The organism is Kitasatospora sp. NPDC059722 (assembly GCF_042733235.1).
Lineage (GTDB): Bacteria > Actinomycetota > Actinomycetes > Streptomycetales > Streptomycetaceae > Kitasatospora.
Map to the genome: position 1 here is coordinate 13650 of NZ_JBHWGD010000036.1, position 56695 is coordinate 70344.

The 56695-nt window shown below is 73.8% G+C and carries 50 protein-coding genes (1 of these 50 running past the window's edge); 32 read left to right on the forward strand and 18 right to left on the reverse strand.

What is annotated here, in order from left to right:
* Positions 1-100: 100 nt before the first annotated feature.
* From ACFV4F_RS22755 to ACFV4F_RS22765, 3 genes are all read right to left on the reverse strand, one after another.
* Positions 101-652: a hypothetical protein gene (locus ACFV4F_RS22755; protein WP_380504948.1), complete on the reverse strand. Its 552-nt coding sequence runs from the start codon at positions 650-652 to the stop codon at positions 101-103.
* 126 nt (positions 653-778) lie between these two features.
* Positions 779-2095, reverse strand: coding sequence for a threonine--tRNA ligase (thrS, locus tag ACFV4F_RS22760; RefSeq protein ID WP_380504951.1), 1317 nt, complete (start codon positions 2093-2095; stop codon positions 779-781).
* Between the two features lie 214 nt (positions 2096-2309).
* Entirely contained in the window at positions 2310-2861 is a 552-nt protein-coding gene (locus ACFV4F_RS22765; protein ID WP_380504954.1) for a TetR/AcrR family transcriptional regulator, read from the reverse strand.
* Positions 2862-2979: 118 nt separating this feature from the next.
* On the opposite strand from ACFV4F_RS22765, the gene ACFV4F_RS22770 reads away from it, so the two are divergent.
* From ACFV4F_RS22770 to ACFV4F_RS22780, 3 genes are read left to right on the forward strand one after another with little or no spacing between them, the layout of a single operon-like run.
* Positions 2980-3912: an oxidoreductase gene (locus ACFV4F_RS22770; RefSeq protein ID WP_380504957.1), complete on the forward strand. Its 933-nt coding sequence runs from the start codon at positions 2980-2982 to the stop codon at positions 3910-3912.
* Entirely contained in the window at positions 3905-4294 is a 390-nt protein-coding gene (locus tag ACFV4F_RS22775) for a hypothetical protein (RefSeq protein WP_380504960.1), read from the forward strand. The genes ACFV4F_RS22770 and ACFV4F_RS22775 overlap by 8 nt, the downstream gene beginning before the upstream one ends.
* A gap of 9 nt (positions 4295-4303) precedes the next feature.
* A complete protein-coding gene (locus ACFV4F_RS22780; RefSeq protein ID WP_380504963.1) occupies positions 4304-4876 on the forward strand; it encodes a GNAT family N-acetyltransferase in 573 nt (190 codons plus the stop codon).
* Positions 4877-4881: 5 nt separating this feature from the next.
* Here the strand turns inward: ACFV4F_RS22780 and ACFV4F_RS22785 are convergent, their stop codons facing one another.
* Positions 4882-5784 carry a LysR family transcriptional regulator gene (locus ACFV4F_RS22785; protein ID WP_380504966.1) on the reverse strand — a complete coding sequence of 301 codons (903 nt, stop codon included), beginning with the start codon at positions 5782-5784 and terminating at the stop codon, positions 4882-4884.
* A 194-nt stretch (positions 5785-5978) separates the two neighbouring features.
* Here ACFV4F_RS22785 and ACFV4F_RS22790 point away from each other — a divergent pair, with 194 nt between their 5' ends.
* Positions 5979-6365: a VOC family protein gene (locus tag ACFV4F_RS22790; protein ID WP_380447551.1), complete on the forward strand. Its 387-nt coding sequence runs from the start codon at positions 5979-5981 to the stop codon at positions 6363-6365.
* Between the two features lie 91 nt (positions 6366-6456).
* A complete protein-coding gene (locus tag ACFV4F_RS22795; protein ID WP_380504969.1) occupies positions 6457-6822 on the forward strand; it encodes a hypothetical protein in 366 nt (121 codons plus the stop codon).
* A gap of 36 nt (positions 6823-6858) precedes the next feature.
* Here ACFV4F_RS22795 and ACFV4F_RS22800 read toward each other — a convergent pair whose 3' ends face one another.
* The 3 genes from ACFV4F_RS22800 to ACFV4F_RS22810 are packed head-to-tail and all read right to left on the reverse strand — an operon-like array spanning position 6859 to position 9114.
* Positions 6859-7575 carry a leucine-rich repeat domain-containing protein gene (locus tag ACFV4F_RS22800; protein ID WP_380504972.1) on the reverse strand — a complete coding sequence of 239 codons (717 nt, stop codon included), beginning with the start codon at positions 7573-7575 and terminating at the stop codon, positions 6859-6861.
* Positions 7572-8480 (reverse strand): RNA polymerase sigma-70 factor, encoded by a 909-nt coding sequence (locus ACFV4F_RS22805; protein ID WP_380504975.1) that lies wholly within the window; start codon positions 8478-8480, stop codon positions 7572-7574. The genes ACFV4F_RS22800 and ACFV4F_RS22805 overlap by 4 nt, the downstream gene beginning before the upstream one ends.
* Before the next feature lie 52 nt (positions 8481-8532).
* Entirely contained in the window at positions 8533-9114 is a 582-nt protein-coding gene (locus ACFV4F_RS22810; protein WP_380504978.1) for a universal stress protein, read from the reverse strand.
* Positions 9115-9176: 62 nt separating this feature from the next.
* Between ACFV4F_RS22810 and ACFV4F_RS22815 the strand changes: the two genes are divergently transcribed.
* Complete coding sequence (locus ACFV4F_RS22815; protein ID WP_380504981.1) at positions 9177-9749, forward strand: exonuclease domain-containing protein; 573 nt, start codon at positions 9177-9179, stop codon at positions 9747-9749.
* Positions 9750-9803: 54 nt separating this feature from the next.
* Here the strand turns inward: ACFV4F_RS22815 and ACFV4F_RS22820 are convergent, their stop codons facing one another.
* From ACFV4F_RS22820 to ACFV4F_RS22830, 3 genes are all read right to left on the reverse strand, one after another.
* Positions 9804-11006, reverse strand: a complete 1203-nt coding sequence (locus ACFV4F_RS22820; protein ID WP_380504984.1) for an acyl-CoA dehydrogenase family protein — start codon at positions 11004-11006, stop codon at positions 9804-9806.
* Between the two features lie 18 nt (positions 11007-11024).
* Positions 11025-12254: a cytochrome P450 gene (locus tag ACFV4F_RS22825; RefSeq protein WP_380492603.1), complete on the reverse strand. Its 1230-nt coding sequence runs from the start codon at positions 12252-12254 to the stop codon at positions 11025-11027.
* Between the two features lie 77 nt (positions 12255-12331).
* On the reverse strand, positions 12332-13660 hold the full coding sequence (locus ACFV4F_RS22830) for an FAD-dependent oxidoreductase (RefSeq protein WP_380504987.1): 1329 nt from the start codon (positions 13658-13660) through the stop codon (positions 12332-12334).
* Positions 13661-14000: 340 nt separating this feature from the next.
* Here ACFV4F_RS22830 and ACFV4F_RS22835 point away from each other — a divergent pair, with 340 nt between their 5' ends.
* From ACFV4F_RS22835 to ACFV4F_RS22925, 19 genes are all read left to right on the forward strand, one after another.
* Positions 14001-15194 carry an epoxide hydrolase family protein gene (locus tag ACFV4F_RS22835; protein ID WP_380504990.1) on the forward strand — a complete coding sequence of 398 codons (1194 nt, stop codon included), beginning with the start codon at positions 14001-14003 and terminating at the stop codon, positions 15192-15194.
* Between the two features lie 88 nt (positions 15195-15282).
* Positions 15283-16668, forward strand: coding sequence for a condensation domain-containing protein (locus tag ACFV4F_RS22840; protein ID WP_380504993.1), 1386 nt, complete (start codon positions 15283-15285; stop codon positions 16666-16668).
* Positions 16669-16712: 44 nt separating this feature from the next.
* Positions 16713-17561, forward strand: a complete 849-nt coding sequence (locus tag ACFV4F_RS22845; RefSeq protein ID WP_380446656.1) for a TauD/TfdA dioxygenase family protein — start codon at positions 16713-16715, stop codon at positions 17559-17561.
* Between the two features lie 154 nt (positions 17562-17715).
* Positions 17716-18729 (forward strand): iron-containing redox enzyme family protein, encoded by a 1014-nt coding sequence (locus tag ACFV4F_RS22850; protein ID WP_380504996.1) that lies wholly within the window; start codon positions 17716-17718, stop codon positions 18727-18729.
* 10 nt (positions 18730-18739) lie between these two features.
* Positions 18740-19366: a pyridoxamine 5'-phosphate oxidase family protein gene (locus ACFV4F_RS22855; RefSeq protein WP_380446649.1), complete on the forward strand. Its 627-nt coding sequence runs from the start codon at positions 18740-18742 to the stop codon at positions 19364-19366.
* Entirely contained in the window at positions 19363-20037 is a 675-nt protein-coding gene (locus tag ACFV4F_RS22860; protein WP_380492590.1) for a cyclase family protein, read from the forward strand. Before ACFV4F_RS22855 ends, ACFV4F_RS22860 begins: the two co-directional genes overlap by 4 nt.
* Positions 20038-20176: 139 nt before the next feature.
* Positions 20177-20512 carry a YciI family protein gene (locus ACFV4F_RS22865; protein ID WP_329927846.1) on the forward strand — a complete coding sequence of 112 codons (336 nt, stop codon included), beginning with the start codon at positions 20177-20179 and terminating at the stop codon, positions 20510-20512.
* A gap of 115 nt (positions 20513-20627) precedes the next feature.
* Positions 20628-21458 (forward strand): phytanoyl-CoA dioxygenase family protein, encoded by an 831-nt coding sequence (locus tag ACFV4F_RS22870; protein WP_380504999.1) that lies wholly within the window; start codon positions 20628-20630, stop codon positions 21456-21458.
* A 78-nt stretch (positions 21459-21536) separates the two neighbouring features.
* Positions 21537-26438: an amino acid adenylation domain-containing protein gene (locus ACFV4F_RS22875; RefSeq protein ID WP_380505002.1), complete on the forward strand. Its 4902-nt coding sequence runs from the start codon at positions 21537-21539 to the stop codon at positions 26436-26438.
* Complete coding sequence (locus tag ACFV4F_RS22880; RefSeq protein ID WP_380505005.1) at positions 26435-30631, forward strand: type I polyketide synthase; 4197 nt, start codon at positions 26435-26437, stop codon at positions 30629-30631. The genes ACFV4F_RS22875 and ACFV4F_RS22880 overlap by 4 nt, the downstream gene beginning before the upstream one ends.
* Positions 30628-32943, forward strand: coding sequence for a lantibiotic dehydratase (locus tag ACFV4F_RS22885; protein WP_380505008.1), 2316 nt, complete (start codon positions 30628-30630; stop codon positions 32941-32943). The genes ACFV4F_RS22880 and ACFV4F_RS22885 overlap by 4 nt, the downstream gene beginning before the upstream one ends.
* A 98-nt stretch (positions 32944-33041) precedes the next feature.
* Positions 33042-33443 carry a VOC family protein gene (locus ACFV4F_RS22890; protein WP_380505011.1) on the forward strand — a complete coding sequence of 134 codons (402 nt, stop codon included), beginning with the start codon at positions 33042-33044 and terminating at the stop codon, positions 33441-33443.
* Between the two features lie 71 nt (positions 33444-33514).
* Complete coding sequence (locus tag ACFV4F_RS22895) at positions 33515-34873, forward strand: hypothetical protein (protein WP_380505014.1); 1359 nt, start codon at positions 33515-33517, stop codon at positions 34871-34873.
* A gap of 40 nt (positions 34874-34913) precedes the next feature.
* Entirely contained in the window at positions 34914-35888 is a 975-nt protein-coding gene (locus tag ACFV4F_RS22900; RefSeq protein ID WP_380505017.1) for a zinc-binding dehydrogenase, read from the forward strand.
* A 163-nt stretch (positions 35889-36051) separates the two neighbouring features.
* Positions 36052-38001 carry an ABC transporter ATP-binding protein gene (locus ACFV4F_RS22905; RefSeq protein ID WP_380505020.1) on the forward strand — a complete coding sequence of 650 codons (1950 nt, stop codon included), beginning with the start codon at positions 36052-36054 and terminating at the stop codon, positions 37999-38001.
* Complete coding sequence (locus ACFV4F_RS22910; RefSeq protein ID WP_380445433.1) at positions 37998-39782, forward strand: ABC transporter ATP-binding protein; 1785 nt, start codon at positions 37998-38000, stop codon at positions 39780-39782. Before ACFV4F_RS22905 ends, ACFV4F_RS22910 begins: the two co-directional genes overlap by 4 nt.
* 65 nt (positions 39783-39847) lie before the next feature.
* The gene (locus tag ACFV4F_RS22915; protein WP_380445432.1) at positions 39848-41320 is read left to right on the forward strand and encodes a M20/M25/M40 family metallo-hydrolase; all 1473 of its coding nucleotides are present in this window, start codon (positions 39848-39850) and stop codon (positions 41318-41320) included.
* Between the two features lie 174 nt (positions 41321-41494).
* Entirely contained in the window at positions 41495-41833 is a 339-nt protein-coding gene (locus ACFV4F_RS22920) for a YciI family protein (protein ID WP_359959702.1), read from the forward strand.
* A 2-nt stretch (positions 41834-41835) separates the two neighbouring features.
* Positions 41836-43080, forward strand: a complete 1245-nt coding sequence (locus ACFV4F_RS22925) for an RNA polymerase sigma factor (protein ID WP_380505023.1) — start codon at positions 41836-41838, stop codon at positions 43078-43080.
* 89 nt (positions 43081-43169) lie between these two features.
* Here ACFV4F_RS22925 and ACFV4F_RS22930 read toward each other — a convergent pair whose 3' ends face one another.
* Positions 43170-45953, reverse strand: a complete 2784-nt coding sequence (locus tag ACFV4F_RS22930) for an AAA family ATPase (protein ID WP_380505082.1) — start codon at positions 45951-45953, stop codon at positions 43170-43172.
* Between the two features lie 141 nt (positions 45954-46094).
* On the opposite strand from ACFV4F_RS22930, the gene ACFV4F_RS22935 reads away from it, so the two are divergent.
* On the forward strand, positions 46095-46652 hold the full coding sequence (locus ACFV4F_RS22935; RefSeq protein ID WP_380445430.1) for a TetR family transcriptional regulator: 558 nt from the start codon (positions 46095-46097) through the stop codon (positions 46650-46652).
* A 78-nt stretch (positions 46653-46730) separates the two neighbouring features.
* Here the strand turns inward: ACFV4F_RS22935 and ACFV4F_RS22940 are convergent, their stop codons facing one another.
* From ACFV4F_RS22940 to ACFV4F_RS22950, 3 genes are all read right to left on the reverse strand, one after another.
* Complete coding sequence (locus ACFV4F_RS22940) at positions 46731-47138, reverse strand: SgcJ/EcaC family oxidoreductase (protein ID WP_380505025.1); 408 nt, start codon at positions 47136-47138, stop codon at positions 46731-46733.
* A 30-nt stretch (positions 47139-47168) separates the two neighbouring features.
* Entirely contained in the window at positions 47169-47966 is a 798-nt protein-coding gene (locus tag ACFV4F_RS22945) for a TIGR03084 family metal-binding protein (protein ID WP_380505028.1), read from the reverse strand.
* Between the two features lie 189 nt (positions 47967-48155).
* On the reverse strand, positions 48156-48437 hold the full coding sequence (locus tag ACFV4F_RS22950; protein ID WP_380505030.1) for a hypothetical protein: 282 nt from the start codon (positions 48435-48437) through the stop codon (positions 48156-48158).
* A gap of 260 nt (positions 48438-48697) precedes the next feature.
* Here ACFV4F_RS22950 and ACFV4F_RS22955 point away from each other — a divergent pair, with 260 nt between their 5' ends.
* Genes ACFV4F_RS22955 through ACFV4F_RS22965 form a run of 3 tightly spaced genes read left to right on the forward strand, consistent with a single transcriptional unit; the run spans position 48698 to position 50576 of the window.
* Complete coding sequence (locus ACFV4F_RS22955) at positions 48698-49243, forward strand: hypothetical protein (RefSeq protein ID WP_380505033.1); 546 nt, start codon at positions 48698-48700, stop codon at positions 49241-49243.
* Positions 49240-49848 carry a copper resistance protein CopC gene (locus ACFV4F_RS22960; protein ID WP_380505036.1) on the forward strand — a complete coding sequence of 203 codons (609 nt, stop codon included), beginning with the start codon at positions 49240-49242 and terminating at the stop codon, positions 49846-49848. Before ACFV4F_RS22955 ends, ACFV4F_RS22960 begins: the two co-directional genes overlap by 4 nt.
* Positions 49849-49874: 26 nt before the next feature.
* A complete protein-coding gene (locus ACFV4F_RS22965; RefSeq protein WP_380445424.1) occupies positions 49875-50576 on the forward strand; it encodes a TetR/AcrR family transcriptional regulator in 702 nt (233 codons plus the stop codon).
* A gap of 54 nt (positions 50577-50630) precedes the next feature.
* Here ACFV4F_RS22965 and ACFV4F_RS22970 read toward each other — a convergent pair whose 3' ends face one another.
* The 3 genes from ACFV4F_RS22970 to helR all read right to left on the reverse strand — a co-directional run bounded on the left by ACFV4F_RS22970 (position 50631) and on the right by helR (position 53986).
* Entirely contained in the window at positions 50631-50888 is a 258-nt protein-coding gene (locus ACFV4F_RS22970; protein WP_380445435.1) for a hypothetical protein, read from the reverse strand.
* 48 nt (positions 50889-50936) lie between these two features.
* Positions 50937-51602: a nitroreductase gene (locus tag ACFV4F_RS22975; protein ID WP_380505039.1), complete on the reverse strand. Its 666-nt coding sequence runs from the start codon at positions 51600-51602 to the stop codon at positions 50937-50939.
* Positions 51603-51775: 173 nt separating this feature from the next.
* Entirely contained in the window at positions 51776-53986 is a 2211-nt protein-coding gene (gene helR, locus ACFV4F_RS22980; RefSeq protein ID WP_380505042.1) for an RNA polymerase recycling motor ATPase HelR, read from the reverse strand.
* Between the two features lie 154 nt (positions 53987-54140).
* Here helR and ACFV4F_RS22985 point away from each other — a divergent pair, with 154 nt between their 5' ends.
* From ACFV4F_RS22985 to ACFV4F_RS22995, 3 genes are read left to right on the forward strand one after another with little or no spacing between them, the layout of a single operon-like run.
* The gene (locus tag ACFV4F_RS22985) at positions 54141-55175 is read left to right on the forward strand and encodes an ABC transporter ATP-binding protein (protein ID WP_380505045.1); all 1035 of its coding nucleotides are present in this window, start codon (positions 54141-54143) and stop codon (positions 55173-55175) included.
* Positions 55172-55987 carry an ABC transporter permease gene (locus tag ACFV4F_RS22990; protein ID WP_380505048.1) on the forward strand — a complete coding sequence of 272 codons (816 nt, stop codon included), beginning with the start codon at positions 55172-55174 and terminating at the stop codon, positions 55985-55987. The genes ACFV4F_RS22985 and ACFV4F_RS22990 overlap by 4 nt, the downstream gene beginning before the upstream one ends.
* 12 nt (positions 55988-55999) lie before the next feature.
* On the forward strand, positions 56000-56176 hold the full coding sequence (locus ACFV4F_RS22995; RefSeq protein ID WP_380492550.1) for a hypothetical protein: 177 nt from the start codon (positions 56000-56002) through the stop codon (positions 56174-56176).
* Positions 56177-56312: 136 nt separating this feature from the next.
* Here the strand turns inward: ACFV4F_RS22995 and ACFV4F_RS23000 are convergent, their stop codons facing one another.
* Positions 56313-56695: the 3' portion of an RICIN domain-containing protein gene (locus ACFV4F_RS23000; protein ID WP_380445418.1), read on the reverse strand. It continues 151 nt past the right edge of the window; 383 of the gene's 534 nt are visible here — the last part of the coding sequence; the start codon falls outside the window, past its right edge — the gene reads right to left on this strand; the stop codon is at positions 56313-56315.

Below are 56695 nucleotides of genomic sequence, written 5' to 3' on the forward strand. Positions count from 1 at the left end.
GGGGGCCCCCGGGCGGGCCCGCGGGCTGTCCCCCGCCCATCCTCACCGGCGCCCGGGCGCCCGGCCCCCCCGGGGGGGGCGGGCCCGCCGGGACGGGCACTCAGCGGTGGAAGACCTGGAGTTCGCGGACGGCGTCGTTGAAGTTGCCGCCCAGGGCGGGGGCCGGCAGGTCCATCGTCTTCTCCACGTCGAGGGTGGACCACAGGTGGACGGCGTTGCAGTTGTTGTAGCCCTTCATCGACGAGACGTTGAGCGCCACGTCGAAGTAGTTCACGAGGTGGTAGCCGGTGGCGTCGCAACCGCCCGCATCGCCGTAGAAGGCGTAGAGGACGCCACCCCGGTACTCGACGTCCTTGAACTCCTCCAGCAGCAGCGTGCGGTCCATCGGCCGCTCGGCGGAGCGGCCCACGCCGTCGGCCTTGGCGAGGGCGTCCTCGCGGGAGTCCGTCGAACAGGCCCGCCCGAGCATCGGGGACCGGCCGTCCGCGCCGGGCACGTGGCCGAGGACGGCGGCGCAGTACTGGACCGCCGGGATCGGCAGCGGCCGGGACGGGAGCGGCGAGGCCGGGGCGGCGGGTGCGACGGCGGCCGAGCCGGCGAGGGCCAGGCACGCCGCGAGGGCGGGTCCGACGATCCTGCGCGGGATACGCATGGGTACCTCCGGAACGAGGGGGACGGCGGCCGGGGACTCGGCCGCCGCGCCCATTCGACGGGCGGCCGAGCCATCTTGACGATCCGACACACCGCTTGCCGCACTAGTCGTACGTATGCCCTCGGATCAGCGGGCCGGCCCGTCCTCCCACAACTCGCCGCTGTACGCCGCCACCAGCGCGCCGATCCGCGCCAGCGCCTCCTCGGCCGGCATCGGGTCGAGCCGGCGCCCGTCCCGCAGGCGCAGCGCGACGCGCCCGTCCGCCGCCTCCCGCGCGCCGATCACCGCCTGGTACGGCACCAGGCGCGCCTCCCGGATCCGCGCCCCGAGGCTCCCGTGCTCGGGACCGGCGATCTCGACGCGCAGCCCGAGGTCCAGGCAGCGCGCACGCAGCCGCTCGGCCTGCGGGACCTCGGCCTCCGAGATCGGCACCAGCACGATCTGGGCCGGCGCGAGCCATGCGGGGAACGCTCCGCCGTAGAGCTCGATCAGGTGGGCGACCACCCGCTCGACGCTGCCGATCACGCTGCGGTGGACCATCACCGGGCGGTGCTTGGCGCCGTCCGGCCCGATGTAGTGCAGGTCGAACCGCTCGGGCTGGTGGAAGTCGATCTGGACGGTGGAGAGGGTGAACTCGCGCCCGGCGCCGTCGGCGATCTGGACGTCGATCTTGGGCCCGTAGAACGCGGCCTCGCCCTCCGCCGCCTCGAACGGCACGCCGGAGCGCTCCAGCACCTCGGTGAGCAGCGCGACCGCCCGCTCCCAAAGGGCCGGGTCGGCCACGTACTTGCCGCCCGCGCCGGGCAGCGAGAGGCGGTAGCGGACGGGCACGATGCCGAGCGCGCGGTGCGCGTCGCGGATCAGCTCCAGTGCGGCGACGGCCTCGTCGGCGGCCTGCTCGGGGGTGCAGAAGACGTGGGCGTCGTTCAGCTGGATCGCCCGGACGCGGGTGAGGCCGCCCAGCACGCCGGACAGCTCGGAGCGGTACATGCCGCCCAACTCCGCCATGCGCAGTGGCAGTTCGCGGTAGCTGTGCGGGCGGGAGCGGTACATCAGCGCGTGGTGGGGACAGAGGCTGGGGCGCAGCACCATCTCCTCCGAGCCGACCTGCATGGGCGGGTACATGTCGTCGCGGTAGTGCGCCCAGTGGCCGGAGATCTCGTACAGCTCGCGCTTGCCGAGGACGGGCGAGTAGACGTGGCGGTAGCCGGCGCGGCGCTCGCGGCCGCGGATGTACTCCTCCAGGGCGTGGCGGACGGCGGCGCCGTCGGGCAGCCAGTAGGGCAGGCCGGAGCCCATCAAGGGATCGGTGTCGAAGAGGTCCAGCTCGCGGCCGAGCTTGCGGTGGTCGTGCGCGGCGGGCACGTGCTCGTGCGCGGCAGCGGCGTGGTCATGCGCGGCGGCGCAGTCGGCGTGGACGTCGGCGGGGGCGTGAACGTTCATGGGGTGGTCTCCACTCGGAGGGCGGGACGAGTGGATCCGGAAACGGCGAAGCCCCGGGGCACTCGCCCCGGGGCTTCGGACTAGGTCAGCAGTCAGCGCACCGGGACTCTCTCCGGCGTCGTCGTGGCGAGTGCAGCGCGCTTCATGTGATCCACCGTAGCAGGTGGATGAAGCCGGTGGTGATCTTTTCTCGGACCCGCCGCTCGGCCCGCGGTCAGTCGGCCTCCGGCCGCAACCCCCTGCGCACGACGTCCAGTAGGCGCTCGCGGGCGCCTTCTTCGGGCTGCGTGAATTCCCGCGTGAGGCAGGCCAGCATGAGCGCCTTGACGTCCGCCACGGTCACGTCCGCCCGCACCACGCCCGCCCGCTGCGCACCGACGAGCAGGTCGCACAGGGCAGCACCCACGTCGTAGCCGGCCTCGATCGCGGCGCCCTCCATGTCGAACCCCGCGCCGGCCAGGGCCTCTCCCAGCCCCCGGTTGATCGCGCCCTCCGCGACCATGTAGGCGAAGAACCCGAAGAAGGCCTCGCCCGGCTCCTGCTCGTCGGCGAGGGCGCGGGCCCGCTCGACCAGCCGCTCGACGCGGCTGAGCACGATCGCCCGGAACAGGTCGTCCTTGGTGGGGAAGTGCCTGCTCACCGTGCCCGTGCCCACGCCGGCCCGCCGGGCGATCCGTTGGACGCTCACCGCGAGGCCCTCCTCCGCGAAGGCCGCCGAGGCGGCTTCGAGCACCTTCACGCGGTTGCGCTGCGCATCGGCCCGCACGCCCCGTCTCCCTCCGCCCGTTCGGGCCCCGATCGCCGTTGACAACCGGGACGGACGTCCCGGATAGTGAAAGCGGGACGCTCATCCCGATTATACTCTCCGTCACCAGGAGGATCGGATGGCACAGCACCGCTGGACCGCCGAGCGCATCGCCGACCAGACCGGCCGCACCGCACTGATCACCGGGGCCAACACCGGCGTCGGCTTCCACACCGCCGAGTCGCTGGCCCGGCGCGGCGCCACGGTGGTGCTCGCCTGCCGCGACGCCGAACGCGCCGAACAGGCCGCCGCACGGATCCGCGGCACCGCACCGCGATCCCGCGTCGTCACCCTGCCGCTGGACCTTGCCGCACTGTCGTCCGTTCGGGCCGCGGCCGACCAACTCCACACGATGTGCAGTGAATTGGACCTCCTGATCAACAACGCGGGCGTCATGTGGGCCCCGCCCGGCCGCACCCGGGACGGCTTCGAGACACACCTCGGGATCAACCACCTCGGCCACTTCGCGTTCACCGGACTCGTGCTCGACCTGCTCCGCGACACCCCGGGCGCCCGGATCGTGACGGTCACCAGCCCCGCCCACCGGTCGGCACGACTCGACTTCGACGACCTCCGGTTCACGCGCGGGTACCGCCCGGCCGCCGCCTACGCCCGGTCCAAGCTGGCCAACCTGCTCCACGCCCACGAGTTGCAGCGCCGCCTCGTCGCCTCGGGCTCCGCCCTGCTCTCGGTGGCCGCTCACCCCGGCGCGGCCCGCACCGAGCTGAACCGTTCGATGCCCGCCCTCTTCCGGGGACCGTCCTGGGGACTGTGGCGCCCGTTCACCCACACCGCCCAGCACGGCGCACTGCCGATCCTGCGCGCCGCCACCGACCCGGAGGCCAAGGGAGGCGAGTACTACGCCCCCAGCGGCCCGGGCGAGTTCAGCGGCCACCCGGTCGTGAGGAGTTCGAGTCCCGGCTCGCACGACACCGGCGCGCAGCGGACGTTGTGGGAGGCCTCGGAGCAACTGACCGGCGTGCGCTACGACTTCGGCCCGTCCGATGAGTGAGCGCGGACGGGCGGCGTGGCTGGGGCTCGCGGCCGGCGTCGTACAGTCGCTCGACTTCCTCCGTGAACGGACGGGAGCGTTCGATGCCGTTCCCGGCTCCGTGGCGGCGCCGGTCGTCATCGCGGCCACCCTGTCGTTGTGGACGCTCGCGGGCCTCCGCGCCGCGGACCCGAGGTCCGGCGCCCGTGCCGGACTGCTCAGTGCCGCGGTAACGGCGCTCGCGCTCTGGGGCACCACGCTGCTGAGCGGCAACGCCTCCATCGGGTACGCCTGTTGGCACGCGGCCGCCTTCCTTCCCTTCGGCGCCCTCTGTGCCGCCCTCCCGCCCCGGTGCCACAAAGGGCCGCGGGCCGACGAACGCCCGGCCGCCGGGGCCGGATAGGTTGTCGGCATGACCTTGTCGACACGTACAGCAGTCGCCGCCGACCGTGCCACGGTGCTCGCCCTGATCGACGGCGCCCGGGGCGACGGGCTGTCCCCGGAGGAGCGCGCGGAGCGGGGTTTCGTGCAGGGCCGCTTCGACGAGGACAAGCTCGCCGCGATGGAGGCCACCACCGGCATCTACATCGTCGAGGAGGACGGGCGGATCGCTGGCGCCGCCCTCACCGTTCCCGCCTCCCCGGCCCTCGACGAAGGGCCGCCGCGTCAGACCTGCGAGGCCGCCGTGCGCGCCGGGCTCGCGCCGGACCGCTTCTACCTGTACGGGCCGGTGGTCGTGGATCCGGAGTTCCGCGGGCGCGGGGTCGTGCGGCGCCTGTTGCGGGCGGTCGACGCGAACCTGCGCGACCGCTTCGACCACGGCGTCCTGTTCGTCGAACAGTCCAACCACAAGTCGCTCGCGGTCCACCGGCACCTGGGCATGCGCGAGGCGGCGGAGTTCACCGTGGCGGACCGCACGTACACCGTGTTCAGCTTCGCGTCCGGCACCTTCTGCGACCAGCCGGCCACGACCCCGGCGGGCTGAGCGCGCTACCGCACCACGGCCGCACCGGCGGCGGCCACGTCGGCCGCCGCCCGGACGAACTCGCGGACCCGCTCCGTCGTGTTGCCCGGCAGCCAGACCGGGCCGCGCTCGATCGGCGGGGCGTCGTGGATCGGGACGTAGGCGAGGTCGGGGCGCGGGTAGTACTGGCGGCAGTGCTCGCCGACCGGCAGGACGCCCCGGCCCAGCGCGACCAGGCTGAGCATCTCGGAGAACGTCCCGCCGGACGGCCCCTTGGGCACCGGGCGGCCGGACGGGGTGCGGTCGGGGGTGCGGTCGCGCTTGAACCCGACCGACGTCACCGCCGGGTACTGCACCACCGGGTGGTCCGCGAGCACGTCGAGCGACACCGACTCCTCCGCCGCCAGCGGGTGCCCGGCCGGCACCGCCAGGACCCGGCGCTCGGTCAGCAGGACCGGCCCGGTGGCCATGCCGTCGAAGGGGAAGGAGGCGACCAGGACGTCGACCGAACCGTCCGCCAGGCCGGACCGCGAATTCGAGAGCTGCGCCTCCCGGACGTCCACCCGGCAGTCGGGGTGCCGCTCGCCGAACAGCGCGACCGCCCTCAGCAGCACCGGCGCCGTCCACTCCCCCATGAACGCCACCCGCAGCTCGCCCGTCACTCCCCGGCCGGCGTCCACCGCGCGGCGCAGCGCCTCCTCCATCGCGGCCACCACCGGGACGAGGTCCTCGGCCAGCTGCCGCCCGACCGGGGTGAGCCGGACGGACCGGCTGGTGCGCTCGAACAGCGGCGCGCCGATCCGGCGCTCCAGCTTCCTGACCACCTGGCTGACCCGCCCGGTGGTGAGGTTCAGCAGCTCGGCGGTCCGGCCGAAGTGCAGTTCCCCGGCGAGCGCGAGGAAGACCTCGGTCTCCAGCCGCTCCAGCATGGTGCCCCCTCGCCCGCCGCTCCCGGCATCGTTCGATCCGGCATCGCCTACTCCGGCACCGCTCACTGCGGCATCATGCAGCATCGTTTAATTCAGCTCAACGATCATACGACGATCCGGCATTGATGATCACTTCCGGGCGGAGGATCGTGGAACCCGTCACCAGCGGAAACCACACCCCCGGAGCCGCCACCATGCGCGTCATCGCCTTCGACCACCTCGTCCTCAACGTCGCCGACATCGAGCGGTCCCTCGCCTTCTACTCCGGCCTCCTCGGCCTGGAGCCCGTCCGGGTCGACGAGTGGCGGGCCGGCAAGGTGTCCTTCCCGTCCGTCCGGGTCACCGCCGAGACCATCATCGACCTGGTGCACCGCCCCCGGCACGAGTCCAACGTGGACCACATCTGCCTCACCGTCGAGCCCCTCGACTGGCAGGAGGTCATCGACTCGGGCGTCTTCACCGTCCTGGAGGGCCCCGTCCCCCGCTACGGCGCCCGTGGCACCGCCACTTCCGTCTACGTCCAGGACCCGGACGGCAACACCGTCGAACTCCGGTGGTACCCGCAGGACACCGCCGCCTGAAGCAGAGGAGGCCGTCCCGGACCCACGGGGGTGGACCGGGACGGCCTCCTCGGAACGCCGGACCGACAGCGGCCGGTGCGAGGATGTCGGCATGTACTGGTACCTGACCGTATGGCCGGACCGCCGCCACGACGGAAGCGTGGCGGCGGGAGTGCTGCTGGCACACCTGGACGCGGTGCCCGGCCTCCGGAGGACCGACCTGGCTTCCTACCGGGCCGAGGACGGCCGCGAGTGGCTCGATGTGAGCATCGCCGCGTGCGGCGAGACCGGCGGCTACGCCGTCCACGAGGGCCGGGTGCCGGCGCGGGTCGACGTGGTGGAGCTGATCTGCTCCACGCCCGACGGCTACACCGCCGCGCTGGCAGTGGCCACCGGGATCGCCGACCTGCTCGGTTGGGAGGTCGTCGACTCCGAGAGCGACGAGGTCCTGCACGCCGGGGCGGCGCCGTCCACGTGAGGACCGAAGCTCCCGGTTACGCAGGCCTTCCCGAACTCAGTAGAGGACTTCGCAGCCCCGGGCCGTGAGCGCTTCGAGCAGGGCGGGGGCGGGGGTCACCGGGTTCCAGCGGAGGTCGAGCTTCTCCAGGGCCGGGAGTTCGGTGAGCCACGGCGGGAGGGTGGCGATCCGGTTGCTCCGCACGTCGAGGCGGCGCAGCAGGGGCAGGCCGGCGAGGGATGGCGGGAGCTCCGTGAGGTGGTTCTCGCGCAGGTCGAGCTCGCGCAGGTTGGCCAGGTCGCCGATCGACGCGGGCAGGGTGCTCAACCGGTTCTCGCGCAGCCAGAGTTCGCGCAGGGCGCCGAGGCGGCCGATCGAGTCGGGGAGCGCGGCGAGCCGGTTGTACTGGGCGCGGAGCTCCACCAGCGACGCCATGTCGCCGATCGTGGACGGGAGTTCGCGGAGCCGGTTCTCGCCGACGTTGAGGTAGCGCAGCGCGGTGAGACGGCCGAGGGTGTCGGGCAGGGTGAACAGCCCGTTGTCGTGCAGGTAGAGGAAGTCGCGCAGGCCCGTGAGATCGCCCAGTTCGGCGGGGAGGGACGCGAGTTTGTTGTGGCCGAGGTCGAGGGTGCGCAGGCGCTGCAACGCGCCGACGGCGGGAGGGACTTCGGTGAGGCCGGTCTCGGCGAGGATCAGGACGGTCACGTCGGTGCGGTCCCACACGTCGGCCGGCAGCTCGGCGAGGGGCCGACGCCAGAGGTTCAGGGTCGTCACGCCGTCTCCTCGGACAGACCGGACAGACCGGCCAGGCCGGTCAGCTTGTCGGGATTGACCTGGAAGCGCAGGTTCTGGAGGCGGCCGTCGGCGATGTCGTAGGTGAGCGCGCCGACCGGCTGGCCGTCCATGGTGAACAGGACGCTCTGCTCGCCGTTGATGACGGCCGACCGCCAGGCCATGCCCTGGAGTTCGGGCTTGGCGAGGACGCCGAGGATCCAGCGGGCGACGCCGTCGGTGCCGTGCAGCGGGCGGCGGGCCGCGGTGACCTTGCCGCCGCCGTCGGACCACGCGGTCACGTCCGGGGCGAGGAGCTCCATGACCGCGTTCAGGTCGCCGCCGGTGCAGGCCGCGAGGAAGCGGTCGGTGATCTCGCGGCGCTGTTGCGGGTCGCTGTCGAAGCGCCGGCGGTGGGCGCGGACGTGTTCGCGGGCGCGGTGGGCGATCTGGCGGACCGTCGCCTCGCTCCGATCGAGGAACCCGGCGATCTCCGCGTGCGAGAACCCGAAGGCCTCGCGCAGCACGAACACCGCCCGCTCGACCGGGCCGAGGCTCTCCAGGACCACGAGCATCGCGGTGGAGACGGAGTCCGCGAGCTCGGCGCCGTCCGCGATGTCCGGGGCGGTGAGCAGGGGTTCGGGCAGCCAGGGGCCGACGTACGCCTCGCGCTTGGCCCGGGCCGAGGTGAGCCGGGTGAGCGAGAGGTTGGTGACCGTGCGCACCAGGTAGGCCCGCGGGTTGGCGACCGTCTCCCGGTCGACGCGGGACCACGCGAGCCAGGCGTCCTGCAGCACGTCCTCGGTGTCGGCGACGCTGCCGAGCAGGCGGTAGGCGGTGCCGAAGAGGAGTCGGCGGTGCTCGGTGAAGTCGTCCAGCGCGTCCGGCGCCGCAGGCGTGTTGATCACCCCGTCAGGCTGCCAGCGGTGCACCGGCCGCCGCAAGTGCCCAGCGGCCGCGTCACAGCCTCACCGCCGGGGTGGCTTCGCTGCGCTCCGCCGTCGGCGGAACGGTGAGCACCGGACAGCGCGCGTGCTTCAGGCAGTGGGCGGCGACTCGGCCACGGCCGCGGGCGGCGCGGAAGCGGCCGGTGCGGGTGCCCGTGCCCAGGACCAGCAGGCCGCCCTCGCGGTCCGCGATCCGGACCAGGGCAGCGGCCGCTGCACCACGCACCAGTTCGCCGTCGGCGACGACCCCGGCCGCGAAGGCCAGTTCCATCGCCGCGGCCAGCACGTCGGCGGCGGCCTCCCGGGCCTCGACCACCGGGGGCCAGTCCGGGTACCGCAGGGCGCGCCGCTCGCCGACCGGCGACTGCCAGGCGTGCACGGCGAGCAGGCCTGCCCCGGTGCGCCGCGCCTCGGCGATCGCCCACCGCAGGGCCGCGCGGCTCCCCGGTGATCCGTTCACGCCGACCACGATCCGCCGTCTCGGCCCCTCGTCCCAGCCGTTCCCTGCCATTCCTGCCCTTCGACGGTGCCCTGCCGGGTCGCGGATCGAGACTGCCGAGCCCGCCTCGATCCACCCGGCCTTGACACCCACCATGCCCACCGGGCGCGGCCGATAACCGATTGACCGCACCGGCGGCCGCCGCCCATGATCCCCGCATGGACGCACGATTGCTCAACGTGGTGGACGTCGAGGCCACCTGCTGGGACGGCCGGGTGCCGCCCGGGGAGGTCAACGAGATCATCGAGATCGGGCTGACCGTCGTCGACCTCGAAGCCCGCGAACGCGTCGGGCGCCACCGGATCCTGGTGCGGCCGGGGCGCTCGACCGTCAGCGCGTTCTGCACCGAGCTGACCGGGCTGACGCAGTGGGAGGTCGACACCGGCCTGTCGTTCGCCGACGCCTGCGCGCTGCTGGCCGACGAGCACGGCGCGGGCGAGCGGGCCTGGGCCAGCTGGGGCGACTACGACCGCAAGCAGTTCACCCGCCAGTGCCGCGACAACGGGGTGGCGTACCCCTTCGGCTTCGGCGAGCGGCACACCAACGCCAAGGCGGTCTTCGCCGACGCGTACGGGCTGCGCAAGCGCCCCGGCATGGCGAAGGCCCTGGAGCTGGCCGGGTTGCCCCTTGAGGGGCGGCACCACCGGGGCGAGGACGACGCGTGGAACATCGCGGCCCTGGTCCTCGGCCTGGTCCGGGCGGACGTCTGGCCGCAGGCCACCGAGGCCTGAGGTCGGAGAAGCTCCGCCGCTCCCGGGTGCTTTCCCAGGAGCGGCGGAACGCGGCTACAGGTACATCGTGTTGGGCGCCAGCCCGCACAGCACGCGGCCGTAGAGCTCGGTGTTGGTCGACGAGTGCATCAGGGCGTGCAGGCTCAGCGCGTGGAGGTCCCGCACGGTGCGCTGGAGCGCGCCGGTGAGGTAGAGGGAGCCGCCGCCGCTCGCGTCGGCGAGGGTGCGGGCGGTGCGGGTGGCACGGTCGAAAACGCGGCCGAGGTAGGCGCGGGCGTGCACCCGCTCCTCGACCGTCCACGGCTCGCCGGCCGCGCCCTTGGCGTCGACCAGGGCGGCCAGCCGCGCGGCGTGGCCCTCGGCCTCCTCGATCTGCAGCGCCGCCTCCGCCACCTGGAGGTGGGTGACGGCGGCCTCGCGCCGGGACCCGTACTCGGTGTAGGTGATCTTCTTGTCGAGCTGCTCCAGGTACGTCGCGAGCGCCGACTTGGCGAGGCCGATCGCGGTGCCGGTGAAGGTCGTGCAGCCGGTGGCGATGAGCGGGGCGCGGTAGAGCGCCGACTCCGGGTTGAGCTTGGAGGCGGACTGCTCCTGGAGCACGAGGGCGAGCGGCAGCAGGCGGTCCTGCGGCACGAACACGTCCTCGGCGACGGTGGTGACGCTGCCGGTGCCGCGCAGGCCGGTGGTGTCCCAGTCGTCGACGATCGTCAGGTCGGAGAGCGGGATCAGCGCCATCAGCGGCCACTGCGACTGCCCGTCCGGCGTCGGTCCCATCGCGAGGGCGACCTGCCACCCGCTGTGGTGCGCGCCGCTGATGAACTGCCAGGCGCCGTTCACCACGGCGCCGGCGGCGGACGGGACGGCGGAGGCGCTCGGGCTGAGCACGCCGCACACCCGGACGTCCCCGGCGGACGCGCCGAACACCTCGTCCTGGACGTGGTCAGGGAACTGGCAGGCCATCCAGGCCGAGATCGACCACGCGGAGACGTTCCACGCCGCCGAGCCGTCGCCCTTGGCGAGTTCGGTCATCACCTCGACGAAGGTCGCGGCGTCGGTCTCGTAGCCGCCGTAGCGGGCCGGCATCCGCATCTTGAACAGGCCGGCGTCGGTGAGCGCCGCCAGGGACTCCTCGTGCAGCCGCCGGTGCTCGTCCCCCCACGGGGCGTTGGCGCGCAGGACGGGGGCGACTTCGGCCGCGCGGCGGACCAGCTCCGCGCGGGCCGGTGCGTTCGCGTTCACCGGTGCGTTCGCGTTCATGGGGCTCCTTCGAGGTGGTCAGGAAGCGGGCGTCAGGCGGATGGGCAGCGTGGCGGTGCCGTTGAGCAGGAAGGTGCCCTGCGGCTGGACCTCCTCGGCCGGGACGGCGAGGGCCAGGTCGGGGAAGCGCTCGAAGAGCGCGGGCAGCCCGATCGCGGCCTCCATGCGGGCCAGCGGCGCGCCGAGGCAGTGGTGGACGCCGTAGCCGAAGGACAGGTGCTCCTTGTCGGGGCGGGTGATGTCGAAGCGGTCGGCGTCCTCGCCGTGCCGGCCGCGGTCGCGCCCGGAGGCGGCGAAGCCGATCAGCACCGGGTCGCCCTTGGGGATCCGCACGCCCGCGAGCTCCACCTCCTCGGTGGTGAAGCGGAACGGCAGCTGGGCGATCGGGGACTCGACCCGCAGGGTCTCCTCGATGACGTCCCGCCACGGCACCTTCCCGTCGCGGACCAGCGCGAACTGCTCGGGGTGGGTGAGCAGCGCGACGACGGCCTTGCTGAGCAGGTTGGTGGTCGTCTCGGAGCCGGCGCCGAGCATCAGGTGCAGGGTGCCGGCGAGTTCGGACTGGTTGAGGCGGGAGCCGTTGTCCCGGGCCTCGATGAGCATGCTCAGGAGGTCGTCGTCCGGCTCCTTGCGCTTCATCTCGATGAGTTCGTACATCGCGTTGTGCCAGGACTCGACGTTGGCGACGGCTTCCTCGTGGTTGATCGTCGTCTCGGTGTTGACCTCGCCGCCGCGCATCACATCGCGGCGCATGTGCTCGGGGACGCCGAAGAGTTCGCAGATCACCTTGGTGGGCAGCGGGTAGGCGTAGCGGTCCTTGAGGTCGACGACCTCGCCGGGCGCGGCGGTGGCGAGGTCGTCGAGGAGCTCGCGGACGATGCGCTCGACGCGCGGGCGCATGGCCTCGGTGCGGCGCATGGTGAAGGCCTTGGCGGTGAGGTTGCGCAGCCGGGCGTGGGCGGCGCCGTCGCTGGTGGTCATGTTGTCCATGAGCACCCAGCCGATCAGCGGGAAGTCGTCGCTGATCTCGCCGTTGACGAAGGCGGGCCAGTGCTCGTGGGCGTTCTTGGCGAAGCGTTCGTCGTTGAGCACCTGGCGGACGGTGTCGTAGCCGACGACCGACCAGGCGCGGACGTCGCCGGGCAGGGTCACCTGCGCCACCGGGCCCTGCGCGCGCAGGCGTTCGGCCTCGGCGTGGACGTCCCGGCCGGTGGGGTCGAGCACGATGGGCTCGGGGTGGGCTGTCACGGGGAACCTCCGGTAGTTCCGTGTGCGGGTTGGTCGGGCGGGACACACCTGGCAGGACGCACCTGGCAGGACACGCGTCAGGACTTGGGACGCGGCCGGAACACCCGGGTGACCACCGAGGGCCGCATGAGCGCCTGGGGCGGGTCGACCAGGCCGGCCGCGCGCAGGAACGCGGTGGAGAGGGTGGCGTCGTGGGCGGCGGCGGCCTGCAGGCGCGGCATGTAGAGGTTGGCCATCCGCACGGCGAGCGTGCGCCGGCCCCGGACCTCGGGGAAGCCGAGGTCGCCGCCGACGGCCATGTCCCAGGGCGCGTCGATGACGGCCGCGAGGTCGCGGAAGTAGTCGCGCGGGCGGGGCGGGACGCCGCGCTCCAGGTGGCCGCGGAGCACGGTGGCGCCGATCGCGGCGACGGTCATGCCCTGGGCGTAGATGGGGTTGAACACGCAGGCGGCGTCGCCGATCGCGAGCAGGCCGTCGGGCAGGCGCTCGACGCGCTCGTAGCGGTGGCGCACGTTCGCGGGGAAGTGCATGGAGACCGGCTCGGTGATCATCCGGGCGTGTTCGACGGCCGCGTGGATCTCGGGGACGGGCATCGTCTTCGCGAAGGCGAGGAAGCCCTCGGGGTCCGTGGGCGGGCGCTCGCCGAGCAGGCCGTAGAGGGCGAGGGCGTAGCGGTCGTGCAGGCGCACCAGCGTGGCGCCGCGCGGCCGGCCGGGGCCGGCGACGCAGACCAGGCCGGCGCCGTCGCCGATCGGGTCGACGGGCAGCGGGGCGGCGAACTCGGCGGTGGTGTAGGTGAGGTCGATCTTGACGCGCTCCTGCGGCACCTGCGGGTAGCCGAGTTCGCGGAGCCAGAGCGGGGTGCGCGAGCCGCGGCCGGTGGCGTCGACGACGAGGTCGGCGGCGAGGACCTCCTCGGCGCCGTCGAGGGGCTGGACGCGCACGCCGGTGACGCGGGCGCGGTCCGGCGAGGAGTCGAGGCCGTTGATGTCGCAGCGGTCGAGGAGGCGGACGTTGGAGAGGGCGAGGACGCGCTCGCGCACCCGGGCCTCCAGCAGCGGGCGCTCGGCGGAGACGCAGATCAGCCCGGTCTCGGCCTTGCGGATCGGGCGGCCGGCGAAGTACCAGGTGAGTCCGGTGCCGAAGTCGCAGACGGGGACGCCGAGTTCGGCGAGCTCCTTGGTGAGGCCGGGGAACAGTTCCTCCAGCACCTGCTGGCCGCGGGCGAGCAGGCCGTGGACGTGCCGGCCCTGCGGCGCGCTGCGGCGCGGGGCGGCGGAGGACGTGAGCGCGTCCCGGTCCACCACCGTGACGCTGCGGTAGGCGTCGGCCAGCAGGCGGGCGGCGAGCAGCCCGGCCACGCTGGCGCCCAGCACCACGGCCCGGTCGCCGATTCGAGTAGCCACCGTGCTCCCCTCTTTGGAACGTCCGACGGCGGAAGGAACGGAAGAAGCGGAAGGAGCGAAGGAGCGAAGGAGCGGAACGAGCGAAGGAGCGGAAGAGCGGAGGAAAGCGAACGAGAGCGCACATCCGGAGAAACGGGAATGGGCGGCGCGCGCCGAAGCAGCGTGCCCGGCCGACGGCACCATCATTGACGTCCCGCGAATGCGCCTCTACTTCCAGATTGCTCTGTCGCCCGGCGGTGCCCCGGTGATCCCTGTTTAGCGCCGGAGCGCGCTGGTAGCGTCCCCGGGCGGCAGGGACGAAGGGGCGGCGTGCCGCCCGCCGAATTGAGGAGGCCCGGAAATGCAGCCGTTCCGAATCGCCGTTCCGCAGGAGGACCTGGACGACCTCCACCGCCGCCTGGCGGCGGTGCGCTGGCCGGCCGAGGTACCCGGGGCGGGCTGGGCCCGCGGGGTGCCGCTGGAGTACCTGAAGGAGCTCACCGAGTACTGGCGCACGGAGTTCGACTGGCGGGCCGCGGAGGAGCGGCTGAACCGCTTCCCGCAGTTCCGCACCGAGATCGACGGCGCCACCGTGCACTTCCTGCACGTGCGCTCCCCCGAGCCGGACGCCACGCCGCTGATCCTCACCCACGGCTGGCCCGGGTCGGTCGCCGAGTACCTGGACGTCATCGAGCTGCTGACGGACCCGCGCAGCCACGGCGGCGACCCGGCGGACGCGTTCCACGTCGTCGTACCGGCCCCGCCCGGCTTCGGCTTCTCCGGCCCCGCGCCCGAGGCCGGCTGGGACGTGCCGCGGATCGCGCGGGCCTGGACGGAGCTGATGCGCCGGCTCGGCTACGGCCGCTACCTCGCCCACGGCGGCGACCTCGGCGTGTGGATCTCGCTGACCGCCGCCGCGCTCGACCCCGAGCACCTCGCGGGCGCGCACGTGACGTTCCTGCTGACCCCGCCCACCGGCCCGGAGGACCTGGAGGGCCTCGACGAGGCGGACCAAGCGCGGCTCGCCTACCTGGCCGCCTTCGAGACCACCGGCCGGGCCGGCTACATGAAGATCCAGAGCACCCGCCCGCAGACCCTCGCCTACGGCCTCACCGACTCCCCGGTCGGCCAACTGGCCTGGATCGCCGAGAAGTTCCGGGACTGGACGAGCGGCGACTCGATCAGCCGGGACCAGCTCCTGACCACCGTCTCGCTCTACTGGCTGACGGCGACGGCCGGTTCGTCCGCGCAGCTGTACTACGAGATGGCCGACATGCTCCCCGACGCCGCCCGCCAACCCGTCGCCGGGCCGCCGCAGCCGGTGCCGCTCGCCGTCGCCGCCTTCGCACACGACGGGAGCCTGCCGGTCCGGCGGATCGCCGAGCGGCGCTTCCCGAACATCGTCCAGTGGAGCGAGTTCGCCGAGGGCGGGCACTTCCCCGCCCTGGAGGTGCCCGAGCTCCTCGCGGGCGACCTGCGCTCCTTCGCCCGCGCCGTCCGGGCCCACGAGGCCGCCGCCGAGCAGCCGAAGCAGGACCCCGCAGAAATCGACTGAAGATTTTTCGCCGCCGTCGTCCAAACCGCGGTCCTCCCGTTCGTCGAGGTGTCGAACCGCACTCCGACAGCCGAGCCGAGGAGACGACGTGCCGCACACCGAGGACGCAGCGCCGGTCCCGCCCGCCGGGCACTCCGGGGACGGGACCGGCCGCCACCCCCTCTCCAGCCAGCAGGAGCACTGGTGCGCCAACGCGGGCTCCGGCTCGTTCGGGCCCCGGTTCACGGTGTCCAAGGCGCTGCGCATCACCGGGCCCGTCGACGTGGCCGCGCTCCAGGGCGCGCTGGACGACGTGGTGGTGCGGCACGAGGTGCTGCGCACGGTGATCGTGCGCGACGCCGAGCCGCCGTACCAGCAGGTGCGCCCGGCCACCCGGGTGCCGCTGCACGTGCGGGACCTGCCGGTGGCCTGGGCGCGGCGCGACGCGGCGGCGCAGCAGCTGCTCGCCGAGGCGGAGTCGACGGCGCTGCCCGTCGAACGGCTGCCGCTGCTGCGGGCGTTCCTCACCCGCTTCGACGAGCGGGACGCGGTGCTCGGCCTCGTCAGCCACCACACGGCGTGCGACGGCTGGGCGCTCCAGCTGATCCACCGCGACCTCGCCGCGTGCTACGCCGCCCGGACGGCGGGCCGCGAGCCGGGCCTGCCGGCGCTGCGCCAGTACGGCGAGTACACGCGGTGGCAGGCGGAGAACCAGTCCGGCGACGCGGCGGCCGAGAACCTCGCGTACTGGCGCAAGCGGCTGGACGGCGCGCCGTTCTTCACCCTGCCGACCGACCGCCCGATCCCGCCCGAGCACACCGAGCTGTACGTCGCGCACCCCTTCCGCTTCGACGCGGCGACGACGGACGCGGTGGCGGCGCTCGCCAAGGCCGCCCGCTGCTCGCGCTTCATGGTGATGCTGGGGGCGTTCGCCGTGCTGGCGAGCCGGATCTCCGGGGCGGACGACCCGGTCGTCAACACGATCGTGCACGGGCGGGGCCGGCCCGAGTACCAGGACACCGTGGGCCCGTTCCTCAACTTCCTGGCGCTGCGCACCGACCTCGCGGACGCGGGCACGATCCGCGAGCTCCTCCTGGCCGTGCGCACCACCTGCCTGGAGGCGTACCGGCACGAGGTGCCGATCCACTGGGTCGAGCAGGCCGTGCCGTCGCTGATGGCGCCGATGGCCGACCCGCGCAACTGCGACTTCATCTTCGGCTTCTCCGAGACGCTGGCCGCCCCGGCCGGGGGCGCGGACCCGTTCCTGTTCTCCGAGGGGACCGTGCCGGTCGCCAAGGGCGAGAGCGCGAGCGAGCAGATCCCGGGCGGCGCCGCCTGGAACATGGGCGTCGCGCCGTCGGGGGAGATCAGCGGGATGGTCCAGTACAACCCCGAGGAGTTCGACGAGGAGACGGTGGCGGGCTGGGTGGCCGCGTACCGGCGGATCGTGCTCGCCGTCCTCGCCGATCCGGAGCGCGACTGGCGCACCCTCTGACCGACGGCCGCAGACCGAGGTACCTCACACGAGAGGTGTTTCCCATGACGTCCTACACGCTCGAACCGCTGGGCCCCGTCTTCGGCGCCCGCATCACCGGCATCGACCTGCGCGAGGAGGTCGGCCGGGAGACCGCCGACCGGATCCTCGACGACCTCGTCCGCCACCGCGTCCTCGTCCTGCCGGACCAGGACCTGAGCCACGCCGACCACGTCCGCTTCAGCCGGCTGTTCGGCCCGCTGGACGTCTACCCCGTCGCCCGGTACGTCGTGCCGGATCACCCCGAGGTGCTGAAGATCAGCAACATCTTCGAGGCCGGCGAGCCGATCGGCCTCTACGACGGGGACGACCAGGAGGAGTGGCACACCGACTACTCCTGGCGCGAGGTCATGAGCCGTGCCTCGCTGCTGTACTCGGCGATCGCCCCGGAGGAGGGCGGCGACACGATCTTCGCGGACAGCACGACGGCCTACGACGAGCTGCCCGCGGAGGTCCGGGAGCGGATCGGCGGTCTGCAGGCCGTCCACTCCATGGCGCACCTCGTCGACCAGGAGCTCCTCACCAACCCGCACAAGAAGCCGCTCTCCGCCGAGGAGCGCGAGCGCACCCCGGACGTGGCGCAGCCGATCGTGCGCCGCCACCCGGTGACCGGCCGCAGCTCGCTCCTGCTCGGGAGCATGATCATCAGCGGCGTCGTGGGGCTCGGCGAGAAGGAGGGCGCCGAGCTGCTGGACGACCTGCACGCGCACGCCACCAAGGACCGCTACCTGTACCGCCACCGCTGGAACGTCGGCGACCTGGTCATCTGGGACAACGACGCGACCATGCACACCCGCACCCCGTGCGACAGCCGCTACCACCACCGGCTGCTCTACCGCACCACCGTGATGTGACGGCCCGTCCGCCGTCGAAAAGCCGCACGCCCGTTCCGCCCGATCCGTGCGGACACAACCCTGCGTGAACGAACCGCAACCGCATTCTGGAAGATGCGGTCAGGCCGACCTGCCCCGGGATAATTCCCGGGGAGGGAAAACCCAGGAGGAATGCATGTCCGGGGCCATTTCTGAGAGCATCGCGCCGCCGCGCACCGGGACCGGCACGAAAGGCCGGTCCGGTGCGGAAAGCCAGTCCGGCGCGGAGGAGCACACCGGCGCGGAAATCGCCGCCGCTTTTCCGGCGGCCGGCACCGAGCCGGACACCGCCGTCCGCCTCGCCCTGATGGAGCGGCTGCACCGTCACTACACCGGCTACCTCGGCGGCGCCGAAACGTTCCTGTCGGTGCCGCGCCTCAACGCCGACCCCGTCATCGCCGCCACCGAGGACGCCTGGCTGCGATGGGAGGACGGGCGGGTGGACGAGGCGCTGCTGCCGCGCACCGCCGAGGGCCTCGCCGACTGGTTCGCCGACCTGCGCTCCCGGCACGTCCAGCCCGCCTTCTGCCGCTACCTCGCCGACGAGGCCACGATCGAGGAGATCGCGCTGTTCTTCCTCGCCGAGGAGCTGGTCGACAGCCGCTTCGACGACCTCGTCGCCCTCGCCCAGCTCGGCGCGACCGGCACCAGCAAGCTCACCATGGCCGAGAACTACTGGGACGAGATGGGCGAGGGCAAGCTGGAGCAGATGCACACCCGGCTGTTCGAGCACTCGGCCACGTACATGCGCGCCCGGCTCGAACTCGGCGGCGTCGACGTCTCCGGCCTCGGCGGCATGGAGGTGTTCGAGAACGCCAACCTGGTCCTCATGTACGGCGTCCACCGGCACCTGACGCCCCGCCTGCTGGCCGCGATGGGGCTCATGGAGTACACCGCGCCGGTGCGCTTCCAGGCGATGGTCGACGGCTGCGCGCGCCTCGGCGTGCCGGACGACGTCATCCTCTACCAGCGCATCCACGTCCACGTGGACGCCGACCACGGCGCCGAGTGGCTGGAGAACGTGCTCGCCCCGCTGGCCCACCACTCCCCCGAGGTGCTGCGCGAGATCGGCATGGGCGCGCTCACCCGCGAGCGCGTGGCCAACGCGTACTACACCCGGGTCTGGCAGCAGATGCGGGCGCTGCGGTGAGGGTCGCCCCGTGAAGCCCGAGGAGTTCTACCACGACGGCAGCCGCGACCTCCAACGCCGCTTCGGGAGCGAGCAGTTGGCCGACCACCTGGCACACAGGTACGTGCTGGACGAACTGGAGGAGGGGCACGCCGGGTGGATCCGCGGGGCCGACGCCGTGTACGTCGCGACGATCGACCCCGACGGCTTCCCCGAGTGCTCCTACAAGGGCGGCCTGCCGGGCTTCGTCCGCGTGCCGGACCTGCGGACGCTGGAGATCCCCAGCTACGACGGCAACGGCATGTACCGCACGCTCGGCAACGCCGCCGCCGTGCGGCGCGTGGGCCTGCTCTTCCTCTTCCCGGCCCTGCGCGCCAAGCTGCGGGTCAACGGCACCTGCGAGGTGCTGACCGACCGTGACGCGCTGCACCCGCACCACGGCGCCGAGGCCGTGCTGCGGGTCGGCGTGACCGCGGTGTTCGAGAACTGCCCGCGCTACCTGCACGACCCGGTGACCGGCGAGCACTCCACGCACTGCCCGCGCCCCGGCCACCGCCCGCCCGACCCCGACTGGAAGCTCAAGCCCGAGTACGACGGGCTGCTGCCGGCGCCCCGCTCAGAACAGATCGAAGACCGGATCCAGGAGTCGAACCGATGAACCGACCGAGCCGACGCACCGTCGTCGACCTCTCCCACCCGATCGAAGCCGGCATGACCACCTACCCCGGCCTGCCCGGGCCGGTCATCTCCGACCACATGTCCCGCGCCGACTCCCGGCCCCGCTACACCCCGGGCACCGAGTTCCAGATCGGGCGGATCGAGATGGTCGCCAACACCGGCACCTACCTCGACACCCCGTTCCACCGCTACCCGGACGGCGCCGACCTCTCCGGCCTGGACCTCGCGCTGCTCGCCGACGTCCCGGGCGTCCTGGTCGACGCGACCGGCGCCGGCCGGGCCGTCGGGCCCGAGCTGCTGGAGCAACACGAGGTCGCCGGGCGGGCCGTGCTGGTGCGCACCGGCTGGGACCGGCACTGGGGGACGGAGAAGTACGGCGACCCCGAACACCCCTTCCTCACCGTCGACGCCGTGCACCGGCTGATCGCCGAGGGCGCCGCCCTGGTCGGCATCGACTCGGTCAACATCGACGACATGGCGGACCTCGACCGCCCCGCCCACACCGGCCTGCTCGGCGCCGGGATCCCGATCGTCGAGCACCTCGGCGGCCTGGACCGGCTCCCGGCGAGCGGCTTCCGCCTCCACGCCGCCCCGCCGCCGGTGGTCGGCATGGGCAGCTTCCCGATCCGCGCCTACGCCGTCCTGGACTGACCCTCGCGGGTTGTCCATCCGCCGCCGGCCCGTTCGTCGGATTCCCAGAAGGAGCCGCCGGAAGGAGCCGCCGGGGGGATCCCCGCAGTGGATCCCGGACACCGGCGGCGGCGGACGACCCCGAGCGAGGAGACGGACCATGAAGTACCTGCTGCTGATCTGCGCCGACCAGGACGCCGAGGTCACCCCCGAGGACGACGCGGGCATGGCGGTCGGCACCGCCGACTGGGTGACCGAGATGGACGGGCGCGGCGTGCGGCTGGACGGCAACCGGCTGCGCCCGGCCGGGGACGCCACCTCGGTGCGCGTGCGCGGCGGCGAGGTCGTCGTCGACGACGGCCCGTTCGCCGACGCCGAGGGCCGGATCGCCGGCTACGACGTCATCGAGTGCGCCGACCTGGACGAGGCGATCGAGGTGGCCGGCAAGCACCCGGTGGCCCGCTTCGGCACCATCGACGTCCGCCCGGTCTGGTAGCGCGCCGCGCCGTCCGGCCCGGTCCGATAGCACGCCGCATCGTCCGGACCGATCCGGCCCGGCCCGGCGGCCCGGCCGCGGCACGCATCCGAACCGAACGAGAAAGGCCTGAGCAATGACGCACGACACGGCCGGCACGGCCGCCGCACCGCTCGCCCCCGAACTCGTCGCGCGGTACCACCGGGACGGCTACGTGCTCCTGCCGCCCGGCTCGCTGGCCGGGGACCTCCTCGACGTGGCGCTCGACGAGCTCCCGTCGATCCTCGACGCGGACGACCCCGGGCGGGTCCTGGAGCGCGACGGGCGGACCGTCCGCTCGGTCTACGGCCTGCACCGCACGAACCCCGCGATCGCCGCGCTCACCCGCCGGCCGGCGCTGCTCGGCGCCGTCCGCGGCCTGCTCGACGACGACGTGTACGTGCACCAGTCGAAGGTGAACATCAAGGCGCCGTTCGCCGGCGACCAGTGGGAGTGGCACCAGGACTACGTCTACTGGCTCACCGGCGACGGCATCCGCCGGCCCGACCTGGTCAACGTCGCCGTCTTCCTGGACGAGGTGACGGAGTTCAACGGGCCGCTCACCTTCGTGCCCGGCTCGCACACCGCCGGGCTGCTCGCCAGCAGCGACGCGGACGGCATGCCGCTCGGCTACGAGGACGCGCCGGCCTGGGTGGCCACGCTCACCGCCGACGAGAAGTTCCGGGTGCGCCACTCCGTCATCGAGGAACTCGCCCGCGCCAACGGGCTGGTGAGCCCCAAGGGGCCCGCCGGGTCGGTGCTGGTGTTCCACCCGAACATCCTGCACTGCTCGGCGGCGAACATCTCGCCGTTCCGCCGCTCGATGCTGATGTTCGTCTACAACAGCGTCGCCAACCGTCCCGAGGTCACCGGTCTGCGGCCGGACTTCCTCGCCGACCCGGAGCCGGTCGCGCTCCAGCCGATCTGACGATCCACCGGAAACAGGTCCTTCGAGTCACGGCGCAGTGGGGGGAACCATGCGGGACGCGCACGAGCAGGTGGCGGCATGACGGACGGGGCCCCGGTGCTCCGCGGACCACGGGTGCCCCACCGGGCGCCGTACGGGGTCCCGGGGCTGGTCCGCGACCAGCGGACACGCACCCCGGACGCCGTCGCCTGCTCCGATCCCGGGCGGACCCTCACCTACGCCGAGCTGGACCTGCTCAGCGACGCGTGCGCGGCCGCCGTGCTGGGCGCCACCGGCGGGCGCCGGGGCCCGGTGGCCGTGCGGATGCCCCGGCAGGCCGACCTGCTGGTCGCGCTGCTCGGGGTGCTCAAGGCCGGCTGCCACTACGTGCCGATCGCGGCCGACGAGCCCGCCGGGCGGGTCGCGGCCATGGTCGGCGTCGTCCGGCCGCTATGCACGGTGGTGGCGGCCGGGCACGAGGGCCTCGCCCCGGGCGGTATGCCGGCCGTCACCGTGCCGCGCACGGCGCCCGCCGGGTACGCGCCGCTGCGCGAGGTCGGGCCCGAGGACCCGGTCTACGCGCTGTTCACCTCGGGCTCCACGGGCACCCCCAAGGCCGTCCTGGTCGGCGCCGCCGCCCTCGCCAACCGGATCCTCTGGATGGCCGGGCGGTTCGGCCTCGACGGGCGCGACCGCGTGCTCCAGAAGACGCCGAGCACCTTCGACGTCGCCGGGTGGGAGTTCTTCCTGCCCGTCGTCACGGGCGCCCGCTGCGTCTTCCCGCCCGCCGACGCCCACTACGACCCGCAGTTCCTCGCGCGCGCCCTGGCCGACGGGCGCATCACCGTCTGCCACTTCGTGCCGACGATGCTGGCGGCCCAGCTGCGCCTGGCGGCCGCCGAACTCCCGTCGCTGAGGCTGGTGTTCTGCAGCGGCGAGGCGCTCCCGCCGGCGCTCGCCGCACGGTTCGCGCAGTGGTCGGGCGCCGAACTGCACAACCTGTACGGGCCGACCGAGGCCGCGATCGACGTCACGCACTGGCCGGTGCCGCGCGGGCTCGCTCCGGACGGGGACGTGTTCATCGGGGCCCCGATCGACAACGTCGACCTGCGGATCGTCGGGACGGACGGCTCGCCCGCCCGCGACGGCGAGCCGGGCGAGCTGTGGATCGGCGGCGTCCAGGTGGCGCTCGGCTACGTGGGCCGGCCCGACCTCACGGAGGCGGCGTTCCCCGTCGTCGACGGCCGACGCTGGTACCGCACGGGCGACTTGGCGTCCATGGACGACGGCCTGGTGCGCTACCTCGGCCGGATCGACGCGCAGCTCAAGATCCGCGGCGTCCGGATCGAGCCGGCCGAGGTCGAGGCCGCGCTCACCACGCACCCGGCGGTCGCCGCCACCACCGTCGTCGCCCTCCGGCCCCCGGACGGCCTCGCCGCCGAACTCGTCGCCGTCGCCGTGCGGGCCGAGGGCCACGCGGACGCCGACCACGCGATCCTCGCCCACGTCGCCGAGCGGCTGCCCCGGGCCTTCGTGCCGCACGCCCTGCGCTGGGTCGACCACCTGCCCCTCACCACCTCCGGCAAGGCCGACCGCCGGCGCATCACCGAGGAGACGGAACACTGGTGGGCCTCCAAGGCGCACGTCGAGGCCGCGGAGAGCGACGAACTCGCCTCCGCATGGTGGGAGTCGCTCGCCGTCCCGGCCGACCAGCGGCGCGAGGACCTCGGCTTCCTGAGCCTCGGCGGGCACTCCCTCACCGCCCTCGCGCTGATCGCCCGGCTCGCCGAACTGCGCGGGGTCGACCTGCCGTTGCCACTGCTCCTGCGGGACGGCCTCACGCTGGCCGGCCTCCGCGACGCCGTGGCCACCCTGCCCCGCACCGAGCGCCCGCAGGCCGCCGAGGGCCCGGCCGACCACAGCCCGCTCACCCCGGTGCAGGAACCGCTCTGGCTCCTCAACCGCGCCCTCGCCGACGACTCCGGCAACAACGTCGTCGGCGCCCTGCGGATCCCCGCCAGCGTCGACGACGACGCCCTCCGCGCCGCCGCCCGGGACGTGCTCGGGCGCCACGACCTCCTGCGCGCGGCCGTCGACGTCATCGACGGCGTCCCGCGTTGGACGTACGCGCCGCACGCCGAGCCGCGGTTCACCGTCCGGGAGACCGCAGGCCCGCTCGACGATCCGGCGGCGTGCGCGTTCGTCGCCGGGATCGCACGGACGGCGATCCCGCTGGACCGGCCGCCGCTGCTCACCGTCGGCCTGCTGCGCGGCACGGCCGAGGCGCTGCTCGTCGTCTCCCTGCACCACCTGGTGGCCGACCAGCACGCCCTCGAACTCGTCGCCCGGGACCTCGCCACCGCCTACACCGCCCGCGCCCGCGGCCTCGCGCCGCAGTGGCCGCCCGCACCCCGCTTCGCCGCCTTCGCCCACCGGCGGGCCGCCGCCGTCGGCTCGGACCGCTGGCACGAGGACCTCGCGTACTGGGCGGCGCTCCTGCCCGACGCCCCCGCGCGCACGCCGCTGCCGTTCCGCCTCACCGGCCCGGCCGGCCCGACGCTCGACGGCCGCCGCACGGTGGCGGCGCTCGGCCCGGAGCTCACCGCCTCCGTCGACGCCCTGCTCACCCGCAGCGGGCACACCCGGGCCACGTACGTCGTGGCGTGCGTCGCGACCGTCCTCGCCGCGTGGGCGGGCGAGCGGTCCGTCGCCGTGGGCGTACCGGTCAGCCGGCGGCTGGGCCCGGGGGAGCAGGAACTCGTCGGGCCCGTGCTCAGCACCGTGCCGCTGTGGCTCGACGTCGAGGACCGGAACGGGCGCGACGACCTCCTCGCCCACGTGCGCGAGCGGTCGCTGGAGGCGCTCGACCACCTCGCGCCCACGTTCCAGGCCGTCGTGCACCGGCTGGGACTGCCGCCCTCGCCCCGGGACAACCCGCTGTTCCAGGTGTGGGTCAACGACCTCAGCCGGATCGGGCCCGCACCCGCCTTCGCCGACGCGCCCGCGCGGTGGATGGACGCGGCGCCGCCGTACGCGCTGTTCGACCTCAACTTCTACCTCCGGTACGACCCGGACGACGGGCTGCGGCTCGAACTCGTCGGGCGGGATGGGCTGTTCGAGGACGCGGTGGTCGACGAGCTGCTGCGGCAGGTGGTCGGGGTCGCGGCGGCGTTCGCGGCGGACCAGGCGCCGTTCGACGGTCCCCCTGCGAAAGCAGTGCACGCGCCGCAACTGGACGCACCCGACGTCCTCACGCGGATCCGGGACGTCGCCCTGCGCCACCCCGACGCCATCGCGATCCATTCCACCCAACTGGACCTGACGTACGCCGAGTTGCTGCGATGCTGCGACGAGGTGGCCGCCACCGTCACCGCCGCCGGCGTGCTCCCCGGGGACGTCCTTGAGCTGCGCGCCGAGCGCACACCCGACCTCGCCGCCGCCTTCCTCGGCGCCCGGCAGGCGGGCGCGGCCGTCGCCGTCACGGACGCGCACCTGCCCGCCGCAGCACTCGCCGAACGCCAGGACCTCCTGCGCCCCAAGGCCGTCCTGACCACCGACGGCACCGTTCAGCCCGGCGCCCGGGAACCGCGCCACCTGCCCGGCACCAGCCACGTCCTCTTCACCTCCGGCACCTCCGGCCGCCCGGCCGCCGTCGCCGTGTCCCCGGCCGCGCTCGCCGGCACGCTCGACTGGTACCGGCGCTCCTTCGGCCTCGGCCCGGCAGACCGGATCGCCCTGCTGGGCGCCGTCGGCCACGACCCGCTGCTGCGCGACCTCCTCGTCCCGCTGCTGGCGGGCGGCACCGTCGTCGTCCCGCCCGAGTCCGTGTTCACCGCCCCCGACCGGCTCTTCGCGCTGCTCGACGACGAGCGCGTCACCGTCCTGCACGCCACCCCGGCCCTCCTCGAACTGCTCCTCTCCGGACGCCCCCACGACACCGCCCGCCTGCCGCACCTGCGCCTGGTCGTCAGCGGCGGCGCGCCGCTCACCGCGGGCATGGTCCGCGCGCTGCGGGCCGTCACCGGCGCGGCCGTCGTGAACGCGTACGGCGCCACCGAGACGCCCCAACTCGCCTCCGCCTGGCGGCTCGACGCCGGGCAGGACCCGCTCGCCGGTCTGCCGGACACGGCCGAACTGCCGGTCGGCACCGGCGCGGGAGCCGCCGAACTCCTCGTGCTGCGCCCCGACGGCACGCCCGCCCCGGTCGGCCACGCGGGAGAGGTCGTCGTCCGCTCCCCGCACCTGGCCGCGGGCTACCTGGACGGCACCGGCCGGGGCGAGCGCTTCGACACCGCCGCCGGCACCTACCGCACGGGCGACCGCGGCCGCCGCCACCCCTCCGGCGCGGTCGTCCTGCACGGCCGGCTCGACCGCCAACTGTCCGTCGACGGCTACCGCCTGGACCCCGAACAGGTCGAGCGCGCGGCCCTCGACCACCCCGCCGTCCGGCACGCCGTCGCCGGCCTGACCACGACCGCCGCCGGGCCCGTGCTGTCGCTCACCGTCCGCACCGCGCCCGGCACCGCCGCCCCGGACCCGGCCAACCTCCGCTCGCACCTGCGCCGCCGCCTGCCGCGCTACGCCGTGCCCGCCGAAATCCTGTTCACCGACGGACCGCGCGAACGCGCCGCCAAGTCCGCCGGGGCGCCGGTCGCCGACGGCCCCGCCCGGGACGGCCGGGCCGCCGCCGAACTGGCCGCCCTCGTCCGGGAGGTCATCGGGATCGACCTCCCGCCCGCCGACAACTTCTTCGACGCCGGGCTCAACTCGATGGCCGTCGTGCGCCTCCACGCCCTGCTGGGCGAACGGCTGGCCACCGCCTTCCCGGTGACGGCCATGTTCGAGCACCCGAACCTCCTCGCGCTGGCCCGCTTCCTCTCCGGCCGCGCTCCGGCCGCGCCGCTCCGGGACGGTCCCCCCGCGCCCCGGTCGGCCCCACCGGCCGAGCAGCGGCGGCAGTTGCGCCGACGCATCCGACACGACCTCCAGGGGAACGCATGAACGACCAGAGCAGGTACGAACCCGTCGCCGTCGTCGGCATGGCCGGCCGCTTCCCCGGGGCCGTCGACCTCGGCGCGTTCTGGGCCAACCTCCGCGACGGCGTCGGCTCCATCCGCCCCGCCTCCGACGAGGAACTCGCTGCGGCCGGCGTGCCGGCCCGCGCGCTCGCCGACCCGCAGTACGTCAAGGCCGTCGCGACGGTGCCCGAGATCGACGGCTTCGACGCCGGGTTCTTCGGGCTCACCCCGCGCGAGGCCCGCATCTGCGACCCGCAGATCCGGCTCTTCCTGGAGTGCGCCCACGCGGCCCTGGAAGACGCCGGCTACGACCCCGAACGGCTCGCCGACGTCGGCGTGTTCGGCTCCGCCGGGCGCGGCCGCTACCTCGACCTGGTGCGCCGCAGCGAGGGCCGCGCCGGCAACGGCGGCAGCGGGGGCGACGGCGTCGGCCTGTCGCTGAGCACCTGGAACTCGACGGACTCCCTCGCCCCGCTGGTCTCCTACAAGCTCGGCCTCAACGGCCCGAGCCTCGGCATCGCGACGGCCTGTGCGAGCCCGCTGGTGGCCCTGCACCTGGCCGCCGCGTCGCTGCGCGCGGGCGAGTGCGAGCTCGCCCTCGTCGGCGGGGCGGAGGTCGAACTACCGCTGGAGCACGGCTACTGGTGGGAGCCCGGCGGCAAGATCAGCCGCGACGGGCACTGCCGGCCCTTCGACGCCCACGCGACCGGCACGGTCTTCGGCTCGGGCGCCGGGGTGGTCGCGCTCAAGCGGCTCTCCGACGCGATCGCCGACCGGGACCACATCCGGGCCGTGATCCGCGGCTCGGCCGTCAACAACGACGGCTCCGCCAAGGCCGGGTTCGCCGCGCCGAGCGTCTCCGGCCAGTCGGCCGCGATCGCCGAGGCGATGCTGACGGCGGAAGTCGAGCCCGGCGACGTCGGCCTGGTGGAGGCGCACGCCTCGGGCACCGTCCTCGGCGACCCGATCGAAGTGGCCGCGCTCACCTCGGCCTACCGGTACCTCGGCGCCACGGGCAGCGGCGCCACGGTCCTCACCTCCGTCAAGGGCAACATCGGGCACCTCGGCCACGCATCGGGGATCGCCTCGCTGATCAAGGTCGTGCTGACGCTGGAGCACGGGAGCGTGCCGCGCACCCTCGGCTTCCGCACCGCGAACCCCGAACTCGGAATCGACGACTCGCCGTTCGAGCTGCCGACCGCCGCGGTGCCGTGGGAGCGCCGGGCCGAGCGGCCCCGGGTGGCGGCCGTCAACACGTACGGCGTGGGCGGCACCAACGCGCACGTCGTGCTGGAGGAGGCGCCGGCGCGTCCGGCACCCGCGGCCACGACGGAACGCCCGCGGATCGTCGTCTGGTCGGCGCGCACGCCCGAGGCGGCGGAGCGCTACCGGACCCGGCTCGCCGGTCATTTCACCTCCGCCGCACCGGACTTCGCCGCGAGCGTCGCGACCCTCCAGCAGGGCCGCACGACGCACCCGTACCGCGGCGCGGTGGTCGCCACGGGCGCCCGCGAGGCGGCCGACCTGCTGGCAGCGGCGAGCGGCCCCGCCACCGGCCCCTCGGGCAGCCGCATCGCGCTGCTCTTCCCCGGCATGGGCAGCCAGCACCCGGGCATGGCCCTCGACCTCCACGACCGCTCCCCCGCCTACGCCCGCGCCTTCGACGCCTGCCTCGACCTCTTCGAGGCCGAGGGCGTGCCGCTGCGCGGCCTGTGGCGGGACGCCGACGCCAGGCGGATCGCCGACCCTGACATCGCCCAGCCGCTGCTGTTCGCCGTCGAGCACGCGCTGGCGCAGGCCTGGCACGCGTGGGGCGTGCGGCCAGGCGCCGTCCTGGGCCACAGCCTCGGCGAACTCGCGGCGGCCGCGGCCGCCGGGGTGCTGACCCCCGAGGACGCCGTGCGGGCCGTCGTCGCCCGCTCGCGGGCGCTCGCCGCCACACCGCCCGGCGCCATGCTCGCCGTCGCGGCGGCGGAGGCGGACGTCGCTCCGCTGCTGCCGGACGACGTGCACGTGGCCGTCGTCAACGGCCCGCGCATGGTGGTGGTCGCCGGTCCGGTGGACGCCGTGGCGCGGGCGGGCGCCGAGCTGCGGGAGGCCGGGATGAACGTCCGCCCGGTCCCGTTCAGCCGCGCCTCCCACGTGCCGCTCGCGGCCCCGGCGGCGGAGGCCTTCGAGGAGTCCCTGCGGGGGCTACGATTCTCCGCCCCCGCCCTCGACCTGTACTCCTCGGCGACCGGCGGGCTCGTGAGCGACGCCGAGGCCACCGATCCGGCCTTCTGGGCCGGGCAGTTGGTGCGGCCGGTGCGGTTCGCGGACGCGGTGGCGGCGCTCGCCGGCACCGACGGGCGGCAGCTGCTGATCGAGTGCGGCCCCGGCCGCACGCTCACCTCGGCCCTGCGCCAGCACCCCGCCGTGGACGCCGCACGCCACCGGGTGCTGCCGACCCTGGCCCAGCGCAGGACCGAGCCGCTCGCCGACGTGCAGTCGGCGCTCACCGCGGTCGCCGCCGTGTGGACGGAGGGGCACGCGATCGACTGGACGGCCGTCGAGGACCTGTCGGACGCGGGCCGCGTGCCCGTACCCGGCTACCCGTACGAACGGCAGCGGTACTGGGTCGACGTGGCGGCCGAGGAGGAAGCCCAGCAGACTCCGACCGACTCCCCCTTCAGGCTGCCCAGTTGGCACGAGCAGCCCCGCCCCGCGCACCGGCCCGAGCCGGTCGCCCGCACCGCCGTCGTCGCCCTCCCCACTGACGAAACGGCGGCCCGCCGGATCACCGCCGCGCTGCGCGAGGCCGGGCTACGGGTCGTCCCGCTCACGCCGGGTGCCGATTACGAGGACCGCGAGGTCGGCTTCGTCGTCCGCGAGGGCGAACCCCAGGACCTCGCCCGCGCCTTCCGCACCCTGCGCGAGCGCGGCGTGACGCCCGGCCTGCTGGTCCACGCCGGGAGCCTCGGCCGTCCCGAAGGCCGCGACCTGGCCGAGCAGTTGGCGGCCGGCCACACCGCCGCCACCGAACTGCTGCGCCAGGCCGCCGAGAGCGGGGCACCCGAACTCGTCGTCCTCACCGAACACGCCGTGGACGTCAGCGGCCACGACCGGCTGCGCCCGGGCCACGCCGCGCTCACCGCGCTCGCCGGGGAGGCCGGGGTCCGCCTGATCGACCTCGGCGGGTCCGTCCCCGACCGCGAGCTCGCCGCCGAACTCCGCGCGGGCGGCGACGACGTGGTGGCACTCCGCGGCACCCGCCGCTGGGTCCCCACCGAGCACCCGCTCGCCGTCACCCCGGCCGAGGGCCCCGCCCTCCGGCCCGCCGGCACCTACCTGATCACCGGCGGCACCGGCCGTCTCGGCGTCCGGGTGGCCCGCGGGCTGGCCGCGACCGGACTGCACCCGACGCTCGTCCTCGTCGGCCTGAAGGCTGCCGAACGGCCCGAGCTCCTCGCCGAGTTGGCGTCCCTGGGCGCGACCGTCGAGTCGGCCGCGTGCGACGTCACCGACCACGCGGCGCTCACCGCCCTCCTCGACGACGTCACCGGCCGCCACGGCCCCGTCCACGGCGTCCTCCACCTGGCCGGCCCGGCCCCCGACGCGGCCGAGGCGGACGCCTTCGGGCCCCGGGCGTTCGGCCTCGCGACCCTCGCCCGAGCCTTCGCCGGCCGCCCGGCGCTCGACCTGTTCGCGACCGTCACGCGGAGCCGCCCCGACGCCGCCGACGCCGTCCTCACCGCCCTCGCGGCCACCAGCGCCCCGCCCGCGGCCCGCACGCTCGTCGTCTCCACGCCCCGGCCGACCGACGCGACGCTCCTCCTGGAACTGTTGCAGGCACACACGCCGACTCATGTGACGATCCGTCACGTTCCCGACCAGGCAAGCCAGGAAGGCCAGGAAGGCCGGAAAGCCGAGCCGGCCCCCGCTCCCCCCGTGGCCCTCCCGACCGAACGGGACGCCACCACCGCCCGCCTGCGCGAGCTGTGGACGGGCCTGCTGGGCTGGCCCGAGATCGCCGACGGCGCGGACTTCTTCGACATCGGCGGCAACTCCCTCACCGCGGTCGAGCTGGTCTCCCACATCCACGACGAGTTCGGCGTGGACCTCGGCATCGCCGCCCTCTTCGACTACCCCACCCTGGACGCCCTCGCGGCCCAGATCGAACGGAAGAAGTCAGTATGACCGGGTCCGACGGGCATCACCTCGTCCCGCTGAGAGCCACCGGCTGGTCCGTGTGGCGCGACGTCGTCCTGCGCAGCACCGGCTTCCCCGCCGACACCGTGCGGCCGCTCACGGACCCGGCGCTCGCGGCCGCGGCGGACGCCGACGACGCGGACGCCTACCGCGCCGAGTACGCGCGGGCCTCCGAGCGCCTGTCCGCCGCCGTGCGCGGGGCGTCGACGACGCCGCGCTTCCGGGAGGCCGTCGCCTGGCAGAACCCGAAGCTGCTGAAGCTGTGCCTGGACAAGCTCGCGGCCGGCGAGCCGCGCAACGTCCGGGGGCGCAACCACGAGCTGGCGGTGGCGGGTTACCTCCAGCGGTACGCGCTGAAGAACGACACCATCGGCTTCGTCGGCCCGGTCGGCTGGGCCCGGTGGACGGACGACGGCGCGCCGCTCGCGTCGCGCGTCGGCCCGGACTTCCTGTCCCGGCGCACGGTCTACTTCGAGATCTGGGCGGTGGACGCCGTCGCGCGAGCCCTCTCGGACGACCCGCGCGTCCGCCCGTGGCTGGCGCCGCGCCGGTTCGCCGCGCACCACCTCGCGGGCGCCACGCTCCTCGCGCCCGGCCGTCCGCCCGTGCACCTCACGGAGGCCGAGGCGGAGTTGCTCGCACTCGTCGACGGGGTCCGCTCGCTCCCCGAGCTCGCGGACGAGCTGGCGTGGTCCGAGTTCCCCGAACTGGGCGATCCGGCCGCCCTCCTGGCCACCGTCGAGGACCTCGTCGCCCGCCAGTTGCTCCGCCACGACGTCGTCGGCGCGATCGAGGCCCACCCCGAGCGCTCGCTCGTCGCCCGTCTGGAGCGGATCGCCGACCCGGAGGCCAGGGCGTACGCACTGGGCGTCGCGGCCCGGTTCACCACCGCCCGGGACGCGGTCTCGGCCGCGGCGGGCGACGACGCCGCGCTGGAGGCCGCGATGGCCGCCCTCGGCGCGTGCTTCGAGGAGATCACGGGCGTCGCCGGCGAGCGCCGCGCGGGCCAGACGTACGCCGGGCGGACGCTCGTCTACGAGGACACCGTCCGCGACGTCCGGGTCGACCTCGGCCCGGTCCTGCGCGACGCCCTGGCCGGGCCGCTCGCGCTGCTGCTGGACAGTGGGCGGTGGCTGGTCGCGGAGGTGGGCCAGGAGTTCGACCGCTACCTGACCGACATCTACGAGCGCCGGGTCGCGCAGCACGGCGACCCGGAGGTGCCGCTGGCGGCGATCCTGAGCCTCGCGACGCCGCAGCTGTACTTCAACATCCGTGGCCTGTCGAAGCCGGCCCGCCGCGCGGTCGACGAGTTCCAGCGCCGCTGGGCGGACGTGCTGCGGTTGCCCCCGGACGCCAAGCACGTCGAGCTGCGCAGCGAGGACATCGCCGGGCGGGTGGCCGAGCTGTTCCCCGCGCGCCCGCTGCCGTGGCCGACGGCGGTGCACCACTCGCCGGACTTCATGCTGGCCGCGGCGGACGAGGAGGCGGTCGGGCGCGGGGAGTTCCTGCTCGTGCTCGGCGAACTGCACCTGTCGTTCAACACGATGGAGAGCCGGGTCTTCGTCGAGCAGCACGACGACCCGCCGTCGATGCTGGCGGCGGCCGAGGCGGACATGCGCGGGAGCCGGATCTACGGGATCATGAACCGGGACGTGCCGGGCGTGAGTTCGCGGGTGTCGCCGCCGTCGGCGCTGCTGTCGCCCGAGTACACGTACTGGACGATGCACCCCGAGGCCGTGACCCCGCCGGGCCCGATCATGCCGGCCGCCGCGCTCTTCGTGCGCCGGGAGGGCGAGCGGCTCATCGTCCGCTCGCGCGCCGGGTCGTTCGCGGCGCCGCTGGCGCACGTGGTGGGCGAGCCGCTCGCGGCGGCGGCGATCAACGCGTTCAAGCCGGTCGCCAAGGCGCGCCACAACCCGCGCATCACCGTCGACCGCATGGTGGTGGCCCGGGAGTCGTGGAGCTTCCCGGCGGGCGAGCTCGCCTGGGCCGCGGTGAAGTCCGAGCCCGAGCGCTTCTGGGCCGCCCGCCGCTGGCGGCTCGAACAGGGCCTGCCCGAGCGGGCGTTCTACAAGGTCCCGGTAGAGGACAAGCCCGCGTTCGTCGACTTCACCAGCCTGGTGCTGGTCAACATCCTGGCCAAGGCGGTGCGCCGCTCGGTGGAGGAGGAGAACGGCTCCGTCACGCTCACCGAGATGCTGCCGGACGCGGACGGGCTGTGGCTCCGGGACGCGGAGGGGGCGCGGTACACCTCGGAGTTCCGCATCCTCGCCGTCGACGCAGCCGCGCGCGATCTGTAGCCGGCCGGGGTGTCCATCCGGGCCGCCCCCGTTCGTCGAGGGGGTGGCCCGCCCGGTCGGGCACCCGTACCACGCACAAGAGACCCGAGGAGCACCACATGATCAAGGCCCTGAACGAGATCGAGGTCATCACCCTCTTCGTGGAGGACCTCGCCGCCACGAAGAAGTTCTACCTCGACGTCTTCGGCCTGGAGGTGGTCTACGAGGACGGCGAGTCCGCCGCCCTGAAGATGCGCAACCTGATGATCAACCTGCTGGAGGTCGGCGAGGCGCACGGCCTGGTCGCGCCGGCCCCGGTCGGCGGCCCGGAGACCGGCGCCCGCGCGCTGCTCACGATCAACGTCGCCGACGCCGAGGCCGTCTGCGCCGAGCTGGCCGAGCACGGCGTGGACCTCCTCAACGGGCCGGTGGACCAGCCGTGGGGCCGGCGGACGGCGACCTTCGCCGACCCGGCCGGGAACGTCTGGGAGATCGCCCAGGAGCTGTCCCCGGAGGCGTAGCGCCTCAACGCCGCACCCCAACGCCGCAGTCCAGCAGCCGACTTCTCAGATCACCGGAGAGGACCCAGTAGATGTCGAAAGTCGTCGAGCTCATCGTCCCCAACAGTGCCGAGTACCACCTGCGCAACCCCGCCCTGAACCTCACCGGTGAGGAGCGCGAGCGGGTGGTGCGCTTCAGCGGCACGTACGAGTGCGAGCACTCGGTCTTCTGGAGCCCCAACCCCCGGGTCCTGGTGCTCCCGCTCGGCTGGAACCGGCAGTGGTTCGACGACATCCACCGGACGCTGGGCCTGGACCCGGCGCCGGTGGTGTCGCCGGCCCGGCGCACCGGGCTGCTGGTGGAGGACTTCCTCAAGGACGGCGACGCGCAGGCGCGGCTGCGCGGGCTGCTGGAGCCGTACGACGCGGTGAAGCTCCAGATCGTCGGCCCGACCGACGAGACGTACCTGCTGGCGGCGCTGGTGCGCGGCTGGGGCAAGGCGGTGGAGCTGGACCACGTCGGCGAGGACTCCTACTGGGCGAGCCTCTACCTGGACTCCAAGATCAGCCCGCTGGACCTGGCCCGCGAGCTGCCGGGCATCAACGTCGCCCCGGGCATGGTCGCGGGCAACTGGGTCGAACTGCGCGGCGGCCTCAAGGCGATGACGGCCCGGTACGGCAAGGTGATCGCCCGGACGCTCTTCGGCGTGGCCGGCGACGGCTCCGGCGTCGTCCGCGACGAGCCGGGCGCCGTCGAGGAGTTCCTGGACAACGCGGGCCGGGACTCGTTCTTCGCGTTCCCGATCCTGATCCAGCGCTTCCAGGAGCACGCCGAGGGCGTCGGCTGCCCGGCCGCGGACATCCTGATCGGCGAGGACGGCGTCGAGGACGTCGTGTGGTGCGCGCTGACCGTCGAGCACGGCTACTCCTTCCGCAGCGTCGACGTCGGCGTCGGCGCGCTGCCGCCGGAGTGGGGCGAGCGGCTCACCCGGGCCGCGCACGAGGTCGGCGCGGCCGCGCACAAGCTGGGCTACCGCGGCTGGATGTGCATCGACTGCGTGGCCGGGGACGACGACCGGCTGTACATCACCGAGATCAACGCCCGGCGCAGCGGCTCGCTGCACGCGGGCGGCCTGCTGCGGCTGTGGGGCGCGGAGAAGGAGCTGACGCTCTCCGCGCACTTCATGCTGCAGGTCGCCGAGGGCACGACGTACGAGGACCACATCCGGCCGGTGTTCGAGAAGCTCTGGGCGGACGGGGTGCGGGCGTACCCGACGAGCGTGCGGGCGCTGCCCTGGCCGGACCCGATCGTCGCGGTCATCGCGGCGGCGCCGACGGCCGCGGAGGCCCAGGCGATCGTCGCCGGGATCAAGGAGGGGATCGACGCGCGGACGGCCGCGGCCGGCCTGACCGCCGCCGCCGACTCCGCCTACGGGCCGGGCAGAGCGTGAGACCGCGGGCGGGTCGCCCGCCGTACAGGGGGAGAATCTCGTGAGGCTCGGTCGTGAGGTGCACCTGGTGTCCAGGCCCGCGGGCCGCTTCCCGCGGGCCGGGGACACCAGGGTGGTCGAGGTCCCGGTCCCGGAACCGGGCCCCGGCCAGGTCGTCGTCCGCAACCTGTTCATGTCGGTCGATCCCGGGCTGGTCCTGCGGATGAACGACCTGAGCACGCTCGACATCCCCGACTTCGCGGTCGGGGCGCCGATGTGGTGCGACGCGATCGGCGAGGTCGTCGACACCGCCGACGAACGGCTGAGCCCCGGGGACGTCGTCTGGCACCGGTTCGGCTTCCGCGACTACGCGGTCGCGGAGGCCGGCGAGTTCCGCCGGGTCGACCCGGACGCGTACCCCTCGCTCACCCACCACCTGTGCTTCGGGCTGACGGCCTACGTCGGCACCGAGGTGGCGCAGATCCGGCCGGGCGACACGTTCTTCGTGTCCAGCGCGGCCGGTGGGGTGGGCAGCATGGCGGGCCAGCTGGCCCGGCTGCGGGGGGCGACCCGGGTGATCGGCTCGGCGGGCACGCCGGAGAAGGTCCGCTACCTCAGGGAGAGCCTCGGCTTCGACGACGCCTTCGACTACCACGAGGGCGTGCGGCCGCGGCTGCCGGAGCTGGACGTGTACTACGACAACGTCGGCGGCGCCCACCTGGAGGCGGCGATCGACGCGATGCGCCCGCGCGGGCGGATCGTCATGGGCGGGCGCAACGAGGAGATCCGCACCGGATCCGCGGAGGGCCCGCGCAACATGATGGCCGTGATCGGCAAGCGGCTCGAACTCCTCGGCTACTACACCTTCGACCACCCCGAGCTGTTCCCGGTCTTCGACGAGCGGTTCCCGAAGTGGGTGCGCTCGGGGGAGATCGTCGTCGCCGAGACGGTCGTCGACGGCCTGGAGAACGGCGTGAGCGCCGCCGTCAACCTGATGCACGGCGCGTACGTCGGGAAGGTCGTGCTCCGCATCTGACGGGACGGGCGGCCCGCCGGACGGACGCGGTCCGTCCATCCGGCGGGGCCCGGTTCGTCGCAGTGGCAGCAACGGCCAAGGGGGTGGCGGCCGAGACACCCCACCGGAGACACGGAGGAACGATGGCGAAGGTTCTGGAACGCGGCGCCGGGGAGCGTGCGCGGTGAGCGCCCCGCAGACCGGGGGCGCGGAGAGCACGGCGGCCCGCCTGGTGCGCGAGCGGCTGGAGATCTCGGCGCTGACCCGCCGTGCGGGCGCCGGGCTGATCGCCCTCGACGTGCTCGTCAACGTGCTGCTGGGCGCGCTGCCGGTGGTGTTCGTGGTCGCGACGGCGGTGCTGCTCGGCAAGGTGCCGGCGGCGATGGCCGGCGGCCTGGACTCCCCCGCGTGGGACTCGCTGCTCGGCGCGTTCTTCGTGGCCGCGGCGGCCTTCATCGGGCAGCAGGTCGTCGCACCCGTCCGTGAGTCGGTCGGCGAGCTGGTGGCCCGGCGGATCGACGGCGAGGTGATCGACGACGTGATCGCCGCCGCCACCGGCACGACGAGCGTGGGCCCGCTGGAGGACCCGCAGGTCGTGGAGGACCTGCGCACCGCCGCCCGCGAGCTGGAGACCTGGGTGCAGAGCCCGGGTCAGGCCTGCGCCGGCCAGCTCGCGCTGATCGGCCGCTACACCCAACTCGCCGGCTACGCCGGGGTGGTGGGCGCCGTCTTCTCCTGGCTCGCCGCGGCCGGGCTGGTCGTCGCCGTGCTGCTGTTCCGCTACGGGCTGCGCGGCGGGCTGCGCAAGTACGCCGACGTCCGCTTCGAACTCGACGGCGCCGAGCTGAAGAACGACTACCTGCGCGAGCTCGCGATCGCCTCGGGCGCCGCCAAGGAGATCCGCGTCTTCGGCCTGAACGGCTGGCTGCGCGGCTTCTGGGGCTCCTCCTACCGGGAGTGGCTGGTGCCGCTGTGGGCGGCCCGACGCCGCATCTACCTGTGGCCGTTCGTCTGGTTCACCGCCTGGGGCATGGCGGTGACCGCGACCGTGATGGCCCTCGTGGGGCGCGGCGCGGCCGGTCCCGGCGCCGACCTCACCCTCACCGACTTCGCCCTGGTCGTCACGGCGGCGCTCAGCGCGCTCACCCTCGGCGAGTTCTACCGCGAGTCCGACCTGCCGACGGCCGTCGGCATGCACGCCTACGGCGCCACCAAGAGCTTCCTGGGCCGCCTCGCGGCGGAGGAACCCGCCCGGGCCGCGGCCGTCGAGGTGCCGGAGCCCGCGCACACCATCACCTTCGAGAACGTCTCCTTCCACTACCCCGGCGAGGACCGGGTGATCCTCGACGGCCTGGACCTCACGCTCACCGTCGGGCGGTGCACCGCGCTCGTCGGCCTCAACGGCGCCGGCAAGACGACGCTCGTCAAGCTCCTCGCCCGCCTCTACGAGCCCACGTCCGGCACCATCAAGCTGGACGGCGTCGACATCCGCAGCTACCCCGTCGAGGCCTGGCGGGCCAAACTCGGCGTCATCTTCCAGGACTTCGCCCGCTACGAGGTCTCCGCCGCCGACAACGTCGCCTTCGGGTCCGTCGCGCACCGCGACGACCGCGCCGGTGTGGAGGCCGTCATCGACGCCGTCGGCCTGCGCGAGGCCCTCGACGGGCTGCCGCGCGGCCTCGACACCCCGCTCGCCCGCCACCTCGACGGCGGCGGCGACCTCTCCGGCGGGCAGTGGCAGCGCGTCGCCCTCGCCCGCGCCCTGTTCGCGCTGCGGCACGGCTCGCCGGTCCTGGTCCTCGACGAGCCCACCGCGAGCCTGGACGTCCGCGCCGAGGCCGGGTTCTTCCGGGAGTTCACCGAACTCTCCCGCGGGGCCACCACGCTGCTGATCTCGCACCGCTTCTCCACCGTCCGCCAGGCCGACCACATCGTCGTACTGGAGGGCGGCCGGGTCGCCGAGCAGGGAAGCCACGACGAACTCCTCGCCGCCGAGGGCCGCTACGCCCGGCTCTTCCGCCTCCAGGCCGACCGCTTCACGGACGCGGACACCTCCGACGCGGACACCTCCGGGGAAGTCACCTCCGACGACGAGACCACCGAGAGCACCGAAGCAGCCGGGAGCGCACGATGAAGGAGACCCTGTCCGGCACCTGGCGGCTGCTCTCGATCGCCTGGAAGGTCGACTGGCGCAAGACCGTCACCGCGACCGTGCTGATGATGGCCGGTGCCGTCGCCGCACCCCTGCTCGCCGCCTTCCTCGGCCTCATGACCGACGCCGTCGTCCAGGGCCACGGCGGCACCGCGGGCGGGTACGGGATCGTCGTCGCGATCCTCGCCGTCGTCACGCTGTCCTTCGGCAACTTCGCCCACGTCGCCTACTTCGAACTCGCCGAACTCGCCGAGCAGCACTTCGTCGAGGACCTGATCACCCTCTCCAACGGCTCCGAGGGCATCGAGCACCACGAGCGCTCCGACTACGCCGACCTCGTGACCGTCCTCCAGCCCGAGAGCCGGCGCTTCCCGAACGCCTTCCAGGCCCTGTTCAGCCTGTTCGGGCTGATCCTCGCCGTGGTCTTCACCGCCGTCCTGCTCGCCCGGCTCAACCCGCTGCTCCTGCTGCTGCCGCTGGCCGCCGTCCCGCCGCTGATCGCCGGCCGCAAGGCCGAGGCCGTCACCGACCGCGCCAGGACCGCCACCGCCGAGCCCACCCGCATCGCGCTCAACCTCTTCCGGCTCTCCGCCAACGCCCGCTTCGCCGGCGAGCTGCGGGTCTTCCGGATGAGCGACGAACTGCGCCGCCGCCACGCCGAACTGTGGGACACCACCAGCCGCGGCCTGTGGCGCGCCAACACCCGCGCCGCCGCCGTCCGCGCCGGCGGGCAGACCGTGTTCGGCCTCGCCTACATGGGCGCCATGATCCTGGTGATCCGCGAGGCGATCTCCGGTCGCCACGGCGTCGGCGACGTCGTGCTCGTCATCTCGCTCGCCACGCAGGTCAACCGGCAGGTCGCTTCGGCCGTCAACCTCCTCGGCGACCTCCAGCGGATGACCGGCACCCTGCGCCGCATGGACACCATGCGCGACGTCGTCACCCGGGCCGACGCCCCCGCCGCACGGCAGGCACCCCCGGAGCGCTTCACCCGCGGCATCCGGCTGGACGACGTCGACTTCGCCTACCCCGGCACCGACGCCCCGGCCCTGTCCGGCGTCTCGCTCGCCCTGCCGGCCGGCTCCACCGTCGCCGTCATCGGCGAGAACGGCGCCGGCAAGAGCACCCTCGTCAAACTCCTGTGCGGCCTCTACCGCCCCACCCGCGGCCGCATCCTGCTCGACGGCACCGACCTGCGCGACCTGCCCACCGAGGAGTGGCGCGAGCGGATCGCCGCCGGCTTCCAGGACTTCGTCCGCTTCGAGCTGCCCGCCCGCCACACCGTCGGAGTCGGCGACCTGCCCCGGCTCGACGACGACGCGGCCGTCCGCGAGGCCCTCGAAAAGGCCCACGCCACCGACGTCGTCGGCCAGCTGTCCGACGGCCTCGACACCCAGCTCGGCACCAGCTGGACCGAGGGCGCCGAACTCTCCGGCGGCCAGTGGCAGAAGCTCGCCCTCGGCCGGGCCCTGATGCGCGAGGCCCCGCTGCTCCTCGTCCTCGACGAACCCACCTCCGCGCTCGACCCCGAGGCCGAGCACCACCTCTTCGAGCGCTACGCGACCCAGGCCCGCACCCTCGGCGCGTCCACCGGCGCGATCACGCTCCTCGTCTCGCACCGGTTCTCCACCGTGCGCATGGCGGACCTGATCGTCGTCGTCCGCGACGGCCGCGTCGTCGAGACCGGCGACCACGCCACCCTCATGAAGGCCGACGGCCTGTACGCGGAACTATTCGAACTCCAGGCGCTCGCCTACAAGTAGCCGATCGCGAACGAGCCGGCGCGCCTGGCGACCTCTCCCACACACCCGTTCCCAGGAGGAACCCCTTGCGAAGATGGACCGCCCTGTTCACCACCCTCTTGACGGCGATAGCCCTCGCGGGCGCGGCCACGCCCGCGAGCGCCGACGACGGCGACTCTCCCGACCTCGCTCTCGCCAGGGGCGTCACGACCAACGGCATCATGACCCACGTCCGCGCCCTCCAGCGCATCGCCGACCACAACGACGGCCTGCGCGCCTCCGGCACCGACGGGTACGACGCCGCCGCCGACTACGTGGAGCGCACCCTGCGCCACTCCGGCTACGACGTCCAGGAGCAGCAGTTCACCATCCCGTACTACCGGGAACTGAGCCCCGCCGCGCTGACCGAGGTCTCTCCCAACGCCGTCACCATCAAGGCCGACACGTTCGTCTACTCGGGCAGCGCGGACGTGACGGGCACCGTGGTACCGACGACCAACGTGGTCGTCCCGCCGACGCCCCAGCCGAGTTCGGCCTCCGGCTGCGCCCCCGGGGACTTCCCCCCGGTGCCGGCCGGGGCCGTCCGGATCGCGCTGATCCAGCGCGGCGGCTGCGGCTTCGCGCCGAAGACGGCCAACGCACAGGCGGCCGGCTACAAGGCCGTGATGATGTTCAACGAGGGCCAGCCGGGCCGTGACGGAGCGCTGACCGGCACGATCGGCGGGCCCACCGGCATCCCGGTGGTCGGCCTCGACTACGCCAGTGGCCTCGCCCTCTACCAGGCGGCCACGTCGAGCACCGGCGCGACCGTCCACCTCGTGACGAACACCGAGCAGAACCCCAACGCGGAGACCCGCAACATCATCGCGGAGACGCGCGGCGGCGACCCGAACCACGTCGTGCTCGTGCACGCCGAGCTCGACGCCCTGCCCAGCGGCCCCGGGATCAACGAGAACGGCACCGGCGTGGCGACGGCCCTGGAGATCGCGCGGCAGCTCGCGCGCCTGCACGTGCCGCCGCACTACAAGGTCCGCTTCGCGTTCTTCGGCGCCGAGGAGACCCGCGCCTTCCGCGACGCCACCGGCGCGGTCGGACTCCAGGGCTCGCTCCACTACGTCGACACGATCGGCCCGGCCGAGGTGGCCAAGATCTTCGCCGCCGTCCACCTGGACTCGATCGGCTCGCCCAACTACACCCGCTACGTCTTCGACGGCAGCGGGCCGGCCGGGTCGGACAAGATCACGAAGCTGTTCACCGACGCGTTCGCCGCGCGCGGCATGGCCACCGATCCGCACCCGCCCACCACGTTCGACGGCGACTCCGACTACGGGCCGCTGATGAACGCGGGCGTCCCGACCAGCGGCCTGTTCGGCGGCGCGGCCGAGGTCAAGACCCCGGACCAGGCCAAGAAGTACGGCGGCACCGCGGGCCAGGAGAACGACCCGTGCTTCCACCAGGCCTGCGACACGATCAAGAACGTCAACCGCACCGCGGTCGGCGACTTCGGCGCCGCGGCCTGGACGGTGGTGCGCGAGCTCGCCGCCAAGGGCCTGAGCTGAGAAGTGTCCCGCACTGTCCGGCCACGTGATTGTCCAGAACCGCTCCCCCTGTTCGTCGTGGGAGTGCGGTGACGGACGGTCCGTTCCGGCCGCCCGGTGCGATCACCGGGCGGCCGGTGCCGGTCCCGCCCTAGAATTCGGTTGCCGCGCGTCCGTCAACTGAGAGTTGGGGTTATGAAGTTCATGCTCTTCGTCTGCGTCGACAAGGCCGCCTACGAGGGCGAGCCGCAGAAGCCGGTCGAGCCCGACGAGCCGATGCCGTGGGCCGACGAGCTCGACGCCGCCGGCATCCGCCTGCACGGCGACGAGCTGAGCCCCTACCACGCCGCCACCACCGTCCGCCTGCGCGGCGGCGAGGTCGTGCTCGGCGACGGCCCGTTCGCGGAGACCAAGGAGGTCATCGCGGGCTACGACATCATCGACTGCGCCGACCTCGAAGAGGCCGTCAAGATCGCCGCCCGCCATCCCGTGGCCGAGTACGGCGTGATCGAGATCCGCCCCTTCCGCGGCTGAGCGTGAACGTCGAGTCCGCCGTCGCGACCACCTTCCGGGCCGAATGGGCCCGGGTGGTCGCGACGCTGATCCGCACCACCGGCGACTGGGACCTCGCCGAGGAATGCGCCCAGGAGGCCTTCGCCCAGGCGCTCGCCCGCTGGCCGCAGGACGGCGTGCCCGCCCGCCCCGGCGCCTGGATCGTCACCACCGCGCGCAACCGCGCCATCGACCGGCTGCGCCGCCGCAAGGTCGAGGCCGTCAAGCTCCAGCAGATCGCCGTCGACCTGCGCCACGACGAGGAACGGGCCCCCGCCGAGCCCAACGACATCACCGACGACCGCCTGCGGCTCATGTTCACCTGCTGCCACCCGGCGCTGCCGCTCGTCTCCCGCGTCGCCCTCACCCTGCGCACCCTCGCCGGCCTCACCACCGCCGAGATCGCCCGCGCCTGCCTGGTCTCCGAACAGACCATGGCCAAGCGCCTCGTGCGCGGCAAGGAGAAGATCCGCCACTCCGGCATCCCCTACCAGGTGCCCGGCAAGGAACTCCTCCCGCAGCGGCTGCCCGGCGTCCTCGCCGTGCTCTACCTGCTCTTCAACGAGGGCTACGCCGCCTCCACCGGCGCCGACCTGCTGCGGCCCGACCTGTGCGGCGAGGCGATCCGGCTCGTCCGCCTCCTCGCCCGCCTGATGCCCGACCAGCCCGAGGTGCTCGGCCTGGGCGCGCTCATGCTGCTCCACCACGCCCGCCGGGACGCCCGGGTGAACCCCGACGGCGAGCTCGTGCCCCTCGCCGACCAGGACCGCTCGCGCTGGCACCGCGCGGAGATCGACGAGGGCGTCGCCCTGCTGGAGTCGGCCCTGGACCTCGGCGAGGTCGGCCACTACCAGCTCCAGGCCACCATCGCCGCCTGCCACGCGACCGCCCCCTCCGAGGCGGACACCGACTGGTCCGCGATCGCCCACCTCTACGCCCGCCTCGCGGGCCTCGCCGCGTCCCCCGTCGTCGAGCTCAACCGCGCGGTGGCCGTCGCGATGGCCGAGGGCCCGGCGGCCGGCCTGGCCCTGGTCGACGAGCTCGCCGCCGGCCGCGAACTCAGCGGCTACCACCTGCTGCCGGCCGTCCGCGCCGACCTCCTGCGCCGCCTCGAACGCTGGGACGAGGCCGCCCACGCCTACCGCCTCGCCCTCGACCTGGCCACCACCGACACCGAACGCAAGTACCTGGCCCGCCGCATCGAGGAGGTCGCCGCCGGCACGGGCTGACGTCACGGTGCGGCGAGGCGGCCGCCAAGCCGGCGCGTCGCGGTCACGGTGCGGCGAGGTGGCTGTCCAACCTGGTCGGCGTGCCGAGGTCACGGTGTCGCAAGGCGGCCGTCCAGCCTGGTCAGCGCGTCCCGCAGCGCCGCCCTCGTCGTGATGCCCAGCTTGGGGAACGCGCGGTAGAGGTGCGCGCCGACGGTGCGGGGTGACAGCCGCATCTGCTCGCCGATCTCCTTGTTCGTCAGGCCCCCGGCGGCCAGGTCCGCCACTCGGCGTTCCTGCCACGTGAGCGCCACCGTCGCGGCGGGCACGGCCGGCGGCCGGGGGACGGCCCCGGCCGCCCGCAGTTCGGCCTGCGCCCGCGCGGCCCAGCCGCCGGCGCCGAGCCGGTCGAGCGCTTCGGCCGCCGGGGCGAGGAACTCGCGGGCCGCCGCGCCGCCCTGGGTGCGGCGCACCCGGATCCCGTGGGCCAGCCGGATCCGGGCCAGCTCGAACGGGAACCGCTCGGCGGCCGGGTGGGCGGCGGCGCGCGCGTACATCGCGGCGGCCTCCCCGTCGTCGTCGGCCGTCATCGCCAGGGCGCCGTAGGTGATCAGCGCCAGGCGCGGCGAGATCCCGGGCAGTCCGGCGTCCCGCGCGGCGAGGGCGTGGTCGCGGGCCTGCTCGGCGCGCCCGGTGTGCAGGGCCGCCTCGATGAGGTCGAGCAGGGTCCGCGACGCCTGGTAGGCGTAGGGCCGGAACGCCCCGGGGGCCGTGATGCCGATCGCGTAGAGGAACGCGGTCTCGAAGTCGCCGGCGCTCAGCGCGGTGGTCGCGCCGACGGAGTCGGCGATCTGGGTGAGGAACCCGACGCCGCGCGGTCGGGCCCACGCGTCGACGGCGGCCTGCAGGTCCCGCGCCTCGTCCGCCCGACCGCGCACGGCGGCCAGCTGGGCCAGGTAGGCGCGCGTCTGGTGGGCGAACAGTCCGTGGCCGCGCTCGACCGCGAGGGCCAGCGCCCGGCGCCCGGTGCGCTCGGCCGCCTCCCAGTGACCGACCGCCAGCTGGTCGAGCATGATCAGGTGCAGCATGACGATGCCGCTGGACGTGGCGCCGGTCTCCAGTTCGCGGTCCACCACGCGCTCCAGGTGGGGGCGCAGCGGCGTCAGGAGGTCGAGGTGGTAGGCCGACACGGCCAGCCGCGAAACGTCCCAGGGGTCCTGGTCGGCCAGGCCGGCCGCGGCCCGTTCGATCGGTCCGGCCCAGCCCGCGCCGTGGCGGACGACGTCGCTCCAGGTGCTGCCGTACATCCGGGCGCGCTCGGCGGCGAGGTCACCGAGGGAGGCGAGCACCTCGTGGGTGCGCTCCCAGGCGGCGTGGCCGCCCGCGTACTGGCTGACCGCGAGCAGGAGGCTGACCAGGCGGTGGAGCACCTCGTCGTCGGGCCGGCCCGGCGTCTCGTCGCGCAGCTTCTTCACCGCGGCCAGGACCTGACGGTGGGTGGAGCGCACGTCGCCGTCCTGGTAGAGCGCCAGGTAGGCGTTGGCGAGGACGGCGGCCGGGTTCTCGTCCGGCCCGCCGGCCGACGCGGCGAGGGCGAGGCTGCGGGCCTGGCCGAGCCGGTCGGCCTGCCCGGCGACGAACGCCGCGTCGCCGAGCCGCCGGGAGCGGTCGGCGCCGTACTCGCTCAGCTCGGCGGCGCGGGTCAGCCAGGACACCGCCATGAGCGCGCCGCCGCGCCGGGTCGCCGAGCGGGCCGCGGTCTCCAGGGCGGCGGCGACGTCCTCGTCGGGGTCGACGGTGGCCGCGGCCAGGTGCGTGGCGCACCGCTCCACGTTCTCCCGGTGGACGTGCGCCAGCACCCGGTGGGCGGCGCGGCGCTGGTCGGGGGTGGACAGCTGCACGATGCTCGACCGGACGAGGGGGTGGCGGAAGGCGGGTTCGCCGGTGGCCGGTTCGACGACCAGCAGGCCGCACCCGAGCGCCTCGTCGACGCCGCGCATGCGGTAGCGCGCGGCCGGGGCCGGGCCGTCGCCCGCCCTGGCCGTCGCGCCGTCGAGGGCGCCCGTCAGCAGCTCCGCCCGGACGGAGTCGCCGAGGCGCGCGATGCGGGCGGCGTAGACGTCCTGGATCCGCCGGGGCAGCGGCACGGCGTGCAGGCCGAGCAGGTCCTCCGGCGCACCGGCGGCGGGGGCCGTCGCGCGGGCGGCCAGGTGGGCGGGCAGCTCCAGCAGGGCCAGCGGGTTGCCGCGGGCCTGGTCCAGCACGAGGCCGCGCAGCCGCGCGTCCAGCTCGGGGTGGTGACGGGCCAGCAGGCACGCGGCGTCGTCGGCGGCGAGCGCGGCGACGGGCGCCTCGGGCAGCGCGGCCGTGTCGAAGCGGGAGGCGGTGTCGCTGCGGACGGCCACCAGGAGTTTCACGCCGGGGCTGCCGCTCAGCCGGCGGCCGACGAACCCGCACACGTCGGCGCTGGCGTCGTCCAGCCACTGGCCGTCGTCGAGGACCAGCAGCACCGGTCTGCGCGAGGCCGCCGCCGACAGCAGGTTGAGCACGGCGATGCCGAGGGCCATGACCGAGGGCGGCGGACCGTCCATCCCGCCGAACGCGGCGTCGAGCGCCGCCCGCGCGGCGGCGTCCAGCCTTGCGCTGGCCGGCCGCCCGGCGTCGGAGAGCAACGGGTAGAGCAGCTGGTGCAGTCCGGCGTACGGCAGTTCGGCCTCCGCCTCGACCCCGGTGGCGCGGACCACCAGCTGACCGTCCCCGGCGGCGAGCCGCCCCGCCAGGTCGAGCAGCGCGCTCTTGCCGACGCCCGCCTCGCCCCTGAGCAGCAGCGCCCGCCCGTCGCCGGCCCGCACGAACGTGGCCAACCGGGCCCGCTCGCCGTCCCGACCGACCATCACCATGCCCGGTTCCACGCCCGGTTCCCTCCCTGACCCCCCGTGGTCGTTGCCCGCAGCCGTATTCAACTGGACGGTTAGTTGATTACATTGGTGCCGAGGCGGACCTGTCAAGTAACCGGTTAGTTAGGAGCAGGGTGCATGGAGCGCGACGCGGAGGCGACCAAGCGCAGACTCATCGCGGCCGGCCGGGCCGAGTTCGCCGCGTACGGGCTGCACGGCGCCCGCGTCGACCGCATCGCCGCGGCCGCGCAGAGCAACAAGGCGCAGATCTACCACTACTTCGGGAACAAGTCCGGGCTGTTCGACGCCGTCTGGAGCGAGCTGGTCGAACTGATCGTGGTGGGCGTGCCCCTCGACGTGGACGACCTCCCCGGGTTCGCGGCCGGGCTGAGCGACCTCTACGAGGAGCACCCGGACATGCCCCGGATCATCACCTGGCAGCGCCTCGAACACGGGGACGCGCTCAACGACCTCGGGGTCGCCGAGGTCCGCGCCAGGAGCGCCGCCATCGCCGACGCCCAGGCCAGGGGCCTGGTCTCGACCCGCTTCGAGCCGCAGGTGCTGTTCGCCCTGCTCGTCCACCTCGCGATGCTGTGGGCGGCGGCCAACCCCGAGGTGCTCACGGTCATCGACCTGGCCGGCCGCGAGCAGCGCCGGGAGATGGTCCGCCGCATCGCCACCGCGATGGTGGAGTAGCGGCTCCGGGGCCGCGCGCAAAAAACACCGAGACGGTCCGCCGACTTTCCGTCAGCGGACCGTCCTGTTCGGGTGTGGCTAGCCGGCGTGGATCGGGGTGTTCTGGTACCCGGCGACGCGCCACTCGCCGCCGGACTGGCGGGCGAGCATCCACGTCGCACGGATCGCGCGCTCGCGGGCGACCTCCGTCTCCCCCGGCGCGAGGACGCCGCCCTGGGTGACGACGAGGGCGAAGTCGGGCCCGTGGAACTTGGCGGCCAGCGGGTCGCCGGTCACCCGGGTGCCCTTGAACGGGCCCGCGTAGGCCTGGGCCATGAACGTGCGGATGGCCTCGCGGCCCTGCAGGAAGACGTCCCCCGCGAGGATCAGGTGGGCGTCCTCGGTGAAGAGGTCGGCGAAGGCGTCGTGGTCGTGTCCGGCCCACGCGGCGACGATGCGCTGCGGGACCTCGACGGCGGCGGCCTGGTCGGAGGTGAGCTCGGGCATATCGGTTCTCCTCGTCGTGGGTGTGGGGCTCTACCGCTTGGCGAACTGCCCGGGGGTGCGGCCGGACCCCGCCGGGCCGCGGTAGGCCTGGGCGATCTCCAGCCACGCCTGCGCGTCGGCGCCGGTGGCGGTCACCGCCAGGTCGTCGGGGTGGCGGCGACGGGTGACCAGCAGGCAGAAGTCCTCGGCGGGCCCGCTCACCCGGTCCGTCGCGTCGACCGGGCCGTACGCCCAGAGCGCGCCGGAGGGCGCCGTGATCTCGAACCGGAACTCCTTCTCCGGCGTCGCCAGCTTCCGCGCCTGGTAGCCGAAGTCCCAGACCCGGACGGCGAATTCGACCAGCGGCCGGAGCCGGTCCGTGCGCGGGCGGTCCACGCCGAGCGCGTCCGCGATGTCCTGCCCGTGCCCGAACAGCTCCATCATCCCGGCCGCCGCCAGCACCGGGGCCGGGATCGGCCGCACCAGCCACGGCACCAGCTCCCCGGTCGGCACCTCCGCCAACGCCTTCTCCGCCGCCGCCCGTTCGGCCTGCCACAGCGCGTACAGCCGCTCCGGCGGCTCCGCCAGGTAGGGCAGCAGCGCGGTCTGCACCGCCCCGTCGAAGTCCCCGCCGATCCGCGACACGATCGCCCGGAACGCGTCCGGCGCCGCGGCCGCGGTCCCGGCCATCTTGAAGGTCGCCGCCAGGTGGGCCACCTGGTGGGCGATCGTCCACCCGGGCGCCGGCGTCGGCAGCCCCCACTGCTCCTCGTCCAGGTCCGCGACGAGTCGGTCGATCTCGCCGCCCTCGGCGCCCAGCGCCGCGATCACGTCCTGCGGGTCCGCCATCCTGTGTCCGTCCGTCCTGGTCTCGTCACCGGGGCGCCGGCCATCCGACGAACCGCCGGAGCCGCGCCGCACCGACCGTGCGATCAACGAACTTCAGTATGTCCCCGCCGAGTTGCCCCGCCTTCTCCGATCGTGCGGTGCCCACCGGCGGGCGCACGACCGCCATCGTGGAGCATGTGTGACGACTGATCAGAAGACGAAGTAGCTCGCACCGAACGTCGTCGCCGACTGGCCCGGGTCCACCTCGGCCGTCACCGGGCCCTGACAGTTCGCCGCCGCGTGGACCAGGACGATGGACGTCGTGTGGTTCTGGATCGAGATCGGCGACCAGGTCGCGTAGCAACCCCGCTGCGGGTTCTGGTGGGGGACGCCGTTCACCACCAGGAGGCCGGTCGCGGCCTCAGCCGGTACGGCGAGGGCGAGGGCACCGGCGGCGGCCAGCACGACGGCTCCAACTAAACGACGACGCATAGCGGTTCTCCCTTCTCCGGGCCCGCATCCGGCAACGGCGCCCGCTGTACGGAATGCTGTCCGCCCGGGTTCGGGTACCGCAATCCCCCGGAGCGGTGGCGGTGCGCCGGACGCCCCCGGGGAGCCCCCGCGCGCCAAGTGCGCAAGCTCGAAGACGGGTGCGAATCCAGGCATTTGGCAAGGTGGTCTACCGGCGTGGCGCAGGCCCCGCCGCACGACGGAAACCCCGCCCCTACGCATCCGCCCCACCGGGAGGACCCATGAGGACGAAAGTGGTCCAGCACCACCGGGCCCTGCTCAACCTGTTCCTGATCGTCGTCATCGGCCACTGGATGGAACACCTCGTCCAGGCCTACCAGATCTGGGGCCTCGGCCGGCCCGTTCCGAAGGCCCGGGGGGTCCTCGGGGAGTTCTACCCGTGGCTGATCACTTCGGAGTGGCTGCACTACGGCTACGCGATCGTCATGCTGATCGGACTGTTCGTCCTGCGTCCCGGTTTCGTCGGACGGGCGCGCACGTGGTGGAACATCTCCCTGGGCATCCAGTTCTGGCACCACATCGAGCACCTGCTGCTGCTCCTCCAGGCCCAGACCGGCCACTTCCTCTTCGGCCGCGCCGCACCGACGAGCATCCTCCAACTCGCATTCCCCCGCGTCGAGTTGCACCTCTTCTACAACACGATCGTGTTCATCCCGATGGTCGTGGCGATGTACCTCCACCTGCGGCCCAGCCCGGAGGAGGCACACGAGATGACGTGCAGCTGCCACGCCGTCGAGCACCGGCCGCTGGCCCCGACGGGCGCATGACGCTCGCGCAGCCCCTGCGGAAGACGACCAAGCCCCGCAAGCCGCCCGCCACCCGTGCGTTCCAGCGGCGGATGGCGGCGGGCCTCGCCGTCCTGGTGCTGCTGCTCCTGGCCGTCGCCTGGCTGAGCTCCTCGAAGCCGTTCCGGCTCACCGCGGCGACGCCCGCCGACGGCGCCACCGTGGACGCCCCGCCCGCCGAGGTGGTGCTGGCGTTCAGCGACGAGCTCCGCACGAAGTCCGTCTTCGTCCGGGTGACCGCCGCCGACGGCACCGCCGTCGACAGCGGCACGCCGAGGCCGGACGGGCAGCGCGTGGTCACGCCCGTCACGATCTCCCGGCCGGGCGCCTACGTCGTCACCTACCGGCTCGCCCTCACCACGGGCAAGGAGACCTCGGGCGTCACCGGCTTCTCCGTCGGCGCCCCCGCCGCCGGGCCGCAGGGCGACACCGGGGCCGCGTCCGGCCACTCGCACGACATCGACGGCGTCTGGAACGCCGCGCTGCTCGTCGTCGACGCCGTCCTGCTGCCCGCCGCCGTCCTGCTGATGATCCGCCGGCCCCGGGTGCGCCGCCGCGCCCGCCCGGACCCCACCTCAGGCCCCTGAGGACGACCCCTGGAGACCACACACCGATGAGCCCCCGCCGCCGCGATCCCGCCGCCCGTCCGGCCCTGCTCGACATCGCCGCCCGGCTCCTCACCGAGGAGGGTCCGAAAGCGCTGTCGGCCCGGCGGATCGCCGCCGAGGCGGGGAGTTCGACGATGGCCCTCTACACGCACTTCGGCGGGATGAACGGCCTGGTGCGCGCGACCGTCCATGAGGGGTTCGCCCGGCTGCAGCGGCACTTCGACCGGGTCCACCGCACGGCGGACCCGGTCGCCGACCTCGCCGTCCTCGGCTTCGCCTACCGCTGCAACGCGCTCGACAACCCGCACCTGTACGGGGTGATGTTCGGCGGGGCGCTGCTCGGCGGGTTCTCGGTCGGCGAGGAGGACCGCCGGCACGGCCGCTACACCCTGACGGGCGTGGTGGAGAGCGCCGCCCGCTGCATCGAGGCGGGCCGGTTCCGGGCGACGGACCCCGGGCTCGTCGCCCACCAGATGTGGTCCGCCGTACACGGCCTGGTCACCCTCGAACTGGGCGGCTACCTCCTCGCCCCGTGGAACGCCGAGAGCTGTCTGCTCGCCCAGCTGACGGCGCTGATGGTCGGCGTCGGCGACAGCCCGTCGGACGCCGCGGCCTCGATGGCCTCCGCACTGCTGCGGATGCCGACCGAGGTCGCGGCGCACGACGACACCCGGTCCACGGTCGATCCGGCCGACCTCAGCAGCTAGGACCCCGGCTGGGCGCGACTCCCCGGAGCCGACCCGGAGCGGCCCCGGAGCGGTTCACAGGCCGGTTTGGAGCTTCTCGATCCGCTCGAAGAAGAACTCGTGCTTGAGGAAGGAGACGTCGTACTCGTGGCCCGGGTAGGGCGGGACGAGTTGGGCGGCCTGGATCAGCCGCCAGCCGTCCTTGAGCGCATCGAGTCCGGTGCCGTAGGGCGGCTCCGCGCCGTCTCCCGTGGTCGGGGAGGTGCGGCCGGTGCCGTCGTACCGCGACCAGCCGACCACCTCCGAGTCCAGCGCGGAGGTGAACAGGTACATCACCAGCAAGCCCTCAGGCCTGTCCTGTCGATCTCGGCCGTCCAGCGGTCACACTCCGATGAAGCTCACCGTTTCCGTCATGTCCGCCCGCCCGGTGCGCAGTTGCGGCACGCCCTCCTTCTCGAACCCCACTGAGACGCCACAGAACAGCACGAGTCCGTCATCGGCTCCGACTGCCTGGCCGACAGTCTCCCGGTACACCGTCCACATCACTTGGGGGCAGCTGTGCAGCCCCTCGGCCCTCAACAACAGCATGACCGTCTGCAGGTACATCCCCGCGTCAGCCCACTGTCCGGGCCCCATCGTCCGGTCGAGGTAGCAGAACAGGACAGCCGGCGCCCCGAACGCCTCCGAGTTCAAGGCGGCGATCTTCCTGGGCCGGTCCGGGTCGTCGCGCTCGATCCCCAGCGCTTCGTACCGCTGGGCGGCGGCAGCAGCAAAGCGGTCCAGATACGGCGAGGCCAGCCCCTCCGGGTACATCGGGTACTCACGCTCGTCGCCGGGGTCCCCCACCAGTGCCCTGGCTGTAGCGGCCCGCTTGAGTTCCGCCAAGGGTTCGCCGGTCACGACGTACAGATGCCACGGCTGGAGGTTCCCGCTGGACGGAGCCCGCGTCGCTGCGGTCAGCACTCGTTCGAGTACCTCCTTGGGCACGGGCTCATCGCTGAACGCCCGCACGGCCCGGCGGCTGTCCACGGCCTCATACACATCCACGTCTTCGCGTCCTCTCGTTCAACCAAGCCCCTCCACCGTATTCAGCGGTCGGTACCGAGCACGCCGGGGGTTGGGAGACGTCCCGACGATCAGTCCAGTCGTTGATAGGACTGTCGGAGACAGAGGTGACTTGACGGATGCTCAGCAGGAGCAGCCGGAGCCGCTTCTGCCGGTTAGGGGCGGCTCGTGAGCACCACCAGCCGCTGCGTGGCCCGCGTCATCGCAACGTAGCGGTCGACGGCACCCTCGATCCCCTCACCGAAGGCCTCCGGGTCGACGAGGACGACCAGGTCGAACTCCAGCCCCTTCGACAGCTCCGGCGTCAACGACCGCACCCGCGGCCGCTCCTCGAACGAGGGATCCCCGATGACGCATGCGACGCCCTCGGCGTGCTCGGCCAGCCAGCCGTCCAGGACGGACTCCAGCTCCCCGACTCCCCCGTGCGTGACGGGAACCCCGCTGCTGCGGATGGACGTCGGCACGTTGGCGTCCGGCAGCACCGCCCGGATCACCGGCTCGGCCTCGGCCATGACCTCCTCCGGCGTCCGGTAGTTGACGCCGAGCGAGGCCACCTCGATCCGGTCGAGCCCGGCGCGCTCCAGCCGCTCGCGCCACGGCCCGGTGAAGCCGTGCCGGGCCTGCGCGCGGTCGCCGACGATGGTGAAGCTGCGGGACGGGCAGCGCAGGAGCAGCATCTGCCACTCGGCGTCGGTGAGTTCCTGCGCCTCGTCGACGACGATGTGGGCGAACGGGCCGGCGTAGGGCTCCGGGTCGGCGACGGGCCCGGCGGCGTCGACGTCGACGAGGCTGTCGCGCAGGTCCTGCCCGCGCAGCATGGTGACGGCGCCCTCGCCGTCCTCGTCGGCTTCGAGGATGTGGTCGATGACGTCGGCCATGCGCGCGCGTTCGGCGGCGAGCGCGGCCTCGTGACGGCGCCGGCGGCCGGCGGCCTCGCGGTCGCCGAGGCGCCGGCGGGCGGCGTCGAGGAGCGGCAGGTCGGAGACCGTCCAGGCCTGGGCGTCGGCGCGCTGGAGCTTCCTGACGTCCTCCGGGGCGAGCCAGGGCGCGCAGAGGCGCAGGTAGGCGGGGACCGTCCAGAGGTCGCCGACGAGGTCGGTGGCGTCGAGCATGGGCCACGCCCGGTTGAGGGTGGTGACCAGGTCCTTGTTCTGGCGCAGCGAGCGGCGGAACATCGCCGGGGAGAAGCCGCCGTCGCCCTCGTCGTCGTCCTCCGTGGCATCCATCTTGTCGAGGAGGATCGTGACGAGCTCCTCCCAGATCTGCTCGCGCGCCTCGTTGTGCGGGGTGCCGGGCTCGGGCGCCGCGAAGGCCTCGGCCCAGTCCGCGGCGCTCAGCCAGAGGTCGTCCCAGTAGGTCTCGACGGTCATGCCCTCGGCGGGCGGCTCCTCGTAGACGGCGACGGCCTTCTCGACGGCCTTGACCAGGTCCGCCGAGGACTTGAGGCGGGCGACCTCCGGGTCCGGCTCGGTCCCGGCCACGGCACCCTCGGGCACGAGGTCGCGCAGGGTGCACGTCCGCACGCCCTCCTCCCCGAGGCTGGGGAGCACGTCGGAGACGTACGCCAGGTACGGCTGGTGCGGGCCGACGAACAGCACGCCGCCGCGCCGGTGCCCGAGGCGCGGGTCCGAGTACAGCAGGTAGGCGGAGCGGTGCAGGGCGACGACGGTCTTGCCGGTGCCCGGGCCGCCGTCGACGACGAGGGCACCGCGCGAGCCGGCGCGGATGATGGCGTCCTGGTCGGCCTGGATGGTGGCGAGCACGTCGCGCATGCGCTCCGAACGGTTGCTGCCGAGGCTCGCGATGAACGCGGACTGGTCGTCGAGCGCGGCGCGCCCTTCGAGGCCGTCCGCGGTGAACACCTCGTCCCAGTAGTCGGCGATCCGCCCGCGCGTCCAGCGGTAGCGGCGGCGGCTGGCCAGGCCCATCGGGTTGGCGTGGGTGGCGGCGAAAAACGGTTCGGCGGCCGGGGCGCGCCAGTCGAGCAGCAGCCGGCGGCCGGTGCTGTCGGTCAGGCCGAGGCGCCCGATGTACACGGGCTCGCCGTCGTCGGCGCCGACGACGTGCCCGAGGCACAGGTCCGCGCCGAAGCGGCGCAGGGCGCGGAGCCGGCCGGTGAGCCGGTGCACCTCGGTGTCCCGGTCCAGCGCGCCCCGGCCGAGGCCGCCGGGCGCGCGGCGCACCGCTTCCAGGCCCTCGGAGAGTTCGGCGATCGTCTGCTCCAGGCTGTCCGCGATGGCGGCGAAGTGCGCCTCGTCGCGGGCGATCAGGGCCGGGTCGGCCTTGGCGGCGAGACGCTCGGGAAGGTCGAAAACGCCGGTGGCAAGGGGGTAGGTGGCATCGGTGGAGGACAAACGCGCACGCACTTCGTGAATCTCCCGTTTCCGCAGTTCTCGGCGTTGAGGCGGTAAGTCTGCGGGAGGAGGGGGGCCTTGCCGCAAGGCCCCCCTTGCGCTATACGTTGAGAGTGGCAAGAGGTGGGTGTTCGTGCCCGCCTGCCCGTAACCGCTTTGGTTGAGCATGGGTACTTCGACCGGCACCGGCGATCCCGTCATCACCGTCTCCGGCCTCCGCATGCGCTACGACTCCTTCGAAGCCGTGCGCGGCATCGATCTGGAGGTCCGACGCGGCGAGGTGTTCGCGTTCCTCGGCCCGAACGGCGCCGGGAAGACCACGACCGTCGAGATCCTCGAAGGCTACCGCCGCCGCACCGCCGGCGAGGTGACCGTCCTCGGCGAGGACCCGGCGCAGGCCGGGCCGCCGTGGCGGGCCAGGATCGGCGTCGTCCTCCAGGAGTCGCGCCCCGAGCGGGACCTCACCGTCGCCGAGTGCCTCCGGCTCTACGCCGGCTACTACCCGTCACCGCGCGGGATCGACGAGACGATGGAGCTGGTCGGCCTCGCCGACCAGGCCGACGCCACCGCGACCCGCCTCTCCGGCGGCCAGCGACGCCGCCTGGACGTGGCGCTCTCGCTCATCGGCGACCCCGAACTCCTGTTCCTGGACGAGCCCACCACCGGCTTCGACCCCTCCGCACGGCGCGCCGCCTGGGACATGATCGCCGGCCTCCGCTCACTGGGCGTGACCGTCTTCCTCACCACCCACTTCATGGACGAGGCCGAGCACCTCGCCGACCACGTCATGGTGATCTCCGAGGGCCGGATCGTCGCCGCGGGCCCGCCCGGCACCCTCGGCGGGCGCCAGCGGGCCGCCGCCGAGATCACCTTCACCCTGCCGCAGGGGGCCTCCGCGGCCGCGCTGCCGGGCGCCGTGCGGGACGCCGTCGTGCACGGCGCCGTGCACGGTGTCGTGACCGCCCACGCGGACGGCACCGGCGGCTCCGACCACATGGTGTTGCGCTCCACCCGTCCGCTCGCCGTCCTCGGACCGCTGATCGCCTGGGCCGAGGCCGACGGCCACGACCTGCCCGACCTGGAGGTCCGCCGCCCGAGCCTCGAAGACGTCTACCTGGCGCTCACCGAACCCGGGACGGACGCGCCGCCCGTCGAACCCCCGGACTCCCCGGATGCGCCACGGCATTCGGAGGCCGCATGATGACCGCCGCCCACGCCCGTAGCTCGGCGCGCGACGTCTTACGCCTCGCCCTGCACCAATTCCCTTACGACCTGCGCGCGTTCCTCCGCAACCCGCAGTCGCGGTTCTTCACGCTCGCGCTCCCGGTGCTCTTCCTGATCATCTTCGCCTCGGTGTTCGGCCGCCAGAACAACACCGTCAAGGTCTCCGGCGGCACCATCGACACCTCGGTCTACTACGTCCCGGGCATCATCACGCTCGGGATCATCGCCGCGTCCTTCGTCAACCTGGTCATCTCGGTGACCGGCCAGCGCGAGTCCGGCGTCCTCAAACGCCGCCGCGCCACCCCCGTCCCGGCCGCCGCCGTCATCGCCGGCCGGACGCTCACCGCCATCGTCGTGTCGATCGGCATCACCGTCCTGCTGCTGGTGATCGGCTGGGCCGCGTACGGCGCCCACGTGCCCGCCCGCACCGCGCCCGCCCTCGCGGTGGCCGTCATCGTCGGCACCGTCTCGTTCTGCTGCCTCGGCTACGCGCTGACGTCCGTCATCCGCAACGAGGACGCCGCCCAGCCCATCACCCAGGCCATCATGCTGCCGCTGTACTTCATCTCCGGCGTCTTCATCGCGACCTCGATCCTCCCCCACTGGCTGACCGTCGTCGGCGACGTCTTCCCCGTCCACCACCTCGTCGAGGCGCTGCTCACCGCCTACAACCCCCACACCACGGGCGCGGGCTTCGCCGGCACCGACCTGCTGATCGTCGCCGCATGGGGAGCCGCCGGCCTCGTGGTGGCACTGCGCCGCTTCAGCTGGCTGCCGCGCGGCACGTGAGGAGTACCACCCATGCCGACCGAAACCCAGACGCGGCGGGGCCGTTGCCCCACCCACGGAACGGTGGAGGCCACCAGGGACCTACCCAGGATCACCTTCCCGTGGGTCGTCAACTGGATCCGCCGCACCCTCGCCGAACGCCACCCGTTCCGCTGCCCCGAGTGCGGCGCCCCCGTCCAGGTGCCATAGCCGTCGCCGTACGTCACCGCGAACCGCGACGGCGGCCGTTATCGCAATGCCCACTAACTCGCTCTGACGTGGCACAACTCCTGGAAGACCACCCGCGTCTGCTGACGCTCCGCCGGCACGTCCCGGATCAGGCGGGTCAGGAGATCCGCCAGAGCTGGTTCACCTGGCCCGGGCCGTAGCAGTCCCACAGCTGGGTCTTGCCGTGGTTGTAGTAGATCTCCTCGTAGGCGCCGTCCAGACAGCGGCCGTTGGTCTGGACGGTCAGGTTGTAGACGAGGGGGTCGTTGGTCGCCCGGGTGAACTTCCACAGCTGGTTGCTCTGTCCCACGCCGTAGCAGTCCCAGAGCTGCATCTTGGTCCCGTTGCCGCCGATGTCCTGCCAGGCCGCGTCGAGGCACCGGCCGCTCTCCGCGTTGACCAGCTCGTAGTAGGCGCCCTGCGGACTGTCCATCCAGACCATGGTCCAGCGCTGGTAGGCGCTGTTGGGGTCGCAGTCCACCAGGAAGACGCCGATCCCGT

What these genes read in the sequence shown, in the direction of transcription:
- ACFV4F_RS22770 (WP_380504957.1), top strand. Translation starts at nt 2,980, where the DNA reads ATGGCACAGCACCGCTGGACCGCCGAGCGCATCGCCGACCAGACCGGC.
- ACFV4F_RS22860 (WP_380492590.1), top strand. Translation starts at nt 19,363, where the DNA reads ATGAACCGACCGAGCCGACGCACCGTCGTCGACCTCTCCCACCCGATC.
- thrS (WP_380504951.1), bottom strand. Translation starts at nt 2,095, where the DNA reads ATGAACGTTCACGCCCCCGCCGACGTCCACGCCGACTGCGCCGCCGCG.
- ACFV4F_RS22820 (WP_380504984.1), bottom strand. Translation starts at nt 11,006, where the DNA reads ATGAACGCGAACGCACCGGTGAACGCGAACGCACCGGCCCGCGCGGAG.
- ACFV4F_RS22945 (WP_380505028.1), bottom strand. Translation starts at nt 47,966, where the DNA reads ATGGCGGACCCGCAGGACGTGATCGCGGCGCTGGGCGCCGAGGGCGGC.
- ACFV4F_RS22875 (WP_380505002.1), top strand. Translation starts at nt 21,537, where the DNA reads ATGACGGACGGGGCCCCGGTGCTCCGCGGACCACGGGTGCCCCACCGG.
- ACFV4F_RS22810 (WP_380504978.1), bottom strand. Translation starts at nt 9,114, where the DNA reads ATGGTGGGTGTCAAGGCCGGGTGGATCGAGGCGGGCTCGGCAGTCTCG.
- ACFV4F_RS22845 (WP_380446656.1), top strand. Translation starts at nt 16,713, where the DNA reads ATGACGTCCTACACGCTCGAACCGCTGGGCCCCGTCTTCGGCGCCCGC.
- ACFV4F_RS22910 (WP_380445433.1), top strand. Translation starts at nt 37,998, where the DNA reads ATGAAGGAGACCCTGTCCGGCACCTGGCGGCTGCTCTCGATCGCCTGG.
- ACFV4F_RS22850 (WP_380504996.1), top strand. Translation starts at nt 17,716, where the DNA reads ATGTCCGGGGCCATTTCTGAGAGCATCGCGCCGCCGCGCACCGGGACC.
- ACFV4F_RS22775 (WP_380504960.1), top strand. Translation starts at nt 3,905, where the DNA reads ATGAGTGAGCGCGGACGGGCGGCGTGGCTGGGGCTCGCGGCCGGCGTC.
- ACFV4F_RS22835 (WP_380504990.1), top strand. Translation starts at nt 14,001, where the DNA reads ATGCAGCCGTTCCGAATCGCCGTTCCGCAGGAGGACCTGGACGACCTC.
- ACFV4F_RS22780 (WP_380504963.1), top strand. Translation starts at nt 4,304, where the DNA reads ATGACCTTGTCGACACGTACAGCAGTCGCCGCCGACCGTGCCACGGTG.
- ACFV4F_RS22890 (WP_380505011.1), top strand. Translation starts at nt 33,042, where the DNA reads ATGATCAAGGCCCTGAACGAGATCGAGGTCATCACCCTCTTCGTGGAG.
- ACFV4F_RS22995 (WP_380492550.1), top strand. Translation starts at nt 56,000, where the DNA reads ATGCCGACCGAAACCCAGACGCGGCGGGGCCGTTGCCCCACCCACGGA.
- ACFV4F_RS22930 (WP_380505082.1), bottom strand. Translation starts at nt 45,953, where the DNA reads ATGGTCGGTCGGGACGGCGAGCGGGCCCGGTTGGCCACGTTCGTGCGG.
- ACFV4F_RS22880 (WP_380505005.1), top strand. Translation starts at nt 26,435, where the DNA reads ATGAACGACCAGAGCAGGTACGAACCCGTCGCCGTCGTCGGCATGGCC.
- ACFV4F_RS22940 (WP_380505025.1), bottom strand. Translation starts at nt 47,138, where the DNA reads ATGCCCGAGCTCACCTCCGACCAGGCCGCCGCCGTCGAGGTCCCGCAG.
- ACFV4F_RS22960 (WP_380505036.1), top strand. Translation starts at nt 49,240, where the DNA reads ATGACGCTCGCGCAGCCCCTGCGGAAGACGACCAAGCCCCGCAAGCCG.
- ACFV4F_RS22815 (WP_380504981.1), top strand. Translation starts at nt 9,177, where the DNA reads ATGGACGCACGATTGCTCAACGTGGTGGACGTCGAGGCCACCTGCTGG.
- ACFV4F_RS22965 (WP_380445424.1), top strand. Translation starts at nt 49,875, where the DNA reads ATGAGCCCCCGCCGCCGCGATCCCGCCGCCCGTCCGGCCCTGCTCGAC.
- ACFV4F_RS22970 (WP_380445435.1), bottom strand. Translation starts at nt 50,888, where the DNA reads ATGTACCTGTTCACCTCCGCGCTGGACTCGGAGGTGGTCGGCTGGTCG.
- ACFV4F_RS22955 (WP_380505033.1), top strand. Translation starts at nt 48,698, where the DNA reads ATGAGGACGAAAGTGGTCCAGCACCACCGGGCCCTGCTCAACCTGTTC.
- ACFV4F_RS22865 (WP_329927846.1), top strand. Translation starts at nt 20,177, where the DNA reads ATGAAGTACCTGCTGCTGATCTGCGCCGACCAGGACGCCGAGGTCACC.
- ACFV4F_RS22950 (WP_380505030.1), bottom strand. Translation starts at nt 48,437, where the DNA reads ATGCGTCGTCGTTTAGTTGGAGCCGTCGTGCTGGCCGCCGCCGGTGCC.
- ACFV4F_RS22790 (WP_380447551.1), top strand. Translation starts at nt 5,979, where the DNA reads ATGCGCGTCATCGCCTTCGACCACCTCGTCCTCAACGTCGCCGACATC.
- ACFV4F_RS22755 (WP_380504948.1), bottom strand. Translation starts at nt 652, where the DNA reads ATGCGTATCCCGCGCAGGATCGTCGGACCCGCCCTCGCGGCGTGCCTG.
- ACFV4F_RS22990 (WP_380505048.1), top strand. Translation starts at nt 55,172, where the DNA reads ATGATGACCGCCGCCCACGCCCGTAGCTCGGCGCGCGACGTCTTACGC.
- ACFV4F_RS22920 (WP_359959702.1), top strand. Translation starts at nt 41,495, where the DNA reads ATGAAGTTCATGCTCTTCGTCTGCGTCGACAAGGCCGCCTACGAGGGC.
- ACFV4F_RS22785 (WP_380504966.1), bottom strand. Translation starts at nt 5,784, where the DNA reads ATGCTGGAGCGGCTGGAGACCGAGGTCTTCCTCGCGCTCGCCGGGGAA.
- ACFV4F_RS22895 (WP_380505014.1), top strand. Translation starts at nt 33,515, where the DNA reads ATGTCGAAAGTCGTCGAGCTCATCGTCCCCAACAGTGCCGAGTACCAC.
- ACFV4F_RS22985 (WP_380505045.1), top strand. Translation starts at nt 54,141, where the DNA reads ATGGGTACTTCGACCGGCACCGGCGATCCCGTCATCACCGTCTCCGGC.
- ACFV4F_RS22870 (WP_380504999.1), top strand. Translation starts at nt 20,628, where the DNA reads ATGACGCACGACACGGCCGGCACGGCCGCCGCACCGCTCGCCCCCGAA.
- ACFV4F_RS22795 (WP_380504969.1), top strand. Translation starts at nt 6,457, where the DNA reads ATGTACTGGTACCTGACCGTATGGCCGGACCGCCGCCACGACGGAAGC.
- ACFV4F_RS22885 (WP_380505008.1), top strand. Translation starts at nt 30,628, where the DNA reads ATGACCGGGTCCGACGGGCATCACCTCGTCCCGCTGAGAGCCACCGGC.
- ACFV4F_RS22935 (WP_380445430.1), top strand. Translation starts at nt 46,095, where the DNA reads ATGGAGCGCGACGCGGAGGCGACCAAGCGCAGACTCATCGCGGCCGGC.